Origin of the sequence: Campylobacter sp. RM9331, from assembly GCF_020137685.1 — a bacterium.
Classification (GTDB): domain Bacteria; phylum Campylobacterota; class Campylobacteria; order Campylobacterales; family Campylobacteraceae; genus Campylobacter_E.
In genome coordinates this window covers 1-52765 of the sequence record NZ_JACGBA010000013.1, presented here as the reverse complement: position 1 = coordinate 52765, position 52765 = coordinate 1, and the positions used below count along the sequence as shown (strand labels likewise).

50 protein-coding genes and 1 pseudogene are annotated in these 52765 nt (G+C 28.2%); 21 read left to right on the top strand and 30 right to left on the bottom strand.

The features are described 5' to 3' along the window. Positions 1-190: 190 nt before the first annotated feature. The 26 genes and pseudogenes from AVBRAN9331_RS06285 to rplU form a co-directional block, all read right to left on the bottom strand. Positions 191-2254: a TonB-dependent receptor domain-containing protein gene (locus AVBRAN9331_RS06285; protein WP_336612635.1), complete on the bottom strand. Its 2064-nt coding sequence runs from the start codon at positions 2252-2254 to the stop codon at positions 191-193. Positions 2255-2447: 193 nt separating this feature from the next. Further along, on the bottom strand, positions 2448-3059 hold the full coding sequence (gene recO, locus AVBRAN9331_RS06280) for a recombination protein RecO (protein WP_336612634.1): 612 nt from the start codon (positions 3057-3059) through the stop codon (positions 2448-2450). After that, on the bottom strand, positions 3047-3829 hold the full coding sequence (locus AVBRAN9331_RS06275) for an ATP-binding protein (RefSeq protein ID WP_214117410.1): 783 nt from the start codon (positions 3827-3829) through the stop codon (positions 3047-3049). The genes recO and AVBRAN9331_RS06275 overlap by 13 nt, the downstream gene beginning before the upstream one ends. Beyond that, a pseudogene (locus AVBRAN9331_RS06270) lies at positions 3815-4495 on the bottom strand (5'-methylthioadenosine/adenosylhomocysteine nucleosidase); the annotation flags it as partial. The gene AVBRAN9331_RS06275 and the pseudogene AVBRAN9331_RS06270, both read right to left, overlap by 15 nt. Continuing rightward, on the bottom strand, positions 4492-5469 hold the full coding sequence (locus AVBRAN9331_RS06265; protein WP_214117362.1) for an ACP S-malonyltransferase: 978 nt from the start codon (positions 5467-5469) through the stop codon (positions 4492-4494). The gene AVBRAN9331_RS06265 and the pseudogene AVBRAN9331_RS06270, both read right to left, overlap by 4 nt. Before the next feature lie 443 nt (positions 5470-5912). Further along, positions 5913-6506: an FKBP-type peptidyl-prolyl cis-trans isomerase gene (locus tag AVBRAN9331_RS06260; RefSeq protein WP_214117363.1), complete on the bottom strand. Its 594-nt coding sequence runs from the start codon at positions 6504-6506 to the stop codon at positions 5913-5915. A 15-nt stretch (positions 6507-6521) separates the two neighbouring features. Next, positions 6522-7364: a tetratricopeptide repeat protein gene (locus tag AVBRAN9331_RS06255; RefSeq protein WP_214117364.1), complete on the bottom strand. Its 843-nt coding sequence runs from the start codon at positions 7362-7364 to the stop codon at positions 6522-6524. A 3-nt stretch (positions 7365-7367) separates the two neighbouring features. Further along, on the bottom strand, positions 7368-7856 hold the full coding sequence (locus AVBRAN9331_RS06250) for an OmpA family protein (RefSeq protein WP_214117365.1): 489 nt from the start codon (positions 7854-7856) through the stop codon (positions 7368-7370). Between the two features lie 60 nt (positions 7857-7916). Continuing rightward, positions 7917-9086, bottom strand: a complete 1170-nt coding sequence (locus tag AVBRAN9331_RS06245) for a PD40 domain-containing protein (RefSeq protein WP_214117366.1) — start codon at positions 9084-9086, stop codon at positions 7917-7919. Then, positions 9083-9910 carry a hypothetical protein gene (locus AVBRAN9331_RS06240; RefSeq protein WP_214117367.1) on the bottom strand — a complete coding sequence of 276 codons (828 nt, stop codon included), beginning with the start codon at positions 9908-9910 and terminating at the stop codon, positions 9083-9085. Before AVBRAN9331_RS06240 ends, AVBRAN9331_RS06245 begins: the two co-directional genes overlap by 4 nt. Continuing rightward, complete coding sequence (locus AVBRAN9331_RS06235; protein ID WP_214117368.1) at positions 9907-10299, bottom strand: biopolymer transporter ExbD; 393 nt, start codon at positions 10297-10299, stop codon at positions 9907-9909. The genes AVBRAN9331_RS06240 and AVBRAN9331_RS06235 overlap by 4 nt, the downstream gene beginning before the upstream one ends. Next, the gene (locus tag AVBRAN9331_RS06230) at positions 10289-10816 is read right to left on the bottom strand and encodes a MotA/TolQ/ExbB proton channel family protein (RefSeq protein ID WP_214117369.1); all 528 of its coding nucleotides are present in this window, start codon (positions 10814-10816) and stop codon (positions 10289-10291) included. The genes AVBRAN9331_RS06235 and AVBRAN9331_RS06230 overlap by 11 nt, the downstream gene beginning before the upstream one ends. Continuing rightward, entirely contained in the window at positions 10813-11190 is a 378-nt protein-coding gene (atpC, locus tag AVBRAN9331_RS06225; protein WP_214117370.1) for an ATP synthase F1 subunit epsilon, read from the bottom strand. The genes AVBRAN9331_RS06230 and atpC overlap by 4 nt, the downstream gene beginning before the upstream one ends. Before the next feature lies 1 nt (position 11191). Beyond that, positions 11192-12589: a F0F1 ATP synthase subunit beta gene (gene atpD / locus AVBRAN9331_RS06220; RefSeq protein ID WP_214117371.1), complete on the bottom strand. Its 1398-nt coding sequence runs from the start codon at positions 12587-12589 to the stop codon at positions 11192-11194. A gap of 8 nt (positions 12590-12597) precedes the next feature. Further along, positions 12598-13476: an ATP synthase F1 subunit gamma gene (atpG, locus tag AVBRAN9331_RS06215; protein ID WP_214117372.1), complete on the bottom strand. Its 879-nt coding sequence runs from the start codon at positions 13474-13476 to the stop codon at positions 12598-12600. Between the two features lie 8 nt (positions 13477-13484). Continuing rightward, on the bottom strand, positions 13485-14990 hold the full coding sequence (gene atpA / locus AVBRAN9331_RS06210) for a F0F1 ATP synthase subunit alpha (protein ID WP_336612633.1): 1506 nt from the start codon (positions 14988-14990) through the stop codon (positions 13485-13487). A gap of 11 nt (positions 14991-15001) precedes the next feature. After that, the gene (locus AVBRAN9331_RS06205) at positions 15002-15508 is read right to left on the bottom strand and encodes a F0F1 ATP synthase subunit delta (protein ID WP_214117374.1); all 507 of its coding nucleotides are present in this window, start codon (positions 15506-15508) and stop codon (positions 15002-15004) included. Beyond that, on the bottom strand, positions 15508-15996 hold the full coding sequence (locus AVBRAN9331_RS06200) for a F0F1 ATP synthase subunit B family protein (protein ID WP_214117375.1): 489 nt from the start codon (positions 15994-15996) through the stop codon (positions 15508-15510). The genes AVBRAN9331_RS06205 and AVBRAN9331_RS06200 overlap by 1 nt, the downstream gene beginning before the upstream one ends. A gap of 9 nt (positions 15997-16005) precedes the next feature. Next, on the bottom strand, positions 16006-16431 hold the full coding sequence (locus tag AVBRAN9331_RS06195; protein WP_214117376.1) for a F0F1 ATP synthase subunit B family protein: 426 nt from the start codon (positions 16429-16431) through the stop codon (positions 16006-16008). Positions 16432-16491: 60 nt separating this feature from the next. Beyond that, a complete protein-coding gene (locus AVBRAN9331_RS06190) occupies positions 16492-17373 on the bottom strand; it encodes a ParB/RepB/Spo0J family partition protein (RefSeq protein WP_214117377.1) in 882 nt (293 codons plus the stop codon). Positions 17374-17376: 3 nt separating this feature from the next. Beyond that, positions 17377-18147, bottom strand: a complete 771-nt coding sequence (locus tag AVBRAN9331_RS06185; RefSeq protein ID WP_214117378.1) for a ParA family protein — start codon at positions 18145-18147, stop codon at positions 17377-17379. After that, positions 18144-18881: a biotin--[acetyl-CoA-carboxylase] ligase gene (locus tag AVBRAN9331_RS06180; protein ID WP_214117379.1), complete on the bottom strand. Its 738-nt coding sequence runs from the start codon at positions 18879-18881 to the stop codon at positions 18144-18146. Before AVBRAN9331_RS06180 ends, AVBRAN9331_RS06185 begins: the two co-directional genes overlap by 4 nt. After that, on the bottom strand, positions 18874-19782 hold the full coding sequence (gene fmt, locus AVBRAN9331_RS06175; RefSeq protein ID WP_214117380.1) for a methionyl-tRNA formyltransferase: 909 nt from the start codon (positions 19780-19782) through the stop codon (positions 18874-18876). Before fmt ends, AVBRAN9331_RS06180 begins: the two co-directional genes overlap by 8 nt. A gap of 24 nt (positions 19783-19806) precedes the next feature. Continuing rightward, entirely contained in the window at positions 19807-20799 is a 993-nt protein-coding gene (gene obgE / locus AVBRAN9331_RS06170; protein ID WP_336612632.1) for a GTPase ObgE, read from the bottom strand. Positions 20800-20823: 24 nt separating this feature from the next. Further along, positions 20824-21081: a 50S ribosomal protein L27 gene (gene rpmA / locus AVBRAN9331_RS06165; RefSeq protein WP_214117382.1), complete on the bottom strand. Its 258-nt coding sequence runs from the start codon at positions 21079-21081 to the stop codon at positions 20824-20826. 11 nt (positions 21082-21092) lie between these two features. After that, a complete protein-coding gene (gene rplU, locus AVBRAN9331_RS06160; protein WP_214117383.1) occupies positions 21093-21401 on the bottom strand; it encodes a 50S ribosomal protein L21 in 309 nt (102 codons plus the stop codon). Between the two features lie 180 nt (positions 21402-21581). Between rplU and AVBRAN9331_RS06155 the strand changes: the two genes are divergently transcribed. The 6 genes from AVBRAN9331_RS06155 (at position 21582) to AVBRAN9331_RS06130 (ending at position 27096) form a co-directional block, all read left to right on the top strand. Further along, positions 21582-22700 carry a PilZ domain-containing protein gene (locus AVBRAN9331_RS06155; protein ID WP_214120243.1) on the top strand — a complete coding sequence of 373 codons (1119 nt, stop codon included), beginning with the start codon at positions 21582-21584 and terminating at the stop codon, positions 22698-22700. 3 nt (positions 22701-22703) lie between these two features. Next, a complete protein-coding gene (gene plsY, locus AVBRAN9331_RS06150; RefSeq protein WP_214120244.1) occupies positions 22704-23348 on the top strand; it encodes a glycerol-3-phosphate 1-O-acyltransferase PlsY in 645 nt (214 codons plus the stop codon). Continuing rightward, positions 23333-23650, top strand: coding sequence for a dihydroneopterin aldolase (locus AVBRAN9331_RS06145; RefSeq protein WP_214117386.1), 318 nt, complete (start codon positions 23333-23335; stop codon positions 23648-23650). The genes plsY and AVBRAN9331_RS06145 overlap by 16 nt, the downstream gene beginning before the upstream one ends. Before the next feature lie 74 nt (positions 23651-23724). Next, complete coding sequence (hsrA, locus tag AVBRAN9331_RS06140) at positions 23725-24396, top strand: response regulator transcription factor (RefSeq protein ID WP_214117387.1); 672 nt, start codon at positions 23725-23727, stop codon at positions 24394-24396. A gap of 14 nt (positions 24397-24410) precedes the next feature. Continuing rightward, positions 24411-25628 (top strand): sensor histidine kinase, encoded by a 1218-nt coding sequence (locus tag AVBRAN9331_RS06135; protein WP_336609498.1) that lies wholly within the window; start codon positions 24411-24413, stop codon positions 25626-25628. A gap of 10 nt (positions 25629-25638) precedes the next feature. Further along, a complete protein-coding gene (locus tag AVBRAN9331_RS06130) occupies positions 25639-27096 on the top strand; it encodes a Ppx/GppA phosphatase family protein (RefSeq protein WP_214149695.1) in 1458 nt (485 codons plus the stop codon). Between the two features lie 11 nt (positions 27097-27107). Here AVBRAN9331_RS06130 and AVBRAN9331_RS06125 read toward each other — a convergent pair whose 3' ends face one another. Together AVBRAN9331_RS06125 and metK are read right to left on the bottom strand one after the other, a co-directional pair. Continuing rightward, positions 27108-27986, bottom strand: coding sequence for a lactate/malate family dehydrogenase (locus tag AVBRAN9331_RS06125; RefSeq protein WP_336608403.1), 879 nt, complete (start codon positions 27984-27986; stop codon positions 27108-27110). Next, complete coding sequence (gene metK, locus AVBRAN9331_RS06120; protein WP_214117391.1) at positions 27983-29182, bottom strand: methionine adenosyltransferase; 1200 nt, start codon at positions 29180-29182, stop codon at positions 27983-27985. Before metK ends, AVBRAN9331_RS06125 begins: the two co-directional genes overlap by 4 nt. A 100-nt stretch (positions 29183-29282) precedes the next feature. Here metK and sstT point away from each other — a divergent pair, with 100 nt between their 5' ends. The 3 genes from sstT to AVBRAN9331_RS06105 are packed head-to-tail and all read left to right on the top strand — an operon-like array spanning position 29283 to position 34220. Continuing rightward, positions 29283-30512, top strand: coding sequence for a serine/threonine transporter SstT (sstT, locus tag AVBRAN9331_RS06115; protein WP_214117392.1), 1230 nt, complete (start codon positions 29283-29285; stop codon positions 30510-30512). A gap of 1 nt (position 30513) precedes the next feature. Continuing rightward, on the top strand, positions 30514-32211 hold the full coding sequence (locus AVBRAN9331_RS06110; RefSeq protein ID WP_267523930.1) for a M3 family oligoendopeptidase: 1698 nt from the start codon (positions 30514-30516) through the stop codon (positions 32209-32211). Then, positions 32208-34220, top strand: a complete 2013-nt coding sequence (locus tag AVBRAN9331_RS06105; RefSeq protein WP_336612631.1) for an ATP-dependent helicase — start codon at positions 32208-32210, stop codon at positions 34218-34220. The genes AVBRAN9331_RS06110 and AVBRAN9331_RS06105 overlap by 4 nt, the downstream gene beginning before the upstream one ends. Positions 34221-34244: 24 nt before the next feature. Here AVBRAN9331_RS06105 and AVBRAN9331_RS06100 read toward each other — a convergent pair whose 3' ends face one another. Next, positions 34245-35444 (bottom strand): tRNA guanosine(34) transglycosylase Tgt, encoded by a 1200-nt coding sequence (locus AVBRAN9331_RS06100; protein ID WP_214120062.1) that lies wholly within the window; start codon positions 35442-35444, stop codon positions 34245-34247. Between the two features lie 30 nt (positions 35445-35474). Here AVBRAN9331_RS06100 and AVBRAN9331_RS06095 point away from each other — a divergent pair, with 30 nt between their 5' ends. The 12 genes from AVBRAN9331_RS06095 to flhB all read left to right on the top strand — a co-directional run bounded on the left by AVBRAN9331_RS06095 (position 35475) and on the right by flhB (position 50924). Continuing rightward, the gene (locus AVBRAN9331_RS06095) at positions 35475-36854 is read left to right on the top strand and encodes a TrkA C-terminal domain-containing protein (RefSeq protein WP_214117396.1); all 1380 of its coding nucleotides are present in this window, start codon (positions 35475-35477) and stop codon (positions 36852-36854) included. A 146-nt stretch (positions 36855-37000) separates the two neighbouring features. Continuing rightward, positions 37001-38362, top strand: a complete 1362-nt coding sequence (gene gdhA / locus AVBRAN9331_RS06090) for an NADP-specific glutamate dehydrogenase (RefSeq protein WP_214117397.1) — start codon at positions 37001-37003, stop codon at positions 38360-38362. Between the two features lie 96 nt (positions 38363-38458). Beyond that, positions 38459-40726: an outer membrane protein assembly factor BamA gene (gene bamA / locus AVBRAN9331_RS06085; RefSeq protein ID WP_214117398.1), complete on the top strand. Its 2268-nt coding sequence runs from the start codon at positions 38459-38461 to the stop codon at positions 40724-40726. A 9-nt stretch (positions 40727-40735) separates the two neighbouring features. Beyond that, positions 40736-41569, top strand: a complete 834-nt coding sequence (accD, locus tag AVBRAN9331_RS06080) for an acetyl-CoA carboxylase, carboxyltransferase subunit beta (RefSeq protein WP_214117399.1) — start codon at positions 40736-40738, stop codon at positions 41567-41569. Then, on the top strand, positions 41566-42018 hold the full coding sequence (locus AVBRAN9331_RS06075; RefSeq protein ID WP_214117400.1) for a 23S rRNA (pseudouridine(1915)-N(3))-methyltransferase RlmH: 453 nt from the start codon (positions 41566-41568) through the stop codon (positions 42016-42018). Before accD ends, AVBRAN9331_RS06075 begins: the two co-directional genes overlap by 4 nt. 9 nt (positions 42019-42027) lie before the next feature. Continuing rightward, positions 42028-43038: a hypothetical protein gene (locus tag AVBRAN9331_RS06070; RefSeq protein WP_336612630.1), complete on the top strand. Its 1011-nt coding sequence runs from the start codon at positions 42028-42030 to the stop codon at positions 43036-43038. Beyond that, positions 43016-43951, top strand: a complete 936-nt coding sequence (locus tag AVBRAN9331_RS06065; RefSeq protein ID WP_214117402.1) for a tRNA dihydrouridine synthase — start codon at positions 43016-43018, stop codon at positions 43949-43951. Before AVBRAN9331_RS06070 ends, AVBRAN9331_RS06065 begins: the two co-directional genes overlap by 23 nt. Continuing rightward, positions 43935-46121 (top strand): endonuclease MutS2, encoded by a 2187-nt coding sequence (locus AVBRAN9331_RS06060; RefSeq protein WP_336612629.1) that lies wholly within the window; start codon positions 43935-43937, stop codon positions 46119-46121. Before AVBRAN9331_RS06065 ends, AVBRAN9331_RS06060 begins: the two co-directional genes overlap by 17 nt. A gap of 92 nt (positions 46122-46213) precedes the next feature. Next, positions 46214-47932, top strand: coding sequence for an EAL domain-containing protein (locus tag AVBRAN9331_RS06055; protein ID WP_336612628.1), 1719 nt, complete (start codon positions 46214-46216; stop codon positions 47930-47932). Then, complete coding sequence (gene dapE / locus AVBRAN9331_RS06050; RefSeq protein WP_336612627.1) at positions 47925-49049, top strand: succinyl-diaminopimelate desuccinylase; 1125 nt, start codon at positions 47925-47927, stop codon at positions 49047-49049. Before AVBRAN9331_RS06055 ends, dapE begins: the two co-directional genes overlap by 8 nt. Further along, positions 49039-49869 carry a carboxylating nicotinate-nucleotide diphosphorylase gene (gene nadC, locus AVBRAN9331_RS06045; RefSeq protein WP_336612626.1) on the top strand — a complete coding sequence of 277 codons (831 nt, stop codon included), beginning with the start codon at positions 49039-49041 and terminating at the stop codon, positions 49867-49869. The genes dapE and nadC overlap by 11 nt, the downstream gene beginning before the upstream one ends. Continuing rightward, on the top strand, positions 49869-50924 hold the full coding sequence (flhB, locus tag AVBRAN9331_RS06040; RefSeq protein ID WP_214120070.1) for a flagellar biosynthesis protein FlhB: 1056 nt from the start codon (positions 49869-49871) through the stop codon (positions 50922-50924). The genes nadC and flhB overlap by 1 nt, the downstream gene beginning before the upstream one ends. 114 nt (positions 50925-51038) lie before the next feature. On the opposite strand, the gene AVBRAN9331_RS06035 is transcribed toward flhB, so the two are convergent. After that, positions 51039-52765, bottom strand: a 1727-nt coding sequence (locus tag AVBRAN9331_RS06035) for a SulP family inorganic anion transporter (RefSeq protein ID WP_336612625.1), incomplete at its 5' end; no start/stop codon positions are given.

Here is a 52765-nt window from a genome sequence, read left to right as displayed (position 1 = left end):
ATCTTTACATTTATAATTTTTAATATCAATATTTTTAAAAAATATTAGCCTTTCAATACTAAATGCCAAAACTAAAAAGCTCATAAAAAATAATATCGCAAACACAAAATAATCTAAATATTCTTTTAAAAATTCCACATTTTCTCCTAATAATTGATATTCTAAAAAAGGCTAAAAAGCCTTTTTTAGTTTAGAATTTGTAACTAAAGCCTAGTTTTATATTTCTTCCTGCTTCATAGTCGTTTGCAGTCTCAACCCCAAATCTTCTTTGAGAATGTGAAACATAAGTTTTATCAAATAGATTGCCAACGCTTAAGTTTATTTCAAGATTTTGAGTAGGCATATAACTTGCATATATTTCGCTTACTCCATAACCTGCTTTTTTAGTTCCATCTTCTAAAGTCTTACCAGCAAAAGCTATTAGGTTATAACCAAATAATGTATCAATTGGACTAGCAAAATATTCAGCATTAAATGTATATTTATCCCCACTATCACTATATGCCATTACGCCACCAACTTTACTTTTGTCTTTATGTTTTGTTGTTTGATGAGTATAACTTGCACTAAATTTTAAATTCTCATAAGCATAAGAAGCATATAATTCAACCCCACGAACATTAGATTTACCCATATTCATACGATTGTAATTATTTGTAACATTTTGTCCGTTTTGAGTAGTTGTTACGCTTACATTTTCTTTAATTAAATTCTTATAATCAGTATAAAAATATTTAGCTACAAAATTAACATTATGTTCATTAAAGTTATTTTTATACCCAAATCCAGCTTCATAAGCATCACCTGTTTCAGGCTCTAAATTCTCATCAATATAATTTGTATTAAATGTATTTTCGCTAAGTCTTAAAGCTTCAATCGGATCAGGTCCTCTAAATACTTTTGAATACCCAGCAAATAAATTAATGCCGTTTTCTGCCTTATAATCAAGTGCTAATGCAGGGCTAAAATTATTAAATCCTTGAGTTTTCTTGCCAAAATTATCTATAGTAAATCTATCAAATCTAACTCCAGGAATTATGCTAAATCCACCAATTTGAATAGTATCTTGTAAAAATACTGATAGGTTGTTTGCTACTTCTTTAGGATGATTTTTAGTAGGAGTTACCGAAATTGCTCCATTTGTTGCATCTTTTAAACTTGAATGATTTTTTCTAAAGCTTGTAGTTTGATACCACTCAAGTCCATAAAATACTTCTTGATTAAAGCTAGTATTTTCAAATCTTGATTTATTGTTTAAATAAGCACCTGTGGTTTTTACCCCATCATTTGATAAAAATGCTTTACCACCTGATTTTTTAAACTCTGCATAATTTGGAACTTCATCTTTTATAAGCCTATGCTCTGTATGATAAACTCTAAATTCGCTATCAATTAATTCATTTGGATTGTAATTGTAATTAAAAGTATAGGTATCTCTTTGCATTTTTTGAGGCAAAATAGGTTGAGCTCTTTCTCCTGCTTTTAGCGTGCCTGTATCAAATGCCACCGAGCCACCAAACTCACCTCTAAATGGAAAATCACCATCATATTCAGTATGCTCATAGCTAAGACCTGCTTTATGCTCATCTTTTTCATAATTTACTTTAAATAAATAGCTTAAATCATGACCCTTACCACCAATATCATTGCCATTTCCATCTTTTCCGAAGCCATAATTTTTATGATTAATATATGCTAAAAGACCAAAATTATTATCAGTTTTACCATAAGCCATTACGCTTTTTTGCCATTCTTTATTATTAGTTGAATAGCCTGTTTTAAACTTACCACCAAAACTCTCATCACCTTCTAATAAATCAAATGCACTTGCAGTCTTAAACGCAACCGAACCACCTAAAGCACCTGAGTTATTAGCAACACTTAAAACACCCACACCAACATCAATAGCTTTTAATAAATCAACATCTAAAACTAAATCAGCCGAGTGATGAAAAATATTTCCACGCTGTCTTGCACCATCAATAGTAATATTAATACCCCTATCATTTACGCCACGCATATAAAGTTTTTGATTAAACTGATTTGTCCCTGCCACATAAACACCTGGAATATCACGCATAACATCTCTTATTGCACCTGCGTTTTTGTTTGAGATTTTTAGCGAATCAACATTAGAATATCCGATTGAACTAGCATTTACCTCAATAGTATCAAGATTAGCATTCTCATTAGCCAATAAGCCAACACCACCAAATAAGCATAAAGCCAAAGAAAGTTTTAAAGATTTTCTCAAAATATCTCCTTAATTGATAATAAAAATGATATTCTATAATATTTTTAGTTAATAACAAAAATAATTATCATAATATTTATAAGTTTTAAATAAATGATAGTTATATTGATAATAAATTTTATTTAAAATTCAAATTCATTGTAATATTGTCTAAGATTTTTAAAATAAAGAATTTAATTTAGCTTTTGTAGTTTTATAATTTTTTAGAAAATACTTCGTATAATAAATCTATTTCACTATCTTCAAATATAGCTGAATTTTTATTTTTTAGATAATCTTTCATCTTAATTTTATTGATACTTACACTCACTTTACAACCCCTACAATACATTAAAAATCCTTCTCCTAAAGAAAAAAAATCATTTAATTCTTTATTGCATTCCGTGCAAGTTTCACTAAAATAAAGCCTACCTTCATATTCAATCATCAAAGCATAAGCATCTAAAAATACTCTTTTATAATGTTGAGTTTTTAATCTATTAATTATTCTTAAACTTAAATCATAATAAAAACTTCCGCACTCTTGATTATCTTTTAAGTGCTCATACAAAAGCACACAAAAACTCTGCCAAGCCTTAATAATCTCATAATCATTCCAAGGCAAGGCTAATTGCATTGTTGAATGTAATTTTGGCAAAAATAAGGGCTGAATACTTAGCTCATAATCAATAATATTTCCGACTATTAAATGCGAGTGTCTAACTCCGTAAAATCTATAGCATTTTACTAATTCCTCGCTACTTAGGATAAAGACTATTAAATCTTTATCCTTAACGCTAAAGGTATTTAAAATTATTCCTTGCAATAATTAGCACCTTCGTTTGCAAAAAAAGTATCGTAATGAATGTTAAAAAAGGCATTTTCAAGGCTTTTAAATAATTTTGGATTTTGTGCTTCAAGACTTGCTAAAAGCTCTTTTGTTTCTGCTCTTGCGTGTGGCATTTTTACATCAAATCTCATAGCAGGACAAGCTTCATCACCTATTGTTTTAAGACCATTTTTGATAGCATTTTCTCTTAACATTCTTTCACGAACAAATATCAAAGGACGAATTACGGTAATTCCTTGTGCTGAAGTGAATTTCGCAGCAAGTGTTCTTAAAGCTCCATTATAAGTAAAATTCATAAAAAAGCTCTCAATAGCATCATCTAAATGGTGTCCTAAAGCTAATTTATTAAAGCCATTTTCCTTAGCATAAGTATATAAATATCCCCTTCTCATACGAGAGAAAAACGAGCAAAAGCTTGAATTTTGACGGATTTTTTCACTAGAAATCTCATAAATATTACTTTCAATTATTGTATGCTTTATGCCTAAAATCTTGCAATAATTACTTAGATATTTATAATCTTCGCCCATTCCATAGCTAAGCGTTACTGCTTCAAATTCAAACTTAAACGGGACTGCTCTTTGCATATGTTTAAGTAGCATTAGTAAGCTTAAGCTATCTTTTCCACCGCTAAGTCCTACTAAAACCTTATCGCCTTCTTCAATCAAATTAAACTTATCACAAGCTCTTGCTACTTCTTTAATAAGTCTTTTGCTAAGCTCATTTTTAAACAAATGTTCGCACATTTTTAAGACAAATCTAGCACTATTTTTAGCAGCTAGTTCTAAAAACTCATCAAAACTAACATCAGCATTTCCACCTGCATCATCACTAATTGCTCTTAATATAAAACAAGGCACATTAAGACTTTCGCAAACTAAAGCAACGCTTGCTCCTTCCATCTCAACCGCATCAGCATTAAAAGTATCTTTAATCCAATTTTTCTTAGTTTCATCGCAAATAAATTGGTCTGATGTCGCAATAATGCCGCTAACTACATTTAAATCAAGCTCTTTTGCTACTTTTTTAGCAATATTGTTTAATTTATCGCTTGTTTTTATAAAAACGCTAGTTTCAGGGACATAGCCAGGTTTGTGTCCGAATGCTGTTATATCTATATCGTGCTGCACTAATTCTTCTGCAATTAATAAATCCCCTATTTTTAAATTAGGATTAAGCGACCCTGCAACGCCTGTAAAAAGCAAACAATCAGCCTTATATTTTTCTATCATTACACTTGCACTTAGAGCTGAATTTACTTTGCCTATTTTTGAATAAGCAATAATTAGTTCATGACCTGCGTAATCAATGAAATAATAAGTATTATTTGCATATTTACTTTCTTTATAAGAATACTCATTTAAAATTGGCTCAATTTCTTCACGCATAGCACCTAAAATTGCTATTTTCATAGGTTTTCCTTAAATGTTTTTATAAAATTTTCAATATCTTCTAGGCTTTTTATACTAATGCTTGGTTTGTTTGTTATTTTTTTATTAAGTCCGCATAAAACACTGCTTCCAAATTCTATAAAACCATCAACGCTATTTTCTATACTTTTTATGCTTTGTTTATATAAAACAGGCTTAATAAGTTGCTCTTTTATAGCTAAAATGGCTTCATTTTTAGTACTATAAGGCTTTGTAAAAGCATTTGAGATTACTGGTATGAAATCATCATTAAATAACAATTCTTTTTCTAATTTATTAGCTGCACTTTGCATTAAAGGACAATGACTTGCTACGCTCATATTAAGTAGCATTGCTCTTTTTGCTCCAGCATTTTTAAAATCATCTATGCTATTTTCTAAATCTTTTTTAAGCCCAGCTACAACTATTTGACCATCGCAATTGTAATTTGCCGCATAGATTTGCTTATTTTCCTTATTTGCTTTAGCACAAATTTCTTCTACTAAATTATCATCTAAACCTAAAATAACCATCATAGAAGCAGGATTTTCGCTACTTGCACATTCTTGCATATATTTTCCACGCATATTTACTAGCTTTAAAGCATTTTTTAATTCAAGTGCATTATTTGCACATAAAGCCGAAAATTCTCCTAAAGAATGTCCTAAAGATGGAGTGTCTTCATAACTAATAAAAGGCTTTATATCATCTTTTTTTCTTAAAGAAATTCCATTTTCTTCTAATAATTTTTCAAATACTTTATAATACATAATGCTATTTAGTAATATTGCAGGTTGGGTAAATTCACTTATATCTAATCTATCATTTTTACTAAAAATTAATTCTTTAAAATCAATACCACAAAAACTACTAACTTCATCATAAGTTTTTCTTACAAACTCAAAATTATCAAATAATTCTTGACCCATAAAAGCACTTTGAGAACCTTGACCTGGGTATAAAAATGCGTAATTCATATTTTTCCTTTTTAATTTATTTTATTATCAAATCTTATAATACAAGTATTAAAATCTTTTAATTACAGCTATTATAAATCTTTTTTACATTTTGTATAATATTATAAAAATATAAATTCCATTATTAAAATAATAAACGAAGTTTAACTTGTAATACTAATACAATCTATATTTTTAATATTACAATTTTAGCACTTTTTTATGATTGAATTAAAAATCAAGTTAAAAATAATAAGTTTTGTATATTTATAACTTACGATTATATATTAAAGATTACTTGTAATTTGTGAATTTGATAGCAATAAATGTATTTTAAAGTTTTGACATAAAAAATAAAATTATAAAAATGATTAATTTTAAAAAACTGAATACTTTGAGTATATAATAAATATTAGTATAAGGCGAAATAAATCGCCTTAACAATTTTAGCTAAACCTTAGCTCTTAACCTCTGCAACAACCGCCGCCGTGATGATGGTGGTGATGATCATCTTCATCATCATGATGATGACCGCAACTTCCATCGCCTTTGCAACCACTATGTCCGTGATTTCCACATCCACATCCACCAGCTTGTGCTACTGCACCACTTTCTAATTCTTCAGGAGTAGCATCTCTTACTTCTTTAATATTTACAGTAAATAACAAATCTCTTCCTGCATAAGGATGATTGTAATCAATTACTACGCTACTATCTTTGATTTCTTTAACAACAACTCTAACTGTTGAACCATCTTCGTTTTCTCCGAATAATTCTAAGCCAACATTTAAATCAATGCCTGCGAATTGTTCTTTTGGTAATTCTTGAACCAAATTCTCATCATATTCTTGCCAAGCTTTATCTTTAGTGATTAAAATATCACTTTCATCACCCTCATTTAGTTTAGCAATTTCATCTTCTAAAGCCTCTAATACTTGATTTCTACCTAATAAAAATGAAATAGGATGAAAATCAGTATTATTTTCTAATACTTCATTAGTTTTTGCATCACGCAATATAAAATTAAGTGATACTACGCTGTCTTTTTTTATAGCCATTTTTAATCCTTTCTATTAATTTATACTTTTAGCTTCACTTGAATCTGGAAATTGTTTTTTAAGTGCTGCATAAAAATTATTTGCTTTTTCTGTTTCATTAATTGCCTTCAACGAATTTGCGGTATTTAATAAAATTAAAGGCATATTAGGAGCTTTTACCCCTTGATTATTATATAAATCTGAACTTGTTTTGTAATAATATATAGCATTTTTATAGTCTTTTTGTGCGTATGCAATTTGTCCTAAATAAAAATTACATTGTGCAGGTTTATGTTTTGCATTTGCTAATTCTTCAAAAATTTTTGCGGAATTTTCATAATCTTTACTATTATATAAACTTATAGCATTTGCCATTTTTTGAGCTGGAGTTTCATTTTTAGCTGCAACCTCATTTGCTACTACTTGCTGAGTTGTAGATTTTACAGCTTTATTCTCGCCCAAGCTACTAACTAAATTTGTTAATTCACTTAAAGCCTTTTTTAACTGATTAATGCTGTTTTTTTGATTTTTTAATTCTTGTTTTATTTCAGAAATATCTTTATCATAAATATCAAGTTTTTCTTTTGAAAACTTTTCTACTTCTAATAATTTACCTTCAAAATTATAAGTTTTGTTATTCAAATCATCAACTACACTTTGAATACCTTCAATTCTTTCTAAAGCCTTATTTGTTTTAAAATCAACACCAGTATAATCTTTACTAAGAGTTTCAACCTTTTTTTTGTTCTCTAATAAAACTTTTTCATTTTCTGTTAGCCCATAAGGCTCTTTAATATTTATATTACCTGCGTTAAAGGCTGAAGTTTCTGCGTAAATAATAGGGGCTAAAGCCCCTATAAAAAGTATTTGTTTTAGCATAAATTAAAACTGAACTTTTGTTTCTGCTCTACGATTTTGAGCATCGCATTCTTTTGTTTTATCATTACATACTGGGTTGTTTTCGCCATAGCTTTTAATTGTAATTCTTGAGCTGCTAACTCCTTGAGATTCTAAACCATCTTTAACAGCTTTAGCTCTTTTTAAACCTAAAGCTTGGTTATATTCTTCACTACCCCACTCGTCGCAGTTACCTTCAACAACAATATTTAAATCTTTACCATCTTGATTTAATAAACTTGCGTTATTTGATACTACGCCATACATATCTGAACGAATATCATATTTGTCAAAGTCAAAATATACTTTACCTAAAGAATTATTAATTCTTTCTAGTTTAGTATTAATATCTTCCTTAACATCTACATTCATATCTGGAGCAACCTCCACTTTTTTTGGAGCCTCAACTGTAGCCTTTTGACTACAACCAACAACTAAAGCTGCTAAAGCAACTGCATAAGCTAATTTTTTCATTTTTTTCCTTTCATAAAAAGTAATTGAAATTATAATTTCCAAAACTAAAAATTTATTTAATTACCAATCCAAAGTTGAAATTTTACCAACTTTTAGTGGGAAATGATACACTTTATTCTCATCAAGTCTTAAAATTCCTAAAGAACTTTGCATTCCTAATAATTTTATAAACATAATTGTCTTACCATCGCTACTAAAATTAGGGAAAATATTTCTACCATTTAATGTCAATTGTCTTACATATTGCGAATCAGTTGCCATAACATATAAGTTAAAATCTCCTGATTTTTCACGACTTGAATAAACTATATAATTATTATAAACACTAAAGGCAGAATTGTTTTTACCATGATAAACTAATTGAGTTGCATTAGTTTTATCAAGACCTTGTAAATATAAATTAGGATAAGAACTTCTATCGCTAACAAAAGCAAAACTATCACTACCTACAAATCTTGCACTAACATCTATTCCTTTATACATAGTAAGTCTTTTTGTATTTTTAGTATTTAAATCTAATAAAAATATTTCTGGTTGATCTTCTGTTGTTTTAGTAATTAATGCTTTAGTTCCATCTTTGCTAATATCACTAAGTGCTAACATACCAGAACCTTGAGTAATTAAAGTTTTTTGATTATTCAATAAATTATATTTATATATACTCAAAATATCTTTATTATAATCTGTATAATAAAATTCATTTTGATTGCTATTTGCCCATTTTGCAAATAAATTTAACCCACCTTGCATAATAATTTTTTGATAATTTAAAGTGTAATCTGCAATAAGAATTTGACTTTGCTTAGCAGCTATTTTTCTAGTAATTAAAATCTTTTTATTCATCCAGTCTAAATCTGCTAATTTTAAGTCCTTAAACATTTGTGAAATTGCTTTGTGAGATAAAAACACATAAGCACTTTTTGGATAAGTAAAAGTATTGTTATACTTAATTTCATTATTCATACCCTTAAGAGTTATGCTTAACTCATAATTATTTCCTACAGGATTTAAATTATAATTTAATTCATAATTTGCATTATTTTCATTAGTAATTTCAAATTTAGAACTTACTAAAACATCATTTTTAATTACCTTATCAAAATCAAAATTAACCAAACTACTTGTAGTTATTCTAATCTTAGGCAACACCTCTTGCTCGCTAACCACATCCATAATAATATCAGCAGTTAAGCATACTAAACTAAAACATAATAAAAATATCTTTTTCATTTTATCTCCTTGATACTTAATATAACCGAAAGCCTTAAACTACCACTATAATCTTGTTGATTTGGTGGAATTCCTAAATTTTTGTTTTGTTGATTAATAGTTTGTATAAAAATTCTTGCCTTTTGTCTTAAAGCAGAGCTTTCATTAAAACCATTATCTTTGATTTTTATTATACCATTTTTTGATATTGTAAAAGCTACTTCAAAAATTTCCTTATCATTAATATCTGAACTATTAGCAGTTACTAAACTCCAAACATTTTTCAAATACGCATTCACTCTACCAAAATATTCATCATAAATTCCAGAAACCTTAGCAGATGTTTGTGTAGTCTCTGAATTATTATTTGACTTAATTGTTGTATTAGCTAATTGTGATTGTATTTTTTTTAAAGCATCTAATTGTGATTGATTTAATTTATTTTCTTCTTGCTTAGTTTCCTTTTTTGGATTTTTTCTTTCACTTTTGCTAACTTTTAAATCCCCAAACAAACTACTTAAATCACTATCACTATCTTTACTATCAGTTTGTTGTTCTACTTTTTCATTTTGTTCAATTACTTTATTTTGATTATCTTTTGTAGCATTATCATTGCTTGTATTTTCTGGACTTTTATTTATTTTTTTTGCTACTTCTTTAGTATAGTCTTGTTTAACCTCGGCTGGAGTTTCAACATTATCTTCTACGAACAATATATCCACTTCACTATTGCCATATTTAATAACTTCTTCATTTTTAGCAAAAATATTTATTAGCAAAATAAATATTAATATAGTAAGCACATATATTAAACAAGATAATAAAAAAGCTTTTGATTTACTCATTTTGTTTGAAGTGAAATTTTTACAAATCCTGCTTTTGAAAAAGTTGATAATACTTGCATTAGCTTATCGTAACTTATATCTTTATCTCCAGATATATAAACTATTTTATCTTTATCAAATTGATTTTTAATTAAACTAAAATTATCAAAAAAAGCAATATAAGGATATTTTTTCTTATTTAAAACTACTTCATCTTTTGTAATACTTACAAAAATATCATCTTTTTTTGCTTTGCTAACACTTGATTTTGAGCCATTTGGTAAATTAATATTTTCATCATATTTTAAATTAGGAATTACTAGCATTAAAATTACCAATAACACTAACATAACATCAACTAAAGGAGTTATGTTTAACTCTGGGTCTTCGTGTAAAAAATCATTTTTCATCGCTAATAATCTTTATTTGACTCTCTAAAATATTTAAACATTCAAATACTTTTCGTTTCACAATTAAATGAAATGTATAAGCTAAAATAGCAGAAATAATCCCACTAGCAGTAGCTATTAAAGCATGACCAATTGGAGAAGCGATTTGAGTAATATCACCATTTCCATTTAAAGATATTAAAGTAAAGTATATTGAAACAACGGTTCCAAACAATCCTATAAAAGGCGAAGTAGTAGCAATAATACTAAGCCAAGTAAGGCCTTCGCTAAGATTTTTAGAAGCCTCATTATAATAAATCTCTAATTTTTTCATAGAACCTTCACAAGGTTTAAAATAAGCCTCAAAAGACAAATCTTGATTTTTTAATAACCTATCTAAAGTTCTTAATTCTTCTTGATAAAATTTAGAAATATTGCTTAAGCGATATAAAAAAATCGCTAAAGCAATAATAGAATAAAAACCTAAAATCCCAACTGCTAATAAAGTAGCTAAGTCAAAATCCGAAATCAAATTCATTTAGAATCCAGTCTTCCTAAAGTTGCGGCAAGGGTTGCTGAATTTGCACCTGCTGATTTTAATAATTCTTTAGCTTCTTCTAACTTTTTTTTGCTTATTGAATTATCATTACCACCTAGATAAACAGCACCTTGAGCTAAAATAACAACACTATTTTCATCAACTTTTACATGGCCTGAATCAATAGCTATAAGCTCCTTTGAACCATCATAATTTTCCACACTAATTACACCAGCTTGAAGCAAAGAAATTACAGAAGCGTGGTTTGGCAAAACACCAAACTCACCTTCACTTCCTGGCACTAACACTGATTTAACTTCTGAATTAAAGATTTCTCCGTGTGGAGTAACTATTTCTAAAGTTAATTTATCCATATTAAGCCTTTAATTTTTCTGCTTTCTTAATAGCCTCTTCAATATTTCCTACCATATAAAATGCGTTTTCAGGTAAGTCATCATATTTACCTTCTAATATACCTTTAAATCCAGCTATGGTTTCTTCAAGACTTATATATTTTCCAGGACTACCTGTGAAAACTTCAGCTACGAAGAATGGTTGTGATAGGAATTTCTCAATTTTTCTAGCTCTTTCAACAACTAATTTATCTTCTTCGCTAAGTTCATCCATACCTAAAATAGCTATGATATCTTGTAAATCTTTATATTTTTGAAGCACACTTTGAACTCCACGAGCTACTTTATAATGCTCTTCACCAATAATTTGTGGGTCAAGCATTCTTGAAGTTGAATCAAGTGGATCAACCGCAGGATAAATTCCTTTTTCAGCAATACTTCTATTTAAAACCGTTGTAGCATCTAGGTGGGCAAAAACAGTTGCAGGCGCTGGGTCTGTTAAGTCATCAGCAGGAACATAAACAGCTTGAACTGAAGTAATTGAACCTTTTTTAGTTGATGTAATTCTTTCTTGGAATTTACCCATTTCACTTGCTAAAGTTGGCTGATAACCAACAGCTGAAGGAATACGACCAAGTAAAGCTGACATTTCTGAACCTGATTGAGAAAATCTAAAGATATTATCAATAAACATTAAAACATCAAGTCCCATTTCATCTCTAAAATATTCAGCCATTGTAAGACCTGTTAAAGCGATACGATTTCTTGCCCCTGGTGGTTCATTCATTTGACCATAGCATAAAGCAACTTTATCTAAAACATTGCTTTCTTTCATTTCATTATAAAGGTCATTTCCTTCACGAGTTCTCTCACCAACACCAGCAAATACTGAATAACCACTATGTTTAAACGCAACATTGTGAATTAATTCCATAATAATAACTGTTTTACCAACACCAGCACCACCAAATAATCCTACTTTACCACCTTTTGCATAAGGAGCAAGTAAATCAACTACTTTAATACCAGTTTCAAATATTTCACTTTTTGTGCTTTGGTCTTCAAATTTAGGTGGTTCTCTATGAATAGCCCATTTTGTTTCATAATTTTCTGGAGCACCTTCATCAATTAAATCTCCAACCACATTGAAAATTCTTCCTAAAACTTTTTCCCCAACAGGAACACTAATTGGAGCACCTAAGCTAACAGCTTTAGTTCCTCTTACTAAACCATCAGTCATATCCATAGCAATAGTTCTCACACGGCCATCACCTAAATGTGCTGCTACTTCTAATATTAAACGAATTTGCTTACCTTCAACCTCATAATTTACTTCAATAGCTTCATTGATTTGTGGTAAATAATCGCTAAATTCAACATCTACAACAGGTCCTAATACCTGAGATATAAATCCTTGCATATATTCTCCTATTCTTTCATTGATTCAACACCACTGATAATTTCAATTAATTCAGTAGTTATGCTTTCTTGTCTTGCTTTATTATAAGCTAAATTAAGTTCTTTAACCCTTGCTTTAGCATTATTAGTTGCGTTATCCATTGCTTGCATTCTAGCACTATGTTCAGCTGCTAAACTATCTATCAATGAATAAAACATACTATATTCTATATATCTTTTTAGTAATTCTTCTAAAACTTCCTTTTCTTCAGGTTCAATTTCTAATAAAGAATTTGAATTAGTAATTTCAGAATTACTTGAATCTACAGGTAATAAATTACACACTGATAATTCTTGAGAAATCATATTTTTATAGCCATTATGAACTAATATTATCTTATCAGTTAATGCTTTTTCATAATCACTAATAGCTAAATTAATAATTTCTCTAGCTTTTTCATAATCAGGTGAAGAACTAACGCCTGTATATTTATCTAGTATTTCAATTTTTTGAAAATTAAAAAACTCAATACCAACTTTTCCTATAGCTCTTAATCTAGTTTTAATACCTTTTTCTTTATTTTCTTTAATAATTTTACTAACTTCTTTTAAAGTTTTTATATTAAAACCACCGCACAAACCTTTGTCCGAAGTAATAAATACAACATCCACAATCTTAATCTCATGCTTACCAAAAAATCTACTATCTTTAGCCATATCAAATTGATTTAGCTTAAATGAAATTTCTTGCATAACCTCTTGCAATTTACTTGCATATACTTTAGACTTCTTAGCAAGCTCTTCTGCTTTTTTTAATTTAGCAGTAGAAACTAATTTCATAGCATTAGTAGTCTTTTGAGTATTATGAACGCTCTTTATTTTTCTTTTTATCTCTTTTAAATTCGCCATTACAAAACCTACGCTTGTGTTGCTTTAAACTCATTTAATAAATTTTTAATTTTATCTTCTAAATCACTATCTAAAGCTTTTTTAACTCTAATTTGCTCAAAAATCTCAGGAGACTTTGTTTCAATATAAGCATATAAATCATTTTCAAATTTAGTAATCTTATCTACAGCAATATCATCTAAAAATCCTCTAGTACCTGCATAAATTAGAACTATTTGCTTTTCAATAGCTAATGGGCTATATGGAGGTTGTTTTAATACTTCAACCATTCTTTGACCACGCTCTAATTGTTTTCTTGAACTCTCATCTAAATCACTTGCAAATTGTGCAAATGCTTGTAATTCACGATATTGCGCAAGGTCTAATCTTAATGTTCCTGATACTTGTTTTGTAGCTTTAATTTGAGCAGAACCACCTACCCTAGATACTGATAAACCTACGTTAATAGCAGGACGAATACCAGAGTTAAATAAATCTGTTTCTAAGAATATTTGTCCATCTGTAATTGAAATAACATTAGTTGGAATATATGCTGAAACATCTCCTGCTTGAGTTTCAATAATAGGTAAAGCTGTTAACGAACCTGCACCTAAAGCATCGCTTAATTTTGAAGCTCTTTCTAATAATCTTGAATGTAGATAGAATACATCGCCTGGATAAGCTTCACGACCTGGAGGACGGCGTAAAATCAAGCTCATTTCACGATAAGCTACTGCGTGCTTACTTAAATCATCATATACTATTAAAGCATGTTTGCTATTGTCTCTAAAATACTCACCCATTGTAACGCCTGTATAAGGAGCAAGGTATTGAAGAGCCGCTGAATCACTCGCAGTTGCACTTACTACTATAGTATATTCCATAGCTCCATGTTCTTCAAGTTTTTTAACAACTTGCGCAACAGTGCTTTGTTTTTGTCCAATAGCTACATAAATACATACAACATTTTGACCTTTTTGATTAATTATAGTATCTACTGCTACGGTTGTTTTACCTGTTTGTCTATCTCCAATAATCAACTCTCTTTGACCGCGACCAATTGGAACAAGGGCATCAATTGCTTTAATACCTGTTTGTAATGGTTCATGAACGCTTTTTCTAGCCATAATACCTTTAGCTTTTTCTTCAACGAATGCAGTTTTTGTAGTATTTATAACACCTTTTGCGTCGATTGGCTCTCCTAAAGCATTAACAACACGACCAATTAATTCTTCGCCAACTGGAACTTTTAATAATTGTTTTAATCTTTTAACAGAGCTACCTTCTTTAATATTTGAAAAACTTCCTAAAACTACAACACCAACACTATTTTCTTCAAGGTTTAATGCCATACCTTTTTCGCCATTTTCAAATTCAACCATTTCTCCTGCCATAACATTTTTTAATCCAAAAACATTAGCAACACCATCAGCTATTGAAATAACTTTACCAGTTTCTTCAATTTCTAAATTTAAATTAAAATTCTCAATTCTTTCTTTAATAATTGAGCTAATTTCATTTGCGTTAAAACTCACTGTTACTCCTCTTAAATTGCTTTCATTATATGCTGTTTGATTTTATCTTTTAATGAAGTTTCTGATACTATTATTTCATATCCTAAGTCTTCAATATAAATCTTTATTTCATTTTTATCATGAATTATATTTTTTAGTTTTATTTCTTTTTTAAAATAATTTGATAATTCTTTTTCGTGCTTTAATATATCATTATCACTAATTTTTTCTTTAGAATAAATATCAGCATAATAAATATTATTTTCTAAAGCTAATTTTTTAACTAATCCATCATAAACAACTGGAACTTTATCAAGTTTATTATTTACTCCTAATACCTTTAAAAAATTAATAATTTCTTTTTTATTTGTATTAGATAAACTCACTAAAAACTCTATCTTTTTATCTAAGCTAATGCCAACTGCATTTATTATCACTAATGTTTTTTTATCTTTAAAGGCTTCTTTTAAAATCTCAAAACAAGATATAAATTCTTCCCTATCTTTTCTTTGCATTATTATATTTACATACTTTTCCATTAGCTAACTTTCCTTGAAACAATATCTAATAAATCAGATTGTTTTAAATTAACATTGGTATTTAAAAGCTCTTCTATAAGTTCATTGACAACTTCTTCTTTAGCCTTTTTCTCTTCAAATATTTTTTGCTCTTCATAAGATTTTTTCATATTTTCTATCTCATTATTAGCATCTTTTAAAATATTTTCATTTAATTTTATAGCTTGTTCTTTAGCTAATTCTATTAGCTTATCAGCCTCGTTATTAGCTATCTCTATTTTTTTAATTGCTTCTTCTTTATTTTTTTTAGCCTCATCTAAGCTTTTTTCTATTGATACTAATCTATTTTTAATATTATCAATTCTATCACAATATATCTTTTTAATTGTTTTAGCAAGTAATAAATACATCATAACAGCAAAAATTACAAAATTTATAGTTCTATAGAAAATATCTGTATCACTAGCTAACAAATAAGTAGGTAATAAAATCCATATTAATCTGTTCATAAAGCAACCTTAAATTTTTTCTATACTTGCTCTTAAAGCATTTTCACACTGAAACAAATCAGCTTTCAACTCATTTTTAAACTGAATTTTTTTTGCTTCAAGTTCAGTTAAAAATTTCTGATAGTCTAAATCAAGACTAGCCTTTTTTTCTGCTATAGCTTTGCTTGCTTGCTCTTTTGCTACGGCAACTTGCTCGCTTTTGATGGCTTGAGCTTTAGCTCTTGCATCAGCATAAATCTTAGCAATTAATGTTTCATTATTACTAGCGTCTGTGTTATTTTGCTGAATTCTAGCTTCATCTTCTTTTATACCATCATCTCTATTTTTCATAAAGGTTAGCAATGGTTTGTATAAGATGTAATCTAAAATCCAAAGCAATATTAAAAACAACATAGCTGTTAATAACATCATTTTAAGATCTAAGTCATCAAACATACATTCTCCTTATTTTGATAAAACTTTATATTAACATAAAAAAATCAAATAATATTTAAATTATAAGTTTTTTATAGCATTTTCAACAAAATTTTTAGTATTTTCTTGATTTAAATTAAATATAAGTTTGCCATTTTGTATTTTAAAATCTATTTTAAATTCTTTTAATTTTTTTAACAAACTATCATCAATTATGTTATTTGTATTTTTACCCTTGAGTTTATTTGCTAGTTTTTCACAATCTCTAACATTTAATTTTTGACCAATAATTGTATTTACTAAAATCTTTTCATCTTCTTTTTGACCTGCTATTACTTTAGCATGACCTGCACTTAATTTGCCATCAATAATTAATTTTTGAGTATCTTCACTAAGAGTAAGTAATCTTAAAGTATTTGCTATATTTGCTCTACTTTTTTGAATACTATGCGCTAATTCTTCTTGAGTAATTTTTCTAACTCTCATTAACTCTTTATAAGCTAAAGCAAGTTCAATAGGATTTAAATCTTCTCTTTGAATATTTTCAAGTAAAGCTAATTCTCTTGTTTTACTTGAATCTATATTTGCAATAATTGCTTTAATTTTTGTTTCACCTAAAGCTTTAATAGCCCTTAATCTTCTCTCGCCAGCAATTAAAAAATATTTAGTTACTTTTTCTAAATTTTCTCCATTTTCCATTGCCTTTTCACAAAGCTCATCAGCATCTATTACAACAATTGGTTGTAATAATCCGTGATTTTTAATGGAATTAGCAAGTTCATTTATACTATCTTCATTAAAACTTTTTCTTGGCTGATATGGATTTGGAGTTATATCATCTATACTAATATCTCTTATAGTATCTAAATCACTTCTAAAAACTCCACTTAACTCATCATCATAAGCTAAAGATATATCATCTAAAATACTACTAAAATCTGAACCTAAAGATTTTTTTGCCATTTTCTATCCTATTAAAGAATGTGCTAAGCTTTGATAAGCAACACAACCTGGAGATTTTATATCATACAATATTATAGGTTTTCCAAAACTTGGACTTTCTGCTAGTTTTACATTTCTTGGAATTATTACTATCTCTCCATCTTTTCTAAATAACTTGCCACTTAAATGCTTTTTAAGTTCGGCAACCGTATCCTTTGAAAGATTATTCTGTGGGCTATACATAGTAGGTAAAATTCCCCTTATTCTTAACTTCGGATTTATTGCTTCTCTTATATTATGAATCGTCCTTAAAATATGTGCCAAACCTTCTAATGCTAAATATTCACATTGAATCGGGATTATTACATCAGTGCTTGCTGCAAGTGCATTAATTGTGATATTTCCTAATGCAGGTGGCGAATCTATTATTATATAATCATATCTATTTACAACATCTTTTAAAGCTTTTCTTAAAATTTGTTTATTATTTACACCTGTTCCTAATTCTTGCTCAAAATTAGTAAGAACAATATTTGATGGAGCAAGGTCTAGTTTATTCAAACTTGTCTTTAAAATAATCTCATCTAATGTTTTTTTACCACTTAATACATGATATATATTAAATTCAAAATCACTTCTTTTAAATCCGTATCCTGTGGTAGCATTACCTTGTGGATCCATATCTATTAGTAAAACACTTTTTTCAGCTACCGCAAGAGAAGCTGCTAAATTCACTGCCGTTGTTGTTTTACCTACCCCACCCTTTTGATTAGCTATTGTTATAATTTCACTCATCTTAAACTATATATCCTTTTGTTATCTACTAAAATAGAACCATCTTCATATAATTTTACATCATTTAATGAATAAGTATTATCATCATTTTTAAAATAAAACGATCTACTTAATTCAAAATCACTCTTATAATAATCAAAAATTTCTTTCCAAGAAATATTAAGATTTATTCTATCAAAAAAAGTTTTAAGTAATGTTGAATATGAAATATCTATATCTAAAATATTAGCATCTACTGGTGCTGTAGTTATGTTTATACCAATACCACAAACTAATTTATTTTTTATTTTTGCAGTAATTAGCCCTCCAATTTTTTTATTATCTAAATAAAAATCATTAGGCCATTTGATAAAAACTTTTGAACCAAATTCTTTTAAGACTATTTTCATTATCATAGAATAATATATACTAGCTGATTGAATAGGTAAATCATCTGGTAAATTATCATTAAAAAAAGATAAATATAAATTATTTTTTATATCTAAATTAAATTTATTATATTCATCAAAAAATATAAAATCTATATCTTTAAAATACTGATTATGAATCTTAGAATTTATATTGCCAAGTGAATCAGTATTATCGCTAATCCAATTTCTATTACAAGAGCCAATTCCGTTAGTTTGTTTAAGCGTAGCCAATGCAAATGCGTGTTCTTTAAAACCATTTCTAATAGCATTTATAAGCTCAACTTGAGTTGAACTTATACAATTACAAAAAGCTAGATTATACAATGCTATCTCCTTGTTTTAACCTTTTACCATTTACATATACATTAGCATCTAAAGACTTTTTACCTGCATCTTGCAATTTATAAACTTTTAAGCTGCCTTTTTTACAAGTTAAAATTAAATAATTTTTACCTATTTCTTTTATAAGCCCTTCTTTATTATCACTTTCACATTCATTCAATTCAAGTTCATTTAACTTTAAACCATTTTCTAAAAATATATTAGGCCAATCATAAAATGCTAAATATTTTTGATATATTTCTTTAGCATTATTTAGCTCAATTAAACCATCTTGTTTTTTGATAATTTTTGTATGAGTTGCCTTTGAATCATCTTGTTTAATAGGTTGAAAATAATTTGGATTTTCTAAAAATTCCAAAAGCATTTTTGCTGATAATTTAGACATTTTGTCAAATACTTGTGGAGAATTTAAATCCTTAATATTTAATTCTTGTTGATATAAAATATCTCCAGTATCAAGACCTATATCCATATTCATAAGTGTAACTCCACTTACAATATCACCATTTAAAATAGCACTTTGTATAGGTGAAGCTCCTCTATAATAAGGAAGTAAACTAGCGTGAGTATTAATACAAGGTGCTATGTCTAAAATCTCTTTTGGCAGTATTTTTCCATAAGCTGCAACTATTATAAAATCTGGTTTTTTATTGCTAATTAAATTTCTAATCTCTTCATTATTTCTTAAGCTTTTTGGTTGTGCTAATTCTAAGTTTAGTTTTAACGCAATCTCTTTTACCGGACTTGGAGTTAATATTTTTTTTCTTCCAACTTCTTTATCTGTTTGGGTTAAAACTAGACTTACATTATGAAATTTACTAAGCTCTTCTAAAATAAATGCCGAAAATTCGGGCGTGCCCATAAATACTATATTTTTTTTCATGATATACCTAAAAATTAAGATATGTTATTCAAATAACATTTTTGATAAAGATAATTTTAACTCTTTAATACCATCATTAGTAACTGAAGATATTTTTGTAACAAAAACTAAATTATCATATCTTTTTAAATACTCATTTAAAAGTTCTAATTCTTGAATTAAATTCTCTTTAGCCACATCACATCTTGTGATTGCAACTGCAAATTTAAAATCATTCAAGCCATAAGCTTCAAGTTCTTTGTATAAATTAATAAATTGTTCTTTAATACTCATTTCTTTAAAACTATCTAGCATAAATAATAAGCATTTTGACCTTGATATGTGTTTTAAGAACTCATATCCTAAACCTTTTCCTTCGCTAGCACCTTCTATAATTCCTGGTATATCAGCCATTACAAACGAGTAATCATTAATATCTACAACACCTAATTTTGGAGTAAGAGTTGTAAATTCATAATCAGCAATTTCTGGCTTAGCATTACTTACTATACTAATTAAAGTAGATTTTCCAACATTAGGATATCCAACTAATCCAACATCAGCAATTAATTTTAATTCAAGTCTTACTTCTAGACTTTCTCCTTTTTTGCCAGGTTGAGCGTATGTAGGTCTTTGATTAACAGAACTTTTAAAATGTCTATTTCCAAGGCCACCTAAACCACCATTTAATAAGACTATTTGCTCTTCTAAACTCGTAAAGTCATGTAAGATTTCATTGGTATTAATATCAATAATTTGAGTACCTATTGGAACCTTTATTTCTAAATTCTCGCCTTTTTTACCACTTTTATTTCTAGGTAATCCACAATCACCATTACTAGCTTTTAAATGTGTTTTGCCTTTAAAATGCGCTAAAGTATGAAGATTATTATCACAAATAACCACTACATCGCCACCACGACCGCCATCGCCGCCATCAGGACCGCCTAGTGGTACATGTTTTTCACGGCGAAATGAGCTAGCACCCGCTCCGCCGTTACCAGAGCTCAGCCTAATTTTTATACTATCAACAAACATTACCTAAGCTCCTTTTAATTTAAATTATACTGCAGGATATACAGAAACTTTTTTGCGGTTTTTGTCTTTTCTTTCAAATTTAACAAAACCATCAACTAAAGCAAAAATAGTATGATCTCTTCCCATACCAACATTTGCTCCTGCGTGAGTTGCTGTTCCTCTTTGGCGAATAATAATATTTCCAGCTCTTACAAATTCTCCACCAAATTTTTTAACACCTAAACGTCTACCTATAGAATCTCTATTATTTTGAGTTGAACCTTGACCTTTCTTGTGTGCCATTGTATTTCTCCTTACGCTTTAATTTCTTTTACTACTACGCGAGTAAATTGTCTTCTAAAACCTCTTTTTAATTTAGAGTCTTTTCTTCTTCTTTTCTTAAAAATTACAACTTTTTTATCTTTTCCTTCGTTGATAACTTCAAGAACAACTTTCGCTCCACTAACAAAAGGGGTACCGATTTTTAATTCTTTATCGTTAACAGCTAAAACATCTGTAACTTCTACGATAGACTTTTTCTCTGCTTCAAAGCGATCTAACTTTAATTCGTCGCCAACACTTACTTTGTACTGCTTACCGCTATGTTTAAAAATAGCATACATAATTCATCCTTTGTAATTTAGTAAGTCCCATCAAGCACTTTAAATATTAAATTTAAAGATTTAAATAAGCTTAAATGAGTTGTAAAAAGCGAATACTATCAAAAAATCATTAATTTTTATTTAAAAATTTATTTTTTTTGCTACACTAATGCTATTTTTAGTTTAAAAGGAAACAAAAACATGAGTTTTGAAGGAAGAGACGAACTAGTTAATTCTAGTATTAATTATTTTGAAAAATATACACACAAATTTATTAATAACATACAAGCTTATTATAGAAGCGAAGGCAAAATTTTATCAAAAAATTGTGAAGATGCTTACGAAGAATTATTTTCTATGTTACTAACAAAAGATTTTAGTATAGAAAGAGGTAAGGAATTAGCCAAGACAAAAGACTTTGATAGAGCTTGCTTTTTTGAATTTTTATTAAAAACTTATATAGATTTTTCTAAGCATATTATGAATAATGGATTAAACAACAAATTAGTTGTTAATCTTGCCTTTGCATTGGAAAGATACGGTTCAATTTTTTGCACAATTTGTCACGATTCTACGACTGCACAAAGTTCAATTAATGTATTTTCAGCAAGTAGTTCTGGTGGATTTTTTATACACGAGAATTTTATAGATACATTTAAAAAAATGTATTCTGTAGGAGAAAAATTAGAATTTTTAAATCTTTATAATGGTGTTCCTGTTAGAACTTACGGAGAAATTTTACAAGTTGAAGATGCGAGTATAGTTGTAAAAGTTGATTTAATGCAAATTTTAGCTATGAAAGAAGAAGATTGTGCTTATATAGTTCAAAATCAATATTTGCAAAAAAATATTAAAGCAAATATTTTATCTGTTAATATTGTAAATTGCACGGTAACTTTAAATAATTTTGAAAGCCAACCATATATGCACGCATTAAAAAGAGCATATCCTAGAGTGCATCCTAATGAATTTACTAAAATAGCACTAACTCATGAAGATGGAAGGGTTGCTAATGGAAAGTTATTTGATATTTCAGAAGGTGGAATTGGTGTTGTTTCTAATGAAGATGTAGGATTTAAAAGAGGTGATATTTTATCATCTTATATTTGTTTACATATGCCTCATTCAAATGAAGCAGTTGAGTTTAATTTAAAATTTAAATTAGTTGTTTTAATTGTATATCAAAATGCTTACAGATATTGTTTAGAGATTTTACCAGACCAAGAAGATGCTAAAAAAATCCAAGAATTTGCAAGCAGAAGAGTAGAAGAAACTTTAGTAGAGCTTAAAAATCAATTAAGCCTATATAAAAGAGATTAAGATATGAATTTTATTACATTTATAATTGACTTGTTTACAAATAATAATTTAATTTGTATGCTGATAGCCTATTTAATAGGCTCAATTCCTTTTGGATTAATATATGCTAAAAAATTTGCGAATGTTGATATTAAATCTCAAGGTTCAAAAAGCATAGGAGCTACAAATGTATTAAGAGTTGTAAAACAAGTTAATCCAAAATTGGCTAAAAAATTAGCAATAGCTACTATGTTAAGTGATTTTTTAAAAGCTATGCTTCCAATTTGTATTGCTATGTTTTTAGATATAAGTGAAGCAACAATTTGGGCTATGGCAGTTCTTAGTGTTATAGGACATTGCTATAGCATATTTTTAAGCTTTAATGGCGGTAAAGGCGTGGCTAGTGGGGCTGGAGCTTTAATACTATTAGTTCCTTATTCTGTAATTATAGGTCTTATTTTTTGGTTAATAATCGGAAAAGTATTTAAAATATCTAGCTTAGCATCATTAATAGGATTTAGTATTGGAGTAATTAGTGCAGAATTTTTATACCCTAATATTAGTATTAATTCTCACGCACCAATATATTTAATATTATTTTTTGTGTTCTATAAACATATACCAAATATTATTAGATTGATTTTTAAAGACGAATGCAAAGTCATATAAAAATAAAAACAAAATTTAAATGCATAATAGGCTTATTGGAATTTGAAAGATTAGAAAAGCAAACAATAAGCCTAAAAATAAATGCAAAAGCTGATAGTTTTTTAGACTATGCTAAAGTAACTAAATTATCAAAAAAATATTTAAAATCAAAAAAATTCTTTACCTTAGAAAAAGCTAATAAAAAACTAGCAAAAAAAATAAAAATCAAATTTCCACAACTAAAAAAAATAAAAATTGAGATTATTAAATTAGAGATTATGAAAAACACAAAACTTAGTGCTAAATACAAAAAAAAATATTAAAATAACTTTAAAAAAACTTGAATATTTGCTTAAATTGTGTTAGCATAACCTTAATTTTACTTTAAGGAAAAAAAATGCGTATTTTAGTAGTGGAAGATGAAATATCTTTAAACAAGACACTAGCCGAAGGTTTAACTGAATATGGCTATCAAATAGATGCGTGCGAAAATTGTAAAGATGCTGAATATTATATCGGTATTAGAAACTACGATTTAGTATTGACAGATTGGATGCTTCCTGATGGTGATGGCACTGACTTAATACATGTTGTAAAACATAAATCTTCAAGAACTTCAATCATAATTTTATCTGCAAAAGATGATAAAGAAAGTGAAATAAGCGCTTTAAAAGCAGGTGCTGATGATTACATTAAAAAACCTTTTGATTTTAATGTATTATTAGCTAGAATTGAAGCAAGACTTAGATTTGGTGGGTCAAATACAATTAAAATTGATAATTTAGAAATAGACCCAGATGAAGAAAAAATTACTTATAAAGGTAAAGAAATTGAATTAAAAGGTAAACCTTTTGAAGTATTAACCCATCTTGCAAGACACTCTGATCAAATAGTATCAAAAGAACAATTATTAGATGCAATTTGGGAAGAACCTGAACTTGTAACTCCTAATGTAATTGAAGTTGCAATCAATCAAATTAGGCAAAAAATGGATAAGCCTTTAGGTATCTCAACTATTGAAACAATAAGAAGAAGAGGCTATAGATTTTGCTTTCCCAAAAAAGCATAAGAAATAAATTTTTCTTGCAACTAGCATCTACTATTACGGTGCTAGTTGTTATTTTTTCAGTTCTGTCGTATCAAATTCTAAAAATTAATATAATGCAAAATGAATTTGATAATTTAATCAAAAATGCTATTAGTATTATTGAAGTGAATAATAGTTCAAACTTTATTATTTTTAAAGACTATAAAATAATTCATTTAGATAAAAAAACTATGAAACCAAACTTTCAAATAATCAATGAAAACGATAAAAAAGTCTTGATTTTAACATATCCTTACAATGAATTTGGGGATTATATAATATTAAAAAAAGATATAAGTCAATCAATTAAAATTCTTGATACTATTTTTATATCTTTATTTTTAATAATTATTATTGCTATTAGTTTGATTATTTTTTATTCATTATTCTTATCAAGAATATTATCAATGCACCTAAAAGAATTAAGCGTTAAAGTTAGTAGGTTTGATGATAACTTTACAAATAGATTAGATTATAAAAACTATCCATTAGAGTTTAAAGAAATCATAAGTAGTATTAATCACTTAATTACTAGAATTCAAAACTATAATATGTCTCAAAAAGAACTATTTATAGGAATTGCTCACGAATTAAAAACTCCTTTAGCAGTTATAAAAGCTAAAAACGATGTAACGCTAATTAAATCAAGAGATAGTGAATATTATATTCAAACCATTAAAAACTCTAATGATAGCATAGATAATATCAATAAAATCATAAATGAAATTCTTAAAATTGGCAGATTAGAAGGTGCGCAATTTGAAGAGCCAAATGAAATAGACTTAATTGATTTTATTAGACAAGAAAGCAAAAATTTTAGCCTATTAGGCTCAAAAACAGGACAAAAAATAGAACTTAATCTAAACCCAAATGAATTAAAGATAAAAATACAAAAAACCTTATTCTCACAAATTTTACAAAATTTTATTCAAAACGCATTTAAATTTTCTCAACCAAATACAACAATAACAATTACAACTTTCATCAATAATATGACTTTTTATCTATATGTAGATGATATGGGTTGTGGAATTAGTGAAGATAAAGATTATTTTGCACCATTTAAAAGATTTGGAGATAAAGAAGGCGTTGGATTAGGACTTTATTTATCAAAATCAGCTGCAACCGCACTAAAAGCTGAAGTATCATTAGAAAATAGAAAAGATATGCAAGGAACAAGGGCTATTTTTTCTATGAAAATCAAAAAAAATTAAGAGAAGAAATATGGCAAAAAAAACTGCAATTATTGATTTAGGTTCAAACGGAATTAGAATGGCAATATATGAAAAAACTTCAAGATATGGTTTTTATATATTAAACGAACAAAAAGTTAAATTTCGTTTGGCACAAGGGGCTTATGAACAAGATAATGTATTGGTAGAAAAACAAATCAAAAAAGCTTACGAAATAATAAAATATTTTAAAACTCAAGCGCTTAATTTTAAGTGTAATAAAATATTTTGCATAGGAACATCAGCTCTAAGAGATGCAAAAAATAAAGCTGATTTAATTAACCTATTAAAAAAAGATTTAAAACTCAATATCAAAACTTTAAGTGGAATGGAAGAAGCATATTTAAGTGGTTTTGGAGCTATTAATTTACTACCTAAATTAGATGAAAAATCAATTTGTTTAGATATTGGTGGTGGTAGTGCTGAATTGTGTTTGTGTGAAAATACAAAAGTAGTTAAAACTTTCTCGCTTGACCTTGGAACGGTGAGATTAAAAGACTTATTTAAAGACAAATTTAATAAATTAGAAAAATATATAGATAATTATTTAGAGCAAATCCCTGATGATTTTAAAGCTTCTATCTTAATTACAATAGGCGGCTCATTAAGAGCTATTAGCAATGCTATTATGGAAAAAAATAATTATCCTTTAAGTCAGGTTCATGCTTTTTCTTATCAAGTAGATGAAGAAAGTGAATTTATAGAAAAAATTATCAATTGCAAAAATTCAGAACTTAGCTCGCTAGGAATTAAAAAAGAAAGACACGATACCATTAAAATGGGTGCTTTAGTCTTTTATAAAATAATTAAAAAATTAAAAATTAAGCAAATAATTACAAGTGGTGCTGGAGTTAGAGAAGGAATATTTTTAAAAGACTTATTTAAACACCACAAAGGGTTTCCAGCCAATTTTAATCCGAGCTTAAAAAGTCTTGAAGATAGACTAATTAAATACAAATCAGGCTCACTAGTTAGTAATGTTACAAGATTATTTAATACTTTAAATGAAATTCATTATGTTGATAAAAAATATCTAAAACACTTAACATATGCAGCAAAACTCATTGAAACAGGTTTATTACTTAGCTATTATTCAAACCATAAACATAGTGCTTATTGTGTTTTAAGTGGTCTAAATTTTTGTATAAAACACGAAGATAAAGCACTAATAGCAACTATAATAGAACAACACGGCAAAAAAATAAATTATGAGAATTTAAAATTAAAAAAATTATTGCCAGATGAAAATACCATATCTTGGCTTAATTTTATTCTAGCATTTTGTAATGCTTTAAATAAGGCTAAAGAAAACGAAATTTGTGATTTTTCTTATAAAAATAAAACTTTATATATAACAAAAAATACAAATAATTTCATTATGCAAGAAGCTATTAAAAAGATTAGCAAGCCAAAAAGTTTTAATGTATATATAAACAATGAAGAGATTTAACTCTTCACTAATTATTTAATAGAATTAATAGTCTTTAAAATATAATTTTTTGAGATTTCAAGTTTTTCTTTTTCATCTTTGTTTAAGTCTAATTCAAGAACTTTTTTAATACCACCCTTACCTACTACAACCAATCTTGAATAAGCTAAATTATCTTGAGTAAAACTAATAGGTGTGATTAAATTCTCATCATCTTTAATAGCTTTAATAATTCTTGCAATTACACTTCCTATTCCAAATTCTGTTTTACCTTTTACTTTAAAAATCTCTCCGCCCTTAAAGCGAACTCTGTTTTCAATCTCATCTAAATTAAGGTTAAACTCATTAATATTTTTACCGCCCACAAAGGCATTGCTCTTATAAAAAAACTGCGTATCTCCATGCTCTGCTAGCATAAAAGCATTTATATTTTTATAAGAAATTCCTAATTTATTAGCAATTTCAATCTTAAGCCTTGCACTATCAAGCGTTGTGCCTGTGCCAATTACTTTAAAGGTATCTAAGCCACTTAATTTTTGAGCGTAATAAACAATGCTATCATTTGGATTTGTAGCTATTAAATATATACCATTAAAGCCCTTTAAGGCATTAATAATTTCTTTTAAAGGTTCATAATTAGCCTTAAGTTCAAGCGTTCTATCAGGCTCAATGCAAGTTGTATATGCTAAAACAATAAGATCACATTTTACTAATTCTTCTACCTTGCTAACAGCAAAAATTTTAGAATTTGAATTGGTATTTTCAAGACTATCTTCTAAATCAATCTTACTTGCGTTTGCTAAGCCATCTTTAATATCGTATAAATAAAGCTCGTTTGCTATATTTTGACTACTTAGCATAAAACTTGCAGCCGAACCAACGGCTCCAAGTCCAATAATTCCTATTTTCATTTTAATAAACTCTTAAATAATTCAACACTATCAAGCTGCTCCCAAGGATAACTTGCAACTCCAACTTGCCCATAAGTTGCAACATCAGCATAAGAAAATCCAGCTTTACTAGGCTCATCTAATCTAAATTTTTCTTTAATCCATCTAGGAGTTAATGCGAAATTTCTTTCAACAAATGCACTTAAAATATTATCATCAACACTTGCATTTGTCCCCATACAATCAACATTTACGCTAATTGGTTTTGCAATTCCTATTGCATAGCTAATTTGCACTATACATTTTTTAGCTAAGCCACTTGCAACTATATTTTTTGCTACATATCTAGCTGCATAAAGCCCACTTCTATCAACTTTTGTGTAATCTTTTGAGCTTTGTGCCCCACCACCTATTGGGCTATATCCACCAAAACTATCCACTATTAATTTTCTTCCCGTTAAGCCACTATCGTGAAGGCTTGAGTGATTTACATATCTTCCTGTTGGATTAATATAAATAATGCAATCATCTTTATTAAATAGCTCTTTTGGTAAGCCCGAATTACAAATTAAATTCATAATTTTTGAGCGAACTTCATCAAGACTTAGGCTACTTACGCTTGGAGCTGAAACTACTATTGTATGGATTTTTTTAGGCTTACAATTTTCATAATTTTCCTTGCTCTCATAGTCAATTGTAACTTGAGTTTTAATATCTACTCCAAATTCATGTGGATTATTTAGAGCATATTCATATACTTTATTACAAATCATTCTCGCATAAAAAATCGCAGCAGGCATAAATTCAGGTGCTTCGCTACTTGCAAAGCCAAACATCATACCTTGATCACCCGCTCCCATTTCTCCATCACTTTTATCAACGCCTTGATTAATATCATTACTTTGCTCGTTTAATAACACTTGCACTTTAACATCACTTGGGTGTAAGCATTCAGCCTTGCTAAAATGAGAATTTTCTTTATAACCTATTTTAATTAAAGCGTTTTTAACTACTTCTTCATATTCACTTTCACTAACCTTTAAATTAGATTTAATCTCTCCACCAATTATTACATTCTTTCCAGCGACAAAAACCTCACTAGCAACGCGAGCGTTTTTATCATAATTTATATGCAAATCAACAATGCTATCAGCAATGATATCAGCACATTTATCAGGGTGTCCTGCACTTACTACTTCACTTGTAAATAAATACATTTATTATCCTTTAATAATTAAATTTTGCCTAATTTTAGCCTTTATAGTTAATGTTTTGTAAGAGAGATTTGCTATATTTTTGCCTTTTTAAGGAGATATTATGAGCGTCTTAAGTTCAATGATTAAAAGATATAAAAGTACTAATTTAATTATAAAAATTATGATTGGTATTGTTGTAGGTGTTTTTGTTGGAATTTGTATTCCTAGTTTTACTGATTATACTTCTTTATTAGGAGATTTTTTTATAGGTGCTCTAAAAGCAATTGCTCCGATATTAGTATTTATTTTAGTTCTTAGTGCAATCTCTACTAGAGAATATGGAAATGGAACTAAAAAAATAAAACAAGTAATAATTTTGTATTTAATAGGCACTTTCCTAGCTTCTGTTTGTGGTGTTGTTGCTAGCTTTTTATTTCCTACAAAACTTATATTAGAAATACCAAATAATATTGATTTAACCCCGCCAAGTAGTGTTGCTATGGTATTTAAAGATTTATTATTTAAAATGATAGAAAATCCAGTAAGTGCATTAGCTAATGGAAATTATATTGGAATTTTAACTTGGGCTATAGCTGCTGGAATTGCACTTAAAACTTGCTCAAAAGAAGTAAAAAAAGTATTTATAGATATTAATGAAGGCACTATTAAAATTGTTGCTTTCATAGTTCGTCTAGCTCCTATTGGTATTTTTGGTCTAGTAAGCACAAGTGTTGCTAAAACTGGTGTAGAAACTTTAGCTGATTATGTTTTATTACTATTAGTATTAGTTGGGACTATGCTATTTGTAACATTTGTAATCAATCCATTAATAGTATTTGTAGTTACTAAGAAAAATCCTTATCCATTAGTTTGGGTTTGTATAAAACACTCTGCAATTTATGCGTTTTTTACAAGAAGTTCAGCTGCAAATATTCCTGTAAATATGGCACTATGTTCAAAAATTAATGTTGATAAAGAATTATATGGAGTATCAATTCCACTAGGTGCTACAATTAATATGGCTGGAGCTGCTGTTACTATTTCTGTTTTAGCACTTGCTGCAGTTCATACATTAGGACTTAATATTACTTTTACAAACGCTATACTACTTAGCTTTTTAGCTGCATTTGCTGCTTGTGGAGCTAGTGGGGTTGCTGGTGGCTCACTTTTACTTGTTCCTTTAGCGTGTTCATTATTTGGGATAAATGATGATATTGCTATGCAAGTAGTTGGGGTTGGCTTTATAATTGGAGTTATTCAAGATAGTGTTGAAACAGCTTTAAATAGCTCTACTGATGTGCTATTTTCGGCAATTTGTTCTGATACTAAAATAGATTTAAGTAGGGTATAAAATGGAATGGGATTTAAGCATAATTTATAAAAATAAAGAAGAATTATATAAAATTTTAAAAGATTTAGAAAATCAAGCAAACGATTTTGCTTTAAAATACGAAAATAATTTAAAAAATGAAAAAGAATTTGAAAATATAATTTCAAAATTAGAAAGCATTTATAATGAGTTAAGCCGTGCCGGAGCTTATGCGTATTTACATTTTGCAAAAGATAGTGCAAATGGAGCATTTTTACAAGAAATAAGCACAATTTGCACTAATATTGAAAGTAAATTGGTATTTTTTGAAATTGAGTTTTGCGAATTAGAAAACGCACAAGAAATTGCAAATAATTGTAAAAAATATTCATATATGCTAAATAATTGGCTAAAAGCTAAAAAATATCAATTAAGCAAAAGCAACGAGCAAGTATTTATGAAAATGAATATAAATGGTAAAGAAGCATTTTCAAGATTATTTGATGAATACTTAAGTAATATTACCTTTAAACTTGATTTAAAAAAAATCAGCGAAGAAGAACTATTAAGCAAGCTTTACAGCCCTGATAGAGCTTTAAGAAAAAGAGCAGCCGATGCACTTACAAAAGGACTTAAAAAAAATATAAAAACTCTATGCTTTATTTTTAATATGATTAAGAATAATCACTTAAGTGAATGTGAGCTAAGGGGCTATGAAAATCCTATGCAAGCAAGGAATTTGAGTAATCAAATTGAAGATGAAAGTGTAAAAAGCCTAATAAAAGCAGCCGAAAATAATTATCATTTAGTAGAAAATTATTACAATAAAAAGCGTGAAATTCTAGGTCTTAAAGAATTAAAAGACTATGATAGATACGCTCCACTTTATGATGATATTAGCAATGATTGGGATTTTGAGAAATCTTGTAAAGTTGTAAAAGATACTTTTAATAAATTTAGCCCAAAATTTGCTGAACTTATGCAAAAAGCACTTGATAATAAAGCCCTTGATGTATATCCAGCTAAAAATAAGCGTAGTGGAGCATTTAGCTATGGCATAAATCCTCAACCATTTGTAATGCTAAATCATACAAATAATAGAAGAGATTTATTCACTTTAGCACACGAATTAGGGCATTTAATCCATCAAAGTCTAGCAGGAGAAAATCTAGGGTATTTTAATGCAAATACTCCGTTAACTACAGCTGAAACTGCTAGTGTTTTTGCTGAAATGCTAGTTTATGACGCTATTAAAGATACACTTAGCCCTAAAGATAAAAAAGCACTTTTAGCAAGTAAAATTGAAGATATATTCGCAACATTTTTTAGACAAATTAATTTTACAAATTACGAAATCGCTCTACATAATCACGAAGGCGAATTAAGTGTTGATGAGTTTTGCGACTTATGGCTAGCTGAAGGGCAAAAAATGTTTGGTAGTAGCGTAAAATTACGCAAAAAATACAAATATTGGTTTAGCTATATCCCACATTTTATCCATTCGCCGTTTTACTGCTACGCGTATTCTTACGCACAATTATTAGTTTTAGCATTATTTGGGCTTTATAAGAGTGGAAAATGCGCTAATTTCGTAGAGCTTTATACAGAATTTTTAGCAAGTGGTGGAAGTCGCTCTCCGGCTGAATTGGTAGGACTTTTTGGACTTGATTTAAATAGTGATGAGTTTTGGCAATTAGGAATTAATGAAATTGCTAAAATGGTTAAGGAATTTTGCGAATGAATTATTTAGATAGACTAAATCCTGCTCAAAAACAAGCCGCTACATTTGTAGATGGAAGTTTGTTAATCTTAGCTGGTGCTGGAACTGGCAAAACTCAAACAATGATTAGCAGATTAGTCTATTTAATAAGTGAAGTTGGAATTAGCCCTGAATCAATTTTAAGCCTTACATTTACAAATAAAGCTGCAGCTTCAATGAAAGAAAGAGCTATAAAAATGCTAAATGAAATAGGCTATAGTAATAATTTACCAATTTTAAGCACATTTCATAGCTTTGGAATGGAGTTTTTAAGTGAATATATAGAATTATTAGATGGAAGAAGAAGGAAAAATTATAGACTCATTGATACTGATGATAAAAAGGCTATGATTAAAGAATTTGTTTTAGAAAAAATTAGAAAAACTGATATAAATTTTTTAAGTAAGGATAAAAAAGATAAAGAAATCTTAAAAGATGAAAAAGAGTTTTTAAGAAATAAAACCAACGAAGCTATGGCTTATATAGATAGGGTTAAAAATACCTTAGAATTTGAATTAGAAAATGAAAATCACGAAATATATTTAGATTATGAAAAAGCTTTAGAATACAATAATTTAATAGATTTTGATGATTTAATAATTCTGCCACACGATATTTTAAAAAACAATCCAACAACAGCTACAAAAATTAGCAATCAATATTCATACATAATGGTAGATGAGTATCAAGATACTAATTTAGCTCAATTAAAATTATTAAAATTATTATGTAAAGCCCATCAAAATATCGTTGTAGTTGGAGATGATGATCAAAGTATTTACTCATTTCGCCACGCAAGAATACAAAATATATTAGGATTTTCTGATGATTTTCAAGACGCAAAAATCATTAAATTAGAAGAAAATTATAGAAGCACAAAAACCATATTAAATCACGCAAATAGCTTAATAGCAAACAATAAAACAAGATATGGAAAAGAGCTATTTACAAATAATGAATTTGATATAGATATTACTAAATTAGAAAATTATTATGAAGTAATTTACGAGATTAAAAGTCTTATAGAAAAAGGCGTAAAGCACAATGAAATCTGTGTTTTATATAGAATGAATATGAGTGGAAATTTCATTGAGCCTAGATTAATTAGTGAGAATATACCTTATAAAGTTATTGGTTCTGTTCCGTTTTTCGAAAGAGCGGAAATTAAATTACTCATAAATTATCTAAGACTTTATGTGGATTTTAACGATAACTTGGCCTTTAAAAAAATCATCAATATGCCTAAAAGAAAATTTGGTGAAAAAGCCTTAGAAAAATTAGAGAATTTATCTAAAAAACCATCTTTATTTGAAAGTTTAAAAGATAATTTAGATAGTTTTAAAAATATTGAAATTAAAGAATTTATAGAGCTTTATACTACAACTCAAGATAAATTCGCTTTATTTTTAAATAAATTAGCTTCTCTTGAAGTTCATAATTTATTTGATAATCCAAAATCAAGAGCTGAAAACTGCTCGGTATTTTTTGATATTATCAAAAGAGAATGCGGCTTTAATGCCGATATTGCTAAGCTTACTAATTTTTTAAATAAAATCATCTTACAAGAACAAATAATAAAAGAAAATAATAACGCAATTAATCTTATGACCATTCACGCTAGTAAAGGATTAGAATTTGAATATGTATTTTTAATTGATTGTGATGGTGGCAAAATGCCTTGCACTTTTATGGGTATTTTTGATATTGAAGAAGAGCGAAGATTAGCTTATGTAGCGATGACAAGGGCAAAACATAAATTCTATTTACAATATGATTATACAAATCCAAGTATTTTTGTAAATGAAATTATGTATAAAAATACTAGCAATACTACTATAAATAATTCTACTAATGAATTTAAAGTAGAAAATGCAGTAAATCATAAATTATTTGGTAGTGGAAAAATACTTGCCATTGAAGGCAATTTAATTAGCGTAAATTTTCAAGGAAAAATTAGAAAGCTCAATAAAGACTTTCTAAGTTTAGCTTAAATAATATTAGTATTTAAACTAATATTATTTATAAATCTCTTTAAAATTCTTATAAAAATTAGCAAAAGTTTTATTAGCTATATTTTCTCTAATCTCACTCATTAAATTTAAATAATAATGCAAATTATGAAGACTTGCTAAGCGAAAAAATGTAATCTCTCCAGCTTTAAACAAATGATGAACATAAGCACGGCTGTAATTTCTACAAGTATAACAAGAGCAGTTTTTATCAATTGGCTCATTGTCATCTTTCATAAAACTAGCCTTTATATTTATTTTGCCAAAACTTGTAAATAATGTGCCATTTCTAGCATTTCTAGTAGGCATAACGCAATCAAACATATCAACCCCACGAGCGACATTTTCTACCAAATCAAGCGGAGTTCCAACTCCCATTAAATATCTTGGACGATTTTGCGGCATTTGTGGGGCTAGTTTTTCTACCGTTTCATACATTAATTCATTTGGCTCTCCAACGCTTAACCCACCAATTGCAAGTCCATCAAAATAATATTCATTTTCAGCATCTAAAATACCTTTTAAACACTCACTTCTTAGCGTATGATTAGTCCCACCTTGAACGATAGCAAAGATATTTTGCTCTCTTTTTAATTCATTTGTATAAAGCTTTTTAAACTCGCTTTTATAAAGCTCTTTTGAATATTTTTGAAGCAAGGTAATTTCATCTGTATTTTGAAATTCTTTTTTCATCTCAAGCGAGAGTTTAGCCCAATAAATAGTGCGTTTAAGACTTGCTTTAATCCTTTCTTCACTAGCAGGTAAAGCACATAAATCATCTAAAACCATACAAATATCACTATTTAATAAATACTCCGTTTTTAAAACACTTGCAGGTGTAAAATGATGTAAGCTCCCATCAATGTGGCTTTTAAAAGTAATTCCATCATCACTATGTTTTGTATTTTTACTTAGTGAAAAAGCTTGAAATCCACCACTATCAGTTAGAAAGCTTCCATTAAATTTAGTAAAATTATGTAGCCCGCCGTGTCTAGCTATCAAATCAGCACCTGGTCTTAAATAAGTATGATAAGTATTTGCTAGGATTATTTTTGCTCCTAGACTTTGCATATCAGTTGCATCTAGGGCTTTTACGCAGCCTTGAGTTCCTACTGGCATAAAACAAGGAGTATTAAATTCCCCGTGAGCTGTGCTTACTTTACCAAGCCTAGCATTATTATCTGTTGAATATAAATCAAATTTCATTATAATTTTCCTTTATAAAATGGAGTTGTTATGAAAAAAATATTAGTTTTAGCTAAGGTTTGTGTTGCAAATCACTTCTTAAAAGAACTTGCAAAGTTTAAGGATAGCACAAAAGAATATATAATCGTTTGCCAAGATGATATTAATTTTAAGCATAGTTTTACTCATATTAAAATTGACCCTACAAATGCTGCAAGACTTAAAAATTATGTAAATAATAATCTTGAACTTGTATATTTATTATTTGATAATGATTTAGATACAAGGCTTGCTTATGATGCTATAAGATTTATTGATAAAAGAGTAAGAATTGTAGTGTTATCAAACAATAAAGAATACGAAAATGATAGCTTTTGCACTCTTATTAATCAAGAAGAAATGACTACAAATCATTTGATAGATATTTTGCCAAATATGCCAATGATAGCAAGAGATATTGGGCTTGGAATTGGCGAGATTATGCAAGTATTTGTTCCTGTTGGCTCAATTTATGCAAACAAACATATAAATGCAATTGCGCAAGAATTTTATAAAATCGCATTAATTTATAGAGATAATGAAATAATTTTACCAAAACCCGATACTCAAATTCTAGCAAATGATGAGCTAGTTTTAGTAGGTGATCCAAATATTTTAAATCTAATGTTTTCAAGGATTAAAGGTCAGGTAGGACAATTTCCTAGCCCTTATGGAGATAGTATTTGCGTTGTAATTGATATGAAAATTGATGAAAATATAGATAATTTAATAAATACAGCACTTTTATTACACGCTAAATCTAATAGTTCAAGACTAATTTTTTATGTAGTAAATCCTACAATAAATAAAGACCTAGAAAAATTAAAGAAACTTAAAAGAAAGACAATAATAGTCCATATTAAATATGAAGATATATCGGTAAATAATGTAGTTTTAGAGTTTTGTAATATGTATTCTGGACTATTTATTACAAGTAAAGAAATTTTTAAAAAAAATATAGCAACTTTTTATGATAGTTCTATGCCTGTTTTAAAAATAGGAACAATAGATTTTGCAAAGCTAAATACTATAGCTTGCATAGGTTCAGGCTCTCTTAGAGTGGAGAATTTGACATCTACTTTATTAGATATTTCTTTAATACTTAATTTAAATGCAAAAATGATGTATTTTGATAATGCAAATCCTGTAAGTGATGATTTAATAGAGCATATAAATATGCAATCACAATTTTTTAATAAGAATTTAGAATTAGTAGAATACAAAAGCAAAAACCCATTATTAGAGCTAAAATTTAATCCATACATAATACATTGTTTAGGATTTGAAAAGCATATAATCAAAACGAATACTTTAAAATATTTATCTAATGATTTTTCAAAACTTTACGAAATACTAGATGATAATTATCAATTATTCATACCAATAGTTTAAAACTTCTAGGAATTTAAATCATTTTAAATTCCTAAAAATTAATCACAAATTTTTATTAATTTTTTTCATACATTTTTCTTCAAAAATTTTTATCATAAATTTAATTTTTTTTGTATAATATTTTTTTATTTTTTAAAGGAGAAAAAATGAGTGCAAAATCTTATGTAAATGAAACACTTGAATTAATCAAAACTTATTCATCTAGACAACCTATATTCTTACAATGTGCAACTGAAGTTTTAAAATCAGTTACACCATTACTAGAAAGCAACAAGCAATACGAACAACACGCAGTATTACAAAGACTAGTAATGCCAGAAAGAACAATTATTTTTAGAGTTGTATATATTGATGATAGCGGTAAAGCTCAAACACATTTTGGCTACAGAGTTCAATTTTCTAGTGCTCTTGGACCTTATAAAGGTGGTTTAAGATTTCACCCTACGGTAAATCTTGACATTTTAAAATTCTTAGCATTTGAGCAAATCTTTAAAAACTCTTTAACAGGACTTTATATAGGTGGTGGTAAAGGTGGGGCTAATTTTGACCCTAAAGGCAAAAGCGATGCTGAAATAATGAGATTTTGCCAAGCATTTATGAGCGAACTTAGCAAACACATAGGCTATTCAACCGATGTACCTGCTGGAGATATTGGTGTTGGTGCTAGAGAGCTTGGATATATGTTTGGAGCTTATAAAAAAATTACTTCTAAATTTGATGGAACTTTAACAGGTAAAAAAATTAGCTGGGGTGGTTCATTAGTTAGAAAAGAAGCTACAGGATATGGAACGGTTTATTTCTCAAAAGAATTGCTAAAAGAAAAAGGCGAAGGCTTTGAAGGAAAAACTTGCGTAGTTTCAGGTAGTGGAAATGTGGCTATTTATACTATTGAAAAACTTTATGAATACGGAGCAAAAGTTGTTGCAGTAAGCGATAGCGATGGCTATGTTTATGATAAAGATGGAATTGACTTAGACCTTTTAAAAGAAATTAAAGAAAACTTAAGACTTCGTGTAAGTGATTATGCTAACCGCAAAAAAGGTGCAGTTTTTGTATCTAAAGTAAATTATGAAAAAGGAACAAACGGAATTTGGAGTATTCCTTGTGATTATGCTTTCCCTTGTGCAACACAAAACGAACTTAGCTTAATAGATGCAAAAAACTTATATAAAAATGGCTGTAAATTAATCGCTGAAGGTGCTAATATGCCTTGCACACTTGATGCACAAAAATTTATTTTAGAAAACAAAATATATTATGCACCAGCAAAAGCAGCAAATGCTGGTGGTGTAGCTACAAGTGCGCTTGAAATGCAACAAAATGCAAATATGACTTCTTGGACATTTAACGAAGTTGATGAAAAATTACATAAGATTATGAAAGATATTTACGCTAGAACTGCAAATACTGCTAAAGAATTTGGATTTGAACACAATTTATTAGCAGGAGCAAATATTGCAGGCTTTAAAAAAGTTGCAGATGCTATGATAGACCAAGGCTATATTTAAGCCGAAAAGCCCTATTTTTAGGGCTTTTTTTACAAACTTAATATTAACTTTCTTTTATTATTATTCTTTCTTCAAAATCAAAAAATCAGGTTAAATATGAAAAAAATTATATATGTAAGTGCTATTAGTTCTTTGATTTATGCAAATACAATAAGTGATATTGAATTTAAAGGCTTATATCACTTGTCAAAAGAACAAGCCTTAAAGGCTGTGGATTTAAAAATTAATGATGAAGTTAATATATATAAGATAAATGATGCGGTTAAAAACCTTTTTTCTTATGGATATTTTGATGATATTTATGTTGATGAAAATAATGGAAAGCTAATATTTAATGTTGTAGAAAAACAATTCATTGCAAAAGTAAATATCAAAGGAACTTCAAGTAATGATAAAAAGCAAATAGAATCGTTTTTAAGTATTAAAAAAGGCGAAGCTTATAATGATAGAAAAATAGAAGAAGCAAAAGAAAAAATAATTCTATACTACCAATCTCGTGGATTTTATGATAGCGTAGTTGAAGTTGATACTCAAGAGCTTGAAAATAATGCTGTTGTATTAAATTTCAACATAAATAGAGGCGAAATCATAACAATTAAAAAAGTTAATTTAATAGGTGCTAAAAAATTAGACTATAGTGATTTTGACCCTGTAATAGCAAATAAAGAAAAAGAACTATTAGGTTGGTTTTGGGGATTTAATGATGGTAAATTATACTCAACCGAACTACCAAACGACCCTGCTAGAATTAAAGATGAATATATGAAAAAAGGCTATCTTGATGCTAATGTATCAAATCCTTATTTAGAAGCTAATATGCAAACTTACAAAGCAGAATTAACCTATTATATAAGCGAAGGCAAACGCTATAAAATAGAAGAAATCACAATAGAAAACCCACTAGAAAATGAAGTGAAATTTAACTTAAGTGATTTAAGAAGTAAAAAAGGAAAATATATTAATTCAGAAAAAATTCGTTCTGATATAGAATTAATTAAAACCAAATTCCAAGATAAAGGATATGCTTTAGCAGAGGTTTATCCTGATATTGCTAAAAATGATGCTGATGGAGTTGTAAAAATTTATTTTAGAGTTAATCTAGGCAATAAATACAATATTGGTAAAGTAATAATTAAAGGCAATGATAAATCTTTAGATAAAGTAGTAAGAAGAGAATTATTCTTAACCGAAGGAATGCAATTTAACAAAACAGATTTAAATGATAGCATTATAGCACTTAGAAAAACCGGTTATTTTGAAGAAGTAAATATCACTCCAAAACCAAGCTTTACGGGAGATATTGATTTATTAGTAGATGTAAAAGAAAAATCAACAGGCTCAATTACTGGTGGTGTTGGTTATAGCACATCTGATGGATTCTTAATTAACGCATCTGTTAGCGATAGGAATATCTTAGGTAGCGGAATGTATGGTGGGATTAATTTAGAAAAATCAGATAAAGATGTAACTGGTAAAATCTTTTTAAACAATCCTAGGATATTTGATTCTAAATACTCAACAGGCTTTGATATATATAGCTACAAAAGAGATTGGGATACTTACGAAGAATACAATAATGGTTTAGAACTTAGCATTGGTAGAGAATTAGCTAGATTTTGGGGAATTGGAGCTATTTATAATTACGAGCAAAGTGATTTAAGAAAAGCAACTATTGAAATGATTGCAAGTGGTGAAAAATTAGGCAAATCAAGAAAATCAGCTATAACTCCATATTTATATTTTGATAATACTGATGATTTTTACTTACCAAGAAGTGGTATTTATAGTAGAGCAGCATTTACTTATGCAGGGCTTGGGGGAGACCAAAAATATAAAAAATTTGCCTTTGATTTTAAGTATTATAAAGGTTTAAAAGAAGATTTTGACACCGATTTAATTTTTAGATTTAGAACATCATTTAATAAATTATTTAATTATAAAGATACACCAATTAACTCAAGATTATATCTTGGTGGTTTAAGAAGTGTTAGAGGATATGAAAGTGATAGCATAACTCCAAGGGGTATTGGATATTATGATACAAATACTCATACTAAAGTAGATAAATTAGGAAACGGAGTAATTGCTTATCCTTACGATAAAGGTGGAGCGATTTCACTTAATTCTAGTGTAGAAATCAATTTCCCATTAATTAATAAATTAAAACTTCGTGGTTCAATTTTTTATGATTATGGTATGATAGGCGAAAAAAAATTAAATGAGATTAAAAGACAAAGTGCAGGAATTAGTCTTGATTGGAGCACACCAATGGGACCATTAGTGTTTGTATTCTCAAAACCTATTGATAAAAAATCAGGGGATAAAACAAATACATTTGAATTTAGCATAGGAAGTCAATTTTAGGAGATAAGAATGAGTTTTGCAGATATTTTTAAAATTAGAAGAACACAATCAAAGCCAAATGAAGCACCAAATCACTGGGTAAAATGTGATAATTGTCATGCTTTAATGTATTATAAAGAAGTTGCAAGTTGCTTTAATGTATGCCCTAAGTGTGGCTTACATATGAAAATAAGCCCTAATGAAAGAATAGAAATGCTAGTTGATGAAGGAAGTTTTATTGAATATGATAAAACTTTAAGAGCTAATGACCCATTAAAATTCGTAGATTCAAAAAGCTATAAAAAACGCTTAAACGAAAGCGAAGAAAAAACAGGCAGAACGAGTGCGGTAATTTCAGGAGAATGCAAAATCGGTGGAATTGGCGTTCAATTATGTGTGTTTGACTTTTCTTTTATGGGTGGTTCGCTAGGAAGTGTTGAAGGCGAAAAAATCGTTCGTGCAGTTCAACGCGCTATGCAAAAAAAAGAAGGACTTATAATAATTAGCGCAAGTGGTGGTGCTAGAATGCAAGAGAGCACATATTCACTTATGCAAATGGCTAAAACATCAGCTGCATTAAAATTACTTGCTAGAGAAAGACTTCCTTACATATCAATTCTAACTAACCCTACTTTTGGTGGAGTATCAGCGTCTTTTGCTTGGCTTGGAGATATTGTAATTGCTGAACCTATGGCACAAATTGGCTTTGCTGGTGCTAGAGTTATTAAGCAAACTATAGGAGCTGATTTACCTGAAGGATTTCAAAGTGCTGAGTTTTTATTAGAGCATGGACTTATTGATTCTATTGTTCCAAGAGCTAATCAGCGTGAATTTTTAAGTGATTTTTTACGATATTTTAAATGAATATAAATATTTATTTTATTCAAAAAAAATTAGAAAAATTAAGCGAATTTGAAAATAGATTTATAAAATTAATAAATCAATTTTCAAAACTTAATCTAAATAATGTATTTTCAAAACAAATCGCAAAAGCACAAGATTTGGGCTCAAATGAAGCTAGAATAGAATATGCAAAAGCTTATATGCCTTATAAAAAAACTTTTAGTATAGCTTTAAGTGAAAGGGGCAAGAGCATTGATAGTATTGAGTTTGCTAAGTTATTGCAAGATAAAAATGAGATTAATTTTTTTGTAGGTGGAGCTTTTGGATTTAATGATGAGTTTTTAAATGAATGTGATTATGTATTGAGTTTTTCAAAACTTACATTTTCACACGAAATTGCAAGGATTGTATTGTTAGAACAAATTTATAGGGGTTTTTGTATAAATTCAAATCACCCTTATCATAAGTAAAGGATTGTTATGAAAATTAGAAATTTTTTAATTTATTCTATTTTATATTTAATGTTAATTGGACTTATTATTGTTATATTTTTTAATGATTTATTTAACTCTACAAGAGTAATTAATTTAGGAATTTTCAATTTTCAAAAAACATTTGAATTTGATAGCTTTACTTGGGTTTGTATGCCACTTGTTATATATGTTATATTTGCATTACTTTATTTTTATTTTTCATTTATTTCTTTTCATTTTTCAACAAAAAGACTTATTAAAGATGGTAAAAAATTTGAAATGTTTTTAGAAGATTTAGTTTTAGATAAAAAGAATATTTACAAGTTTAAAACAAAAGAAATTCAAGACGCTAGTGAATTAGTAAAATCACTTTATTACAATCAAGCAGGAACAAGTGCTGATAAATTAAATAATGCAATAGCTATAAAAGCAATGGTTGAAAATGGAGAAATCTGTGATTTAAAACCATTTAAACTATCTAAAGACAATACAATTTATTTAAAAAACGAAGCAAATAAAGCTAAAAATGATTTAAATTACGCTTATAACTTACTAAAAAATCAAGAAGAAATTCAAGATGAAATCAGCCTAAGTGCTTACAATAATCTAATTTTAAACGGCATTTATGCAAATATTAAAACACTAAAAATTCAAAAAAGCAAAGAAGATATTAAAATCCTTTTAAATAGATTTGCTAATGATGATTTAAGTCTTAGCAATGCTGAATTAGAAGTTTTAATTTTTAATGATAATTTTGAAGAAGGCGAATATTTAGATTTTGCAAAAGAATTATTTGCAAAAATTGAGCCAAATAGCCTAAAAGCAATCTTTTTAAAACTAAAAAATGAAAAAGATAACGCATTTAGAGCGTATTTATATATACTTGCAAAACTTGCATTATTTGATGAATTAATAGAAGAAATTTATGGTAGCGAAGCTGATTTAGAAGATTTTAAATTAATTGTATTTTTAAAAGAACAAGGTAAAACTTACGATGTTGATAAACTTATTTGCTAATTCTAAGCCCTTATTTCTAGCACCAATGGCAGGTCTTAGCGATCTTGCCTTTAGAAGACTTGTTAAAAGATTTGATTGTGATGTAACAATTAGCGAAATGATTAGTTCAAACGCTCTTGTTTATGAGAGTGAAAAATCTTTAACTATGTTAGAAAAAGATAAAAGCGAAAGACCTTTCATAGCTCAAATCGCAGGCTCAAATAAAGAAATTATAAAAAAAGCAGTTGAGATTATAAATAAAGAAGAAAACATTCACGGGATTGATTTTAATTGTGGCTGTCCTGTAAATAAAGTTATTAAGCAAAATGCAGGTTCAGCACTACTTAAAGACTTAGATAATCTAAAATCACTCCTAGATATTATAAAAACCAATAATAAAGTAGGCACAACAAGTGTTAAAATAAGACTTGGTTTTAATGAGTGCGAAATAGAAAAAATAATAAATGCTTTAAACGAATTAGAACTAGATTTTATAAGTATTCACGGAAGAACTAGAGCAGGAATGTATAGTGCTAAGGTAGATTATAACGCTATAAAACTAGCAAAATCTTTAGCAAAAACCAAAATAATTGCAAACGGCGATATATCTTATGAAAATCATCAAATGGTATTAGAACAAACCAATGCTGATGGGCTTATGATAGGAAGAAATGCTGTTGGAAATCCTTGGATTTTTTCTCAAATTAAGGGTAAATTTAATGAAATTAATAAAAGCGAAATCATACTTACACATTTTGAATTTATGTGTGATTTATACAAAGATTATGCTTGTTCGTTGTTTAGAAAACACTTGCACGAATATTCAAAAGGCTTAGCAAATGCGAGTGAATTTAGAAATGAAGTAAATAAAATTAATGAGCCTAAAATTATGCTAAATACGATAAAAGAGTTTTTTGATGCTACAAATTATTAAAAACCTTGATTTAGTTGAATATTTAGATGAATTATTTGCTTTATTTGCTAGAAATAAACCTTTATTTATTGAAGGGGATACTAATTTACACCTAGCAAGAATTAATGAATTATGCGAATATGAATTAAAAGAATTAAAAAGCGTAAAAGATTTAAGCAAAGCATTAAATCATCTTAGTAAAAAAGGCATTTTACACCTTGATGAGATAGAAGAATTTGTAAAGATTTTAAATTATTTTAAATACTTATTTCAAATTCCGTTTTCAAATTCTTTTAAAAAATACCTTGAAAAAATCATAATTCCTAATGAAATTGAAAATATATTAAAATATTTTAAAGACGATGTATTTGATGAAGAAAAAGACGAGCTTTTACAAAGTATAAAAATCAAAATCAAAGAATTAAACCAAAGCATAAATCAAAATCTAAGAAGCCTGTTAAACTCAAAATCACTTGAAAGCTATTTAATAGATACTCAAATACATTTTATATCAAATACTGAATGCTTATTGGTTAGGGGCGGATTTGCTAAAGTGCTTGATGCTAGTATTGTTGCAAGAAGTAGTGGTGGTGGATTTTATGTAGAACCTAGCAGTATTTTAAACTACAAACAAGGCATAAAAAGATTAGAAAATGAAGCCGATGCTAAAAGATTTGAATACGCAAAACAATTTAGTGAAATTTTATCTAAGCATTTATTGTTTTTAAAGTTTATAAATAAAGAATTTGATTTAATAGATAGCTATATTGCAAGGGTTAATTTTGCTAAAAAGAAGGATTTAAACTTCATAACCCCAAGTAATGATGATAAAATTATCTTAAGTGAGTTTTGCCACCCCGCTTTAAATAATCCAAAACCTGTTAGCGTAGAGTTTAAAGAGCAAGTTTTATTAATAACAGGTGTAAATGCGGGTGGAAAATCAATGCTACTTAAAAGCATTTTAGCTGCTAGTTTTATGACAAAATATCTAGTTCCTATGAGAATTAATGCAAACAAATCTCACATAAGTACTTTCAAAGAATATATAAGCATTATTGAAGACCCGCAAATGGCTAAAAATGATATTTCTACTTTTGCAGGAAGAATGTTAGCATTTGCTAAAATGAATGGTAAGAAAAATTTCTTATTAGGGGTTGATGAGATTGAGCTAGGAACTGATTTTGAAGAAGCGAGTTCATTATTTTTTACCCTAATTTGTGAGCTGAAAAAACACGGAAAACTAATAATTACCACCCATCACAAACGCTTAGCAATGTTACTTGCTAAAGAAGATAAAGTAGAATTATTAGCAGCTTTATATGATATTAAAAATGAGCGTCCTAAATATGAGTTTTTAGCGGGAATTGTAGGCAAATCATACGCATACGAGACGGCTTTAAGATATGGAATAAGTGCTAGTTTGGTTGAACTTGCTAGAAAAAGCTCTAGCGAAGCTGAGCAAAATATAAATGAAATGCTAAATAAAAACCTAGAACTTGATGCAAAACTTAAAATGCTAATTGCAAACAACGAAAAAAAAGAAAATAAATTAAACAATCTCCTAGAAAGCCTAAAAGATAAAGAAAATAAATTAATTGAAGAATACAAAAAACGCAAAAATGAACTAGAAAATGAATATTTTAAAGCAATAAATGCGGCTAAAAAAACTCTTGATTTTTCTGATTTAAAAGATAAACAAAGACAAATTAATGCAGCAAATATATTAAAGCAGCAAATAAAACCAGAAAGCGTTAAAAGAGAAGAATTTAAAATAGGAGATTTTGTAAAATACGAAAAAATTAAAGGCAAAATCATAGCTTTAAATAAAAATATAGCAACCGTGCAAACTGATATGCTACAATTAAAACTTGATATTTCAATGTTAAAAAGAAGTGGCGAAACTCCTAAATCAAATTCTAGCAAAGTAACTTATGAAAAAAGTGTAAGTAATGCTAGCACTAAATTAGATTTGCATGGATTAAGAAGCGAAGAAGCTATTGAATTATTAGATAAATTTATTTCAGACGCACTAATAATTGGATTTGATGAGATTATCGTATATCACGGCATTGGAACAGGTCGCTTAGCTTATGCTGTGAAAGAATATTTAAAAACTAATAGGAGTATAAAAAGCTTTTGTGATGCACCTGCAAACGCTGGTGGATTTGGGGCTAAAATTATAAGATTGTAGGTTGAAAAATGGAAAACAAGGATTTTAAAAAAATAAAAAATATTTTATATTTATTAATTGGTGTTTTTGTTCTACTTAATTTTTATCTTTTTATGGATTCTAGAAATTATGTTAGATTATTTACAGAAAGCTATTTTCATTCATTAATAAATAAAGAAGAATTACAATCTTCTAAAATGTTAAGCGAATTTATCGTTCAAGACAATAAAATTATCTTAAAAAATGATAATAGCCCAAAATTAAGTGAATTAGAGATTAAAGAACTAGCAAAAAATGATAATTTTTACGAAGCTATCAAAGTAGATAAAAATCAATTTAATATAAGATATTACGAATTAATTAATGGAATTTATTATGGGTTTAATAACCAATTTTATCTTACAAATTCTAGATTTTATCAATTTTACATACCTGTGCTTTTAAATATTTGTTTTTTCATTTTAATCTATATTCTATATAAACAAAAAAATCATATCTCAGCACAATATCAAAGAAGTATTAGCACATACACTAAAAGAATAGAAAAACTTGAAATTGAAGCAAGTATAGACCCGCTAACTCAACTAAAAAATAAAAGAAGTTTAGAAAAATCAATCGTTCTTATGAAAAATCCAAAATTATTATTAGTTGATATTGATGAGTTTAAAAAAATTAATGATTATTTTGACGCTAATACGGCTGATGATTTATTAAAACATATTGCCTTAATTATGAGCGATTTTGCTGATGAAAACCACTTAGAAGTCTATAAGCTTGATGGGGATTTGTTTGCACTTTTAGAAGATAGTATTGAAGATGAGCAACGATATGAAGAATTAGTAACAGAGCTTATGCAAGAGCTTAAAAATAAAGATTTAACAATAGAGTATAATCACCAAATAGCTAGCATAGTTTTAACGCTTACAATGGGACTTTGTTTAGAAAATGAAAACACCCTTAAAAAAGCATTTATTGCACTAAAAAGAGCAAAAAGAGATAATAAGAATTTCGTTTGTTATTCTAAATTTATAGATGAAGAAAAAGAATATTTCCATCAACTAAGCACAGCAAAATCAATTCAAAGCGCAATAGCAAAAGACGAAATCTTACCTTTTTTCCAACCTATTTTTGATAAAGATAAAAACATTACTAAATTTGAATCTTTAGTAAGAATTGTCAAAAAAACTCCTGAAGGAACTGATGTAATAACTCCAGGTGCTTTTTTAGCAGTTTCAATTAAAATGAAACAATACGAAATTATTGAAAATTTTGTGATAGAAAAAGTTGTTCAAACTCTAGTTGAAAATCAAGATATTGTTTTATGTGTAAATCTTGGCGGAAGAGATATGATTGATAGTGCTAAAAATAATAAATTCATAAATCTTTTAAGAAGAACAGGGGTTGCTAATCGCTTAATTATTGAAGTATTAGAAGATGAAAATATTTCACAAAATGAAAAAATAAAAGACTTCTTAAAAAGAGTGAAAGAATTAGGTTGTAAAATCGCATTAGATGATTTTGGTAGTGGATTTAGTAATTTTTCGTATTTATTAGAATTAATGCCTGATTATATTAAAATAGATGGAAGTATTATAGAAAAAATTACAAAAGATGAAAAAAGCGAAAAAATAGTCAAAACTATAGTTTTATTCTCAAAATCTCTAGGCATTAAAACCGTTGCAGAATTTGTAAGCACAGAAGAGATATTTAAAAAATGTATCGAAGTTGGTGTAGATGAGTTTCAAGGATTTTATTTAGGAAAACCAAGTCCAACTTTTACACAAGAAGAAATTGATTTAGACTTTTATCATTTAAAGGAAAAAAATGCTTAAAAAATTATTTATAGACCTTTTAAAAGAAGCTAGTGTTACTCCTGATGCTAAGAATTGTTATAAAATTACAAGTGAGTTTTTATCTAATTTTGATAATGAAATCCTAGCTATAAATAATACTACAAATCAAATCTTAAGCAAAGAATTTAACAAAGTTGGTTTGCATATTTGTTTTTGCGGACATATTGATGTAGTTCCTAGTGGAAATGGTTGGGAAAGTGAACCATTTTTACCAACTATAAAAGATGATTTAATAATAGCGCGTGGCACTCAAGATATGAAAAGTGGCGTTGCAGCATTTTTGTATGCAATTAAAGAATTTAGCAAAAACAATATTAAAAATATAAGAAAAATCAGCATTGTTTTAACAAGCGATGAAGAAGGCGATGGTAAAGATGGAGTTATCAAGGTTTTAGAAGAATTAGACAAAAGAAATGATTTGCCTAATATGTGCATAGTTGCCGAGCCAACTTGCGAAAAAAACTTCGGTGATAGCATAAAAGTTGGTCGTAGGGGCAGCATTCACGCAAACATAAAAATATTAGGAACTCAAGGTCATGCAGCCTATCCATCAAAATGTAAAAATCCCGTTCATTTAGGGGCTTCGTTTTTAGCTAAAATTTCAGGATTTGATTTAGATAATGGCAATGAGTTTTTTGAACCAAGTAAAATAGTAATTACTAATTTAAGTGCAGGAATTGGTGCATCAAATGTAACTCCTAGTGAGTTTAAAATTATGCTAAATGTTAGAAATTCTCCACTTACAAGCAAGCAAGATTTAGAAGATTTTTTAAGAGAAAATTTAAAGAATTTAGATTATGAATTAGAAATCAAACAAAGTTCAGAGCCATTTTATACAGACGCTAATTCAATACTTGTAAAAACTCTTAAAAAAGCCTTAGAAAATCAAGGTATTTTCAATACTAGCTTAAACGCAAAAGGCGGCACTAGTGATGCAAGATTATTCGCAAAATACGGCGTTTTAGTCTGTGAATTAGGCGTAGTAAATGATAAAATCCATGCAGCAAATGAAAGCGTGCCTTTTAGTGAAGTTGTAGCTTTAAGTAATACATTTTTAGAGTTTTTAAACTTAATGGAGGCAAATAATGTTAATTAATAGTGAAATTGAACTTATTAAAAAAGAATTAAATGATGATTTAGGTAGGGGAGATTTATTCTCACAACTTGAAAATAATGAAATAATAAAAGCGAATCTTAAGGCTAAAAGTGATGGGGTTTTTGCTGGAGAGCCTTATTTTAAAGAGATTTGTAAAATGCAAAATATTGAATATGAATTATTTATAAAGGATGGACAGAGCTTTAAAAAAGGCGATATTTTAGCAAAATTTAAAACATTAAAAACTACTTTATTAATGAGTGAGCGAACCATACTTAATTTTATTCAACACGCATCAGGGATTGCTACAAAAGTTGCTTCAATGAAAGCTTTAATAAAAGATTATGATGTAGCTTTGCTTGATACTAGAAAGACAAGACCTGGATTAAGAGTGTTTGAAAAATACGCAATTCGTTGTGGTGGTGGGCAAAATCATCGTTTAGGTTTAGATGATTGTATTATGCTAAAAGATACTCATTTGCTTGGAGTAAAGGATTTAAAATCTTTTATAAAAGAGCTAAAAAGTAAAATCCCATATTACACTCCAATTGAAATTGAGTGCGATACTATTGAGCAAGTAAAGACTGCTTTAGAAGCTAATGTAAATGCAATTTTACTTGATAATATGAGCCCTAGTGAGTGTGCTAATATAGTAAAATTAAGAGATAGTTTGGGCATTAAAGTTATCTTAGAAGCTAGTGGGGATATTAACGAAAGCACCATAGTTGAATATGCTAAAAGCGGAGTTGATGTAGTAAGTTCAGGCTCAAATATTTATAAGGCTACTTGGGTTGATTTTTCTATAAGACTTGGTGAGTAATTATGGCTGATGATGCAGAAAAGACAGAAGAACCCACAGATAAAAAGATAGAAGACGCCAGAAAAGAAGGAAATGTCGCTAAAAGTCAAGACGTAGCAGCACTTATAACTCTTTGCGTTGGTTTTGGCTTTGCTTTATTTTGGGTTTATTTTTTGCACGAAAGAATTACGGCTTTATACATTTATTATCAGAGTTTAATAGGTAGCGAAATTGATAATAAATTGCTTTACAAAATAGGTATCAAAACTCTACTTGAACTTGCTTTAATGATCTTACCACTTGCTATTGCAATTGCTATTGCTGGAATTATTGCAAATGTTATGCAAATAGGCTTTAATTTCACACTCAAACCCATAATGCCTAATTTTGGCAAAATCAATCCAATCAAGGGCATTAAAAATATAATTTCAATGAAAAAGCTAATAGAATTAGTGAAAATCATTCTAAAAGTTAGCGTTATTTTTGGTATTGTTGGATATTTTATATATAGCTTTTTGCCAGGACTTAGCCATTTAGCAATTTTGCCACTCATTAAGCAAATGGAGTGGTTAAGAGATAAAATCATAATCCTTTTTGCAGCTGTTATATGCTCATTTTTAGTATTTGGAATACTTGATATTTTTATAGTTCGTTTTCAGTATTTTAAAGGACTTAGAATGAGTAAACAAGAGATTAAAGATGAATACAAGCAAATGGAAGGAGACCCACAAGTAAAGGCAAAAATCAGACAAATTCAAATGCAAGCAGCAAGAAATCGTATGATGCAAGATGTCCCTAATGCTGATGTGGTAATTACCAACCCAACTCATTATTCAATCGCAATTGCTTATGATAGGACAAAGCATAAAGCCCCTGTGGTATTAGCAAAAGGAGTTGATAATATCGCCTTTAAAATCCGTGAAATAGCACAAAAACACGATATTCCAATATATGAGCAAAGAGAATTAGCAAGATCACTTTATAAGATTTGTGAAGTAGGAGATGAAATCCCTGTAGAATTATATAAAGCAACGGCTGAAGTCTTAGGCGTAATTGCTAGAATGAGTAGAAGATAATTTAAATTCTTTTTAAACACAATACAAAATATAAGCACCAAAAATCTTTATAAAATCAAAAAAACAATATCGCCAAATATAATTTTGAAAAATACTTTTAAATAGTTTTAATAGCTATTTAATAGTCATTTCAACGCTCCAATAAAAATTATCTACTCCAATAGCTTCAACAATACCGCTTCTTTTCATAATTTCTTTAATATCAGGAGAAACTCCTGCAATAAATACGGGAATTTTTCGCTTTTTAATAGCTTCTATTACTTCAAGAAAGGCACTTGCTCCTGAAATATCCATATAAGTTGTCCCACGCATAGAAAATATAATCGCTGTTTTATAATTTATTCTGCTAGTTAATTCTAAAATTTTATCCGTATTAGAAAATATAATAGCTCCCATTATATAAATTACTTCAGCTTGTTTTATATGTTGTGGTAAAGGAGAATTTAAATCAGTAAATTTCTCACTATCAAAATAATCAAATTTAATTTTTAAGTTTGAAATCTGAACCATTAAAAGCATTAAAGATAAAATCACGCCTATTAAAATTGCAATTGTTAAATCAAAAATAATAGTTGCTAACATAGTTGCAAAAAACTGAACTAAAGCACCTTTAAATCTATTTTTAAAAAAATATTTAATAGTATGCCACTCATTCATTCTAAATGCAGTTACAAATAAAATTCCAGCTAACGCACTAAGTGGAATTAAACTCATAATCGGTGCTAAAACAAGCATAGATACCAATAAAATTATAGAATGAAATATACCAGTAAGCCTAGTAACAGCACCAGACTTAATAGCCACGCTAGTTCTAGCAATAGCAGCTGTCGCAGGAACTCCACCGCAAAAAGGAACTAAAATATTGCCTAAGCCTTGAGCTATTAATTCTCTATCGCATTTAAGTCTAACACCAACCATTCTACCACCACTTGCACCACATAACAAGCTCTCTATCATACCCAATAAAGCAATACTTATTGCAGGAGTTATCAACTCTTTTAAGTGCAAAATATCAAAATCACTAAAAGCAAACCTATCATCTAAGATTATGTTAGTAGGAATTACCCCTATTCTTTGAATATCTAATGAAAAAATTATACTTATTAATGTAGCGACTATCAATGCAATTAATGAAGCAGGAGCATATTTTTGATATTTTTTAGGATAAGCTAACATAAAAACTACTACGAAAATACATATAAAAACTGAAATATAATTAATATCTAAATCCATTTTAAAATAATTTATTGTTTTTTCTAAAGTTGTAATTCCACTAGCTTTAACACCTAATAAATTATCAATTTGACCTAAAGCAATAATAACAGCAATTCCTGAAGTAAAACCTGTAATTACAGGCATAGGAATAAATGCAATCACTCTACCAAAATGAAATAATCCTGCAAAAATTAATAATAATCCAGCCATCAAAGTAGCCACAAAAACACCTGTTAGTCCATATTGAGTAGTTATGGCAATTAAAATAGCAGCCATTGCACCGGTTGGACCTGATATTTGATAATAAGCTCCACCAAATAACGATATTACAAACCCAGCTAAAATAGCAGTAATAAGTCCTGAAGCTGCACTTGCCCCACTACTAACACCAAATGCAAGCGCTAAAGGCAGAGCAACAGCAGCAACCGTAGCACCAGCCATTAAATCTTGTAATAATTTCATCTTGTTATATTCGGTAAATTCTAGTCTTAAATCTTGAAAATAGCTTTTCATCAAAACATTCCTTAGGTATATTTTGTTAATCATATCAATGATTGTTTTAAAACTAGCTTTTAATACAAAATCGCAATTTCTAATTATTCTATTAATACTATGTATAAATACTA

Bases quoted from the DNA above. Each gene is read 5' to 3' on its own strand.
- AVBRAN9331_RS06275 (WP_214117410.1), bottom strand. From the start codon at position 3,829: ATGTGCGAACATTTGTTTAAAAATGAGCTTAGCAAAAGACTTATTAAA.
- AVBRAN9331_RS06265 (WP_214117362.1), bottom strand. From the start codon at position 5,469: ATGAATTACGCATTTTTATACCCAGGTCAAGGTTCTCAAAGTGCTTTT.
- AVBRAN9331_RS06260 (WP_214117363.1), bottom strand. From the start codon at position 6,506: ATGGCTATAAAAAAAGACAGCGTAGTATCACTTAATTTTATATTGCGT.
- AVBRAN9331_RS06255 (WP_214117364.1), bottom strand. From the start codon at position 7,364: ATGCTAAAACAAATACTTTTTATAGGGGCTTTAGCCCCTATTATTTAC.
- AVBRAN9331_RS06250 (WP_214117365.1), bottom strand. From the start codon at position 7,856: ATGAAAAAATTAGCTTATGCAGTTGCTTTAGCAGCTTTAGTTGTTGGT.
- AVBRAN9331_RS06245 (WP_214117366.1), bottom strand. From the start codon at position 9,086: ATGAAAAAGATATTTTTATTATGTTTTAGTTTAGTATGCTTAACTGCT.
- AVBRAN9331_RS06240 (WP_214117367.1), bottom strand. From the start codon at position 9,910: ATGAGTAAATCAAAAGCTTTTTTATTATCTTGTTTAATATATGTGCTT.
- AVBRAN9331_RS06235 (WP_214117368.1), bottom strand. From the start codon at position 10,299: ATGAAAAATGATTTTTTACACGAAGACCCAGAGTTAAACATAACTCCT.
- AVBRAN9331_RS06230 (WP_214117369.1), bottom strand. From the start codon at position 10,816: ATGAATTTGATTTCGGATTTTGACTTAGCTACTTTATTAGCAGTTGGG.
- atpC (WP_214117370.1), bottom strand. From the start codon at position 11,190: ATGGATAAATTAACTTTAGAAATAGTTACTCCACACGGAGAAATCTTT.
- atpD (WP_214117371.1), bottom strand. From the start codon at position 12,589: ATGCAAGGATTTATATCTCAGGTATTAGGACCTGTTGTAGATGTTGAA.
- atpG (WP_214117372.1), bottom strand. From the start codon at position 13,476: ATGGCGAATTTAAAAGAGATAAAAAGAAAAATAAAGAGCGTTCATAAT.
- AVBRAN9331_RS06205 (WP_214117374.1), bottom strand. From the start codon at position 15,508: ATGGAAAAGTATGTAAATATAATAATGCAAAGAAAAGATAGGGAAGAA.
- AVBRAN9331_RS06200 (WP_214117375.1), bottom strand. From the start codon at position 15,996: ATGAACAGATTAATATGGATTTTATTACCTACTTATTTGTTAGCTAGT.
- AVBRAN9331_RS06195 (WP_214117376.1), bottom strand. From the start codon at position 16,431: ATGTTTGATGACTTAGATCTTAAAATGATGTTATTAACAGCTATGTTG.
- AVBRAN9331_RS06190 (WP_214117377.1), bottom strand. From the start codon at position 17,373: ATGGCAAAAAAATCTTTAGGTTCAGATTTTAGTAGTATTTTAGATGAT.
- AVBRAN9331_RS06185 (WP_214117378.1), bottom strand. From the start codon at position 18,147: ATGAGTGAAATTATAACAATAGCTAATCAAAAGGGTGGGGTAGGTAAA.
- fmt (WP_214117380.1), bottom strand. From the start codon at position 19,782: ATGAAAAAAAATATAGTATTTATGGGCACGCCCGAATTTTCGGCATTT.
- obgE (WP_336612632.1), bottom strand. From the start codon at position 20,799: ATGTTTGTTGATAGTATAAAAATTAGGCTGAGCTCTGGTAACGGCGGA.
- rpmA (WP_214117382.1), bottom strand. From the start codon at position 21,081: ATGGCACACAAGAAAGGTCAAGGTTCAACTCAAAATAATAGAGATTCT.
- rplU (WP_214117383.1), bottom strand. From the start codon at position 21,401: ATGTATGCTATTTTTAAACATAGCGGTAAGCAGTACAAAGTAAGTGTT.
- AVBRAN9331_RS06155 (WP_214120243.1), top strand. From the start codon at position 21,582: ATGAGTTTTGAAGGAAGAGACGAACTAGTTAATTCTAGTATTAATTAT.
- plsY (WP_214120244.1), top strand. From the start codon at position 22,704: ATGAATTTTATTACATTTATAATTGACTTGTTTACAAATAATAATTTA.
- AVBRAN9331_RS06145 (WP_214117386.1), top strand. From the start codon at position 23,333: ATGCAAAGTCATATAAAAATAAAAACAAAATTTAAATGCATAATAGGC.
- hsrA (WP_214117387.1), top strand. From the start codon at position 23,725: ATGCGTATTTTAGTAGTGGAAGATGAAATATCTTTAAACAAGACACTA.
- AVBRAN9331_RS06130 (WP_214149695.1), top strand. From the start codon at position 25,639: ATGGCAAAAAAAACTGCAATTATTGATTTAGGTTCAAACGGAATTAGA.
- AVBRAN9331_RS06125 (WP_336608403.1), bottom strand. From the start codon at position 27,986: ATGAAAATAGGAATTATTGGACTTGGAGCCGTTGGTTCGGCTGCAAGT.
- metK (WP_214117391.1), bottom strand. From the start codon at position 29,182: ATGTATTTATTTACAAGTGAAGTAGTAAGTGCAGGACACCCTGATAAA.
- sstT (WP_214117392.1), top strand. From the start codon at position 29,283: ATGAGCGTCTTAAGTTCAATGATTAAAAGATATAAAAGTACTAATTTA.
- AVBRAN9331_RS06110 (WP_267523930.1), top strand. From the start codon at position 30,514: ATGGAATGGGATTTAAGCATAATTTATAAAAATAAAGAAGAATTATAT.
- AVBRAN9331_RS06105 (WP_336612631.1), top strand. From the start codon at position 32,208: ATGAATTATTTAGATAGACTAAATCCTGCTCAAAAACAAGCCGCTACA.
- AVBRAN9331_RS06100 (WP_214120062.1), bottom strand. From the start codon at position 35,444: ATGAAATTTGATTTATATTCAACAGATAATAATGCTAGGCTTGGTAAA.
- AVBRAN9331_RS06095 (WP_214117396.1), top strand. From the start codon at position 35,475: ATGAAAAAAATATTAGTTTTAGCTAAGGTTTGTGTTGCAAATCACTTC.
- gdhA (WP_214117397.1), top strand. From the start codon at position 37,001: ATGAGTGCAAAATCTTATGTAAATGAAACACTTGAATTAATCAAAACT.
- bamA (WP_214117398.1), top strand. From the start codon at position 38,459: ATGAAAAAAATTATATATGTAAGTGCTATTAGTTCTTTGATTTATGCA.
- accD (WP_214117399.1), top strand. From the start codon at position 40,736: ATGAGTTTTGCAGATATTTTTAAAATTAGAAGAACACAATCAAAGCCA.
- AVBRAN9331_RS06075 (WP_214117400.1), top strand. From the start codon at position 41,566: ATGAATATAAATATTTATTTTATTCAAAAAAAATTAGAAAAATTAAGC.
- AVBRAN9331_RS06070 (WP_336612630.1), top strand. From the start codon at position 42,028: ATGAAAATTAGAAATTTTTTAATTTATTCTATTTTATATTTAATGTTA.
- AVBRAN9331_RS06065 (WP_214117402.1), top strand. From the start codon at position 43,016: ATGTTGATAAACTTATTTGCTAATTCTAAGCCCTTATTTCTAGCACCA.
- AVBRAN9331_RS06060 (WP_336612629.1), top strand. From the start codon at position 43,935: ATGCTACAAATTATTAAAAACCTTGATTTAGTTGAATATTTAGATGAA.
- AVBRAN9331_RS06055 (WP_336612628.1), top strand. From the start codon at position 46,214: ATGGATTCTAGAAATTATGTTAGATTATTTACAGAAAGCTATTTTCAT.
- dapE (WP_336612627.1), top strand. From the start codon at position 47,925: ATGCTTAAAAAATTATTTATAGACCTTTTAAAAGAAGCTAGTGTTACT.
- nadC (WP_336612626.1), top strand. From the start codon at position 49,039: ATGTTAATTAATAGTGAAATTGAACTTATTAAAAAAGAATTAAATGAT.